The following is a 40,870-nucleotide window of genomic DNA, read 5'->3' as shown; positions in this document are numbered from 1 at the left end:
GCCACCGCTGCGGGCGGGTGCCGCCTTCGTCCCTCAGGCGACCCCCACCCTCCGCTACGGCTCAGCTCAGCCGCTCGATGACCATCGCCATGCCCTGGCCGCCGCCGACGCACATGGTCTCCAGGCCGAACTGCTTGTCGTGGAACTGGAGGCTGTTGATCAGGGTGCCGGTGATGCGGGCGCCCGTCATGCCGAAGGGGTGGCCGACGGCGATGGCGCCGCCGTTGACGTTCACCTTGTCCAGGTCCAGGCCGAGGTCCTGGTAGGAGGGGATGACCTGGGCGGCGAAGGCCTCGTTGATCTCGGCGAGGTCGATGTCGCCGACGGTGAGGCCGGCGCGCGCGATGGCCTGCTTCGACGCCTCGACCGGGCCGAGGCCCATGATCTCGGGGGAGAGGCCGGAGACGCCGGTGGAGACGATCCGGGCCAGCGGGGTCAGGCCGAGCTCGCGGGCCTTGGTGTCCGACATGATGACGAGCGCGGCGGCGCCGTCGTTCAGCGGGCAGCAGTTGCCGGCGGTGACCAGGCCGTCGGGGCGGAAGACCGGCTTGAGGCCCTGCACGCCCTCCAGGGTGACGCCGGCGCGCGGGCCGTCGTCCGTGGTGACGACCGTGCCGTCCGGGGTCGTCACCGGGGTGATCTCGCGCTCCCAGAAGCCGTTCTTGATGGCCTGCTCGGCGAGGTTCTGCGAGCGGACGCCGAACTCGTCCATCTCCTGGCGGCTGATGCCCTTCCAGCGGGCGAGGTTCTCCGCCGTCTGTCCCATGGCGATGTACGCGTCGGGGATCAGGCCGTCCTCGCGCGGGTCGTGCCAGGTGGAGCCCTCGGAGGCGGCGACGGCCGCGGTGCGGGCCTCGGCCTCGGCGAAGAGCGGGTTGTGGGTGTCGGGCCACGAGTCCGAGTTGCCGCGGACGAAGCTCGACACCATCTCGACGCCCGCCGAGATGAAGACGTCGCCCTCGCCCGCCTTGATCGCGTGCAGCGCCATGCGGGAGGTCTGCAGCGAGGAGGAGCAGTAGCGGGTGACCGTGCAGCCCGGCAGGTGGTCCATGCCCATCTGCACGGCGACGATCCGGCCCAGGTTGTTGCCCTGCTCGCCGCCCGGGAGGCCACAGCCCAGCATCAGGTCGTCGATGTCGCGCGGGTCCAGCTCGGGGACCTTGGCGAGCGCGGCCTGGATGATCGTGGCCGTGAGGTCGTCGGGGCGCAGGTCCTTGAGGGAGCCCTTGAAGGCCCGGCCGATGGGGGAACGGGCGGTCGAGACGATCACGGCTTCGGGCATCACGGCTCCAGGGGGCTGGTGGACGGACGGACTCAAGGGGAAGTTACCTGCACGTACCGCACGGGGTCACCGGGATCGACGTGTGACGAGGGCCTCTTTTCTAAGCGCTTGCTCAGGTGCGGGGGGAGTCCTGCGGCAGCGGTTCCTGACCGGGCTCCTCCACGCCCCCGGGGGCCGCGCCCTCCGCCTCCGCGGCCTCCGTCAGCCGCCGCCGGCGCCGGTGCTTCAGGAGCGCCCACGGGGCCCGGGCCCCGGTCACCTCCGTGCCCGCCTGCTTCGCCGCCTCGGCCGCCGCCTTCGCCACCGGCAGGATGTCCTCGCGGCGGCCCGGCTCCAGCCGGTCGGGCTCGGGCCACACGCCCAGCGCGGCGCACAGGGTCGGCAGCACGGCCATCGCCGCCGTCGCGTACCCCTCCGCCGACGGGTGGAAGAGGTCGACCCCGAACATCTCCCGCGGGTTGGCCGCGAACTCCGGGCCCAGCAGGTCGCCCAGCGACACCGTCCGCCCGCCCTGCTCCACCACCACGATCGTCTGCGCCGCCGCCAGCTGCCGCGAGGCCCGCCGGGCGAGCCAGCGCAGCGGCTGGTAGACCGGCTCGATGGTGCCCAGGTCCGGGCAGGTGCCGACGACCACCTCCGCGCCGGCCGTCCGCAGCCGCCGCACCGCCGCCGCCAGGAGCCGTACCGACTCCGTCGCCGGCATCCGGTGCGTCACGTCGTTCGCGCCGATCATGATCACGCAGACGTCCGGGGGGCCCAGGGGCTGCGCGAGCAGCAGCGACACCTGCCGCTCCAGGTCGTCCGAGCGGGCCCCCGACAGCGCCACGTTCTTCAGCACCACCGGGCGCTCCGCGACCGCGGCGAGCCCCGAGGCGAGCAGCGCGCCCGGCGTCTGACCCGCCCGGCGCACCCCCTGCCCGGCGGCGGTGGAATCACCCAGAAGGGCCAGCCGGAGCGGGTCCTCCGTGCCGAAGTTCCGGCCGTAGAGTCCGTCCACCGCCGGCGGCAGCGGAGCCGTCCCCGTGCCCACCGTCCGCTTCGCGAGCTGTGCCTCCGCCAGCAGGATCCCGACCGCGGCCACGCCGATCAGGCCGATGCTCCCGCCGCCGTACGCCGCTCCCGCCGCGATCCGGCGTGCCACCCTCGCCCTGGACATCGCGGGCGCCACCTCCTCCGAGCCGTGCCGGTCCCACCGGCCCTCCGGGGCCGTTCAGGGTCTACCTGCCCCGAAAGGCGTCCCGACTACGCATACGCTGGCCACACCATTACGGAGACCCCGGAGAACACGGTGCAATTCCACGACTCGATGATCAGCCTCGTCGGCAACACCCCGCTGGTGAAGCTCAACAACGTGACGGCAGGCATTCAGGCCACCGTCCTCGCCAAGGTCGAGTACTTCAACCCCGGCGGGTCGGTCAAGGACCGCATCGCGCTGCGGATGATCGAGGCGGCCGAGCAGAGCGGCGCGCTGAAGCCCGGCGGCACCATCGTCGAGCCCACGTCGGGCAACACCGGTGTCGGCCTGGCGATCGTGGCCCAGCAGAAGGGCTACAAGTGCATCTTCGTCTGCCCGGACAAGGTGTCGCTCGACAAGATCAACGTGCTGCGGGCCTACGGCGCCGAGGTCGTCGTCTGCCCCACGGCCGTGGACCCGGAGCACCCGGACTCGTACTACAACGTCTCCGACCGCCTGGTCCGCGAGACGCCCGGCGCCTGGAAGCCCGACCAGTACTCGAACCCGAACAACCCGCGTTCGCACTACGAGACCACCGGTCCCGAGCTGTGGGAGCAGACGGAGGGGAAGATCACCCACTTCGTCGCGGGCGTCGGCACCGGCGGCACCATCTCCGGCACCGGCAACTACCTGAAGGAGGTCAGCGGCGGCACGGTCAAGGTGATCGGCGCCGACCCCGAGGGCTCCGTCTACTCGGGCGGCTCCGGCCGGCCGTACCTGGTCGAGGGCGTCGGCGAGGACTTCTGGCCCACCGCCTACGACCGGAACGTCACGGACCGGATCGTCGCCGTGTCCGACAAGGACTCCTTCCAGATGACCCGCCGCCTCGCCAAGGAGGAGGGCCTCCTGGTCGGCGGCTCCTGCGGCATGGCCGTGGTCGCCGCGCTGGAGGTCGCCCGGGAGCTCGGCCCGGACGACGTCGTCGTCGTGCTGCTGCCGGACTCCGGCCGCGGCTACATGTCGAAGATCTTCAACGACGAGTGGATGGCCGACTACGGCTTCCTGGAGGACACCTCCACCGCCACCGTCGCCGACGTCCTGCGCCACAAGTCGGGCGGCCTGCCGTCCCTCGTCCACATGCACCCGGACGAGACCGTCGGCCAGGCCATCGAGGTGCTGCGCGAGTACGGCGTCTCCCAGATGCCGATCGTGAAGCCGGGCGCCGGCCACCCCGACGTCATGGCCGCCGAGGTGATCGGCTCGGTCGTGGAGCGCGAGCTCCTGGACCACCTCTTCACCCGGCAGGCGCAGCTGGAGGACCCGCTGGAGGGCCACATGTCCGCGCCGCTGCCGCAGGTCGGCTCCGGTGAGCCGGTCGCCGACCTGATGTCGGTCCTCGGTGACGCCGACGCCGCCATCGTGCTCGTCGAGGGCAAGCCGACCGGTGTCGTCAGCCGCCAGGACCTGCTGGCCTTCCTGGCCAACGGCGGCGGCAAGTAGCCGTCCGGAGGGGGCCGCGGGCGTTCGCGCGGGCGTTCGCGCAAACGGTACGCGTGCGACACGTCCACGCAGCACCCGCTTAACACGCCTCCGGCAGAGTGTTCTCCGTCGGCGTCACGGAAACCTCCGGAGCGGCTCCCGGACCTCTGACGACGCCGCGGACGCGGAGACCGGCCCTGACCCGGGCCCGTGTCCCCCGCGGGGACCGCCGTCGTCCCGCCCCCCAGTGATGGGGGTGCGGCGGTCCCCGCGTCAGACTTCCCGGCGCGCTCAGAGCCGGGTGATCGGGCGCATGGCCAGGCCCTCGGTGCCGGCCCAGCCGTTGACCCGGGCCGCGTCGTCGACGGAGACGGTGCCGAGGCCGTCGGGCAGGTCGAAGACGAGCGTGCCGCTCAGCTCGGTGCCCTCGCCGGCGACCAGGGTGGCGGTGAACCGGTCGGACCGGTCGTACTCCGCCTCGCCGCCCTCGTCGTCGCCGAAGACGTACAGGCCCGCGTAGGCCTTGCCGCCGCCCTCGACGACCACGGGCTCGTCGTCCGGCTCGCCGAGCGTCTCGACGATCGGGGCGGAGTTCCCGGCCCGGAGCCGGACGATCGGCGCCTCGTTGAGCACGCAGGGCGTCCTGCTCCGGTTGGTGACGGTCAGCAGGAAGTGCCGGGGGGTCTCCCCGGGCTCGTCCTGGAGCGCCACGTGCGTGCCGAGGCCCGCGGCCTCGCAGTCGGCGTACTCGGTGCCGTTCCCGCCGCCGGTCTCGCCGCTGTCGCCGGTCCCGGTCGCCGTGGCCGTGGACGTGGGCGCGGCCGAGGGGCCGCCGCCGGTCCCCGGGTCGGTGGTGGGTGCGGCGGGCGCCGTGGTCCCCGCCGCACCGGTCGGTGACGCGGTGGCCCCGGCGCCGTCGTCCCCGCCCTGGCAGGCGGCGGTCGTCAGCAGGGCCGCGACCACGGCCGCGCCGAGGACGGCGCCGCGCGGCCCCCGGCGCCCCGAACGGGCTCTGACCGTCGTGGAGTTCATGTCGTTCCCTCTTCCCCCGGTGGCCGGTCCGGGCCGGCCCGTCTGTGAGCGTCATCGGTAGTGTTGCCGCGCGGGGGCCGGGTTCCACGGGGAGCCGGCGTTTGTGACAACCCCCGGACGAAGCGGACGCCATGACGTGACCCTCTGCATATCCTTATGCAGGCAAGGCCAGAGATGAATGGATGGGATGAAGGGGGACGGCATGAGCGACAGCCCGGCCGGGCGGCTCCAGGCGCTCTTCGAGGGGCACCGGCTCACGCCCACGCAGCGGCGGATCGCCCACTGCATGGTGCGCCGGGCCGCCGACGCGCCCTTCCTCTCCAGCGTCGAGCTCGCCGAGCTCGCCGGCGTCAGCCAGCCCTCCGTCACCCGCTTCGCGGTCGCCCTCGGCTTCGACGGCTACCCGGCGCTCCGCCGCCACCTGCGGGAGGTCGCGCCGCCCGCCCCCGCCGAGGCCGGGGACGCGGAGGACGGCGGGCACAACGAGTACCAGCAGGCCGTCCTCGCCGAGATCGAGAACCTCCGGCACCTCGCCGGGCTGCTCGCCGACCCCGCGCCCGTGGAGCGCGCCGGCCGGCTCCTCGCCGGCTCCCGCCCGCTGCTCGTCCTGGGCCTGCGCGCCGCCTCCTCGCAGGCCCGCGGCTTCGCGTACTTCGCCGCCAAGGTGCACCCGGACGTCCGGCTGCTCGACGAGGGCGGCTCGATGCTCACCGACCGGATCGACGCGGCGGTCCGGGCCGGGGCCGACGCCCTGCTCTGCTTCGCGCTGCCCCGGCACCCCCGCGAGGTCGTCGAGGCGCTGGAGTACGCGCGGGCGGCCGGGCTCACGGTGGTGACCGTGGCCGAGTCCGCCTTCGCGCCCGTCGCCGCCCACTCCGACCTGCTCATCCCGGCCGCCGTCGGCACCGGGCTGGCCTTCGACACCGCCTGTGCGCCGATGCTCCTCGGCCGGGTCCTCCTGGAGGCCATGGCGGACGAGCTGCCGGACGCGCAGGCGCGCCTGGAGCAGTTCGACGCGAAGGCCGCGGAGCGGGGACTGTTCGTCGAGTAGCGGGAGCCCGGCGGCGGTCAGACCTCCAGGTCCGCTTCGAGCTTCTTCAGCTGGTGGCGGGCCATCGCCAGGTTGGCGCGGTCCTTCGACAGGGCCAGGTACAGGAAGAGGCCCTGGGAGGTGCGGCTCTTGAGGAGCCGGATGAGGTGGTACTGGGTGCCGAGGGTGATCAGGATGTCCTCGATCTCCTCGTCGAGGCCCAGCATCTCCATCGCCCGGACCTTGGCCCGGACCACGTCGGTGTTGCCGGCGGCGGCGACGGTGAGGTCGAGCTCCTTGCCGCCGCCGATGGTGCCGAGCGCCATGCCGCTGGTGTAGTCGACGAGGGCCGCGCCGATCGCGCCGTCGATCGCGACGGCTTCCTTGAGGGCGGTTTCGACGTTGGTCATGGTGCGACTTCCTTCTGTCTTCCGTACGGATCGGATTGCGTGCGGTGTGGGGTCAGTGGGCGGCCCCGCGGTCCAGCGCGCCGTCGACGAGTTCGCCGATGCGGACGCTGGAGCGGCGGGCCTCCAGGTGGAGCCGGCCCACGTTGATGCGGGGTTCGGCGAGCAGGGTGAGGACGGCGGAGCCGCCGGCCGCGTACGTGGCGACGTAACCGTCCTCGCCCCGTACGAGCAGTTCGCGGAAGCCGCCCTGTCCGGTGGACTCGGTGAGCCGCCGGCCGACGCCGAGCGCGGCGGCGGTCAGCGCGGCCACGCTCTCCGCCGCGCCGTCCACGGTGTCGTGGGCGAGCACGAGGCCGTCGGCGCTGGCGGCGAGCGCCCCGGTGAGCTGGGGCAGCCGGGCGCGCAGGCGTCTGAGCTCGCCGAGCACCTCGGCTTCGGCTGTCATCAACTGTCTCCTCTCGGCGCGCAGGCGCAGAGCACGCCTCATCACAGGTGTGCCTCCAGGGCGTCACGGAGCCGGCGCAGCAGGGCGATGTCGGGGTCGGACACCGGGGGGACCGGCGGGAAGGCCGGGGCGGGCGGTGCGGGAGCGGCGTCGGGGGCCGCGTCGAGCGGGGTCTCGACGAGTCCGGCGGCGGCGAGCCTGCGGACGTCGAGGAGGGTGTGGAAGGCGGGGCGGCCGAGGTGCCGGGCCAGCTCGGCGGGGGTGCGGACGCCGTCGGCGGCGGCGAGCAGGGCGCGCCGGCGGGCGCCGACGCCCTGGTGGGGGGCGGCCGGGCGGGGCACGACGGGGGCGGTGTCGACGGAGGCGTACGGCCAGACGGCGTCGAGGAGCTCGCGGCGGCGGAGGGTCTCGCGCTCGACGGCCTCGGCGGAGACCGGGCGGACCGTGCCGAACCAGTGGCCGACGCCGTACCGGAAGCGGGTGGGGCCGCTGGTGGGGGAGAGGGCGAAGAAGGCGGCGTCGAAGACGGCGCCGAGGTGGCAGATCTCCAGCTCGCCGTCGCCGAGCCGGCCGCTGTCGACGAGGAAGCGGCCGACCGCGCGGTGCGCGCCGGCCCGGTCGACGGCCTCGTCCCAGCCCTCCCGGGGCAGCCGCCCGGCGGTGGTGAGGAGGACGTCCATGCCGGGGGCGGCGGGGCTCTCCGCGTGCACGACGCGGCCGTCGACGAGGTAGAGGGTGCCGTGGTCGCGCAGCAGGGCGCCGGTGGCCCGCTCCGCCGCGAGCCGGACGAGCATGGGGGAGACGCTCATCCGAGGACCAGCCGCTCGGCGAGGTCGCCGAGACGGATGCGGGCGAGGGCGAGGTTGCCGGTGTCCCGGTCGAGCCAGAGGTGGAGGAAGACGCTGCTGTCGAAGGAGGTCCGGACGAAGCGGAGGACGTGGTAGCCGGCCCGGGTGGTGACGATGAGGTCCTCGACGGGCGGTTCGCCGGTGTCCCCCTCGGGGCCCTCGGCGCCTACGGTGAAGGAGTCGAACTCGGCCGCGGCGCGGGCGAGCTCCGCGGTCTCGGCGGCCGTCGTCTCGTGGTCGCCGACCGGCGACTCGCCCGCGGTGCCGAGTGCGAGGCCGCTGTTCCAGTCGACCAGCCAGGCGCCGCGCGCGCCCGGCAGGGTCATGGCCTCGGTCAGGCACTCGTCGATTCCGGGCACGCGGGTTCCCCTCCCGATACGGCGTGCGAGCAACGGCAGTGACGGTGACGTTACTGAACGGGGCGGTCCCGGGAGGGGGTTCTGGCATTTTCCATCGGAACATGCCCAGGGACGACCGGAATCGAACGCGGAAGGGGCCGGAAGCGGGGGTCAGTAGCGGGACTCGACCGCCCGCGCGATGTCGTCCAGGTCCTTCGCGAGCGCCTTCGAGACGGCCTTCGCGCCGAAGCGGGCGAGGAGGCGGGCGAGGAGGTTCTGCCGGCGGCCGTCCGCGGGGCGGGCGGAGAAGGCCATCCGCAGGACGCTGCCGCCCGGCCCCTCGGCGCGCAGCGACAGCTCGGAGACGTAGCGCATGCCGTGCGAGTCGGCCACCGTCACGTACCGGTCGGGCGGTTCGCACTCGGTCACGGTCATCTCCTCCGTGGCCTCCTTGCCGAGCATCTTCCGGGTCTCCCGCCAGCGGGTGCCCACGTCGAAGCCGCCCTCGGTGAGCACCTCGACCCGCTGGACGCCGGAGAGCACCCGGGGCAGGTCCGGCAGGTCGGTGATCGACTCCCAGACGCGGCCGGGCGAGGCGGCGACCCGGCGCTCCACGACGACGGTTGTGGTGGTCATGGCTCCCATCGAAGGGGGTTCCCGGGGGCTCCGCTACCGGACGAGCGCGTCCGCGTGCGCGCCCCCGGCCTCGGCGACGAGCTCCTGGGAGGTCTGCCCGGGCCGGACGAGGGCGAAGGAGACGGCGTCGTCGTCGGCGACGGTGAAGCCGTGGACGGCGGGGCGGGGGAGGCTGTTGTAGGCGTAGTGGTGGGCGAAGGCGTACGCGCCGGTGTCCGGGACGGCGACCACGTCGCCGGGGCGGAGCGGCGGCAGCGCGCGGCCGGCGGCGAGGAGGTCGCCGGCGAAGCAGGCGGGGCCCGCCACGTCCTGGACGGTGGCCGCGCCGGTGCGGGGGCGGCCCTCGGCGTCGTACGCGAGGATCCGCAGCGGCCAGGCCTCGGGGGCGTACACGGTGCGGGTGGCGAGCTGCACGCCGGCGTGGGTGACCGCGATCGGGCGGCCGCCGGAGGTCTTGGTGTACTCGACGCGGGTGAGGACCGTGCCGTGCTTGGCGAGCAGCGAGCGCCCGAACTCGGTGACGAGGCGGTAGCGGCCGTCGAGGAGGCCGGGGACGGTGGCGGCGAGCAGCCGGGCGTAGTCGGCGTGGGTGGGGGTCTCCTCGTCGGAGGCGAAGTTCACGGGCAGCCCGCCGCCGATGTCGAGGGTGTCGATCTGCGGGCGGCCCGCCTCGGCGTTGATCTCCTCGGCCAGCTCGTACGCGGCCCGGACGCCTTCGGCCATCAGGGTGAGCGGAATGCCCTGGGAGCCGGTGTGGGTGTGCAGCCGGGTGAGCCAGGGCCGGTCCAGGTACGCCCGGACGACGGCCTCGCGGGCGCCCTCGTCGCGCAGCGCGACGCCGAACTTGGAGGTGGCGGTGGCGGTGGACAGGGCGCCGATGGTCCCGGCGCCGATCTGCGGGTTGACCCGCAGCCCGAGCGGCGAGGCGGTGGGGGCGGTGGCGACCAGGGCGTCGATCCGGGCCAGCTCCTGGAGGTTGTCGGCGTTGACGGCGATCCCGAGGGCGAGCGCCTCGCGGAGTTCGGCGGGCGTCTTCGCGGGCGAGTCGAGGACGGTGCGGGACGGGGGCACGCCGGCGGCCCGCGCGAGCGCCAGCTCCCCCGGGCTCGCCACCTCCGCCCCGATCCCCGCGTCGGCGAGCAGCCGCAGCACGGGCACGAGCGGGGCGGCCTTCACGGCGAAGGCGTGCAGCACCTCGGCCCGGGTGACGGCGGCGAAGGCGCCGGTCAGGGCGGCGGCGGAGGCGCGGATGCCGGCGGTGTCGAGGAGGGCGACGACGGGGGCGGCGGGGGAGAGGAGTCCTTGGGCGACGGCGGCCCGGACGGCGAGGTCACGGCGGGAGGAGGCCATGGGGTCCATCCTGGCGGGCCGGGCGCGGGGCGTCACGGGTGCGTGCGCGGGGCGGGGCCCGGGCGCGCGCGGGGCAGGGTCCGAGCGCGCGCGGGCGGGGCGGGGCGCGGGGCGTCGCGGGGCGCGGGGGAGCGGGGCGTCGCGGGGCGCGGGGGTGCCGGCCGACGCGGGCCCGTCCGACGCGCCCTGTTGACTACATCTATTCAGCAGTCCAGGATGTGAATATCTGAACGACATTCGAGGAGGCTTCGCCATGTCAGGACCCCGCCCCGTTCGGGCCCCGCGCGGTACGGAACTGAGTGCCCTGGGATGGCAGCAGGAAGCCGCCCTGCGGATGCTGCAGAACAACCTGGACCCCGAGGTCGCCGAGCACCCCGACAAGCTCGTCGTCTACGGCGGCACCGGCAAGGCCGCCCGCGACTGGCGCTCCTTCGACGCCATGGTCCGCACGCTGAGGACGCTGAAGCAGGACGAGACCATGCTCGTCCAGTCCGGCCGTCCCGTCGGCGTCATGCAGACCCACGAGTGGGCGCCGCGCGTCCTCATCGCCAACTCCAACCTGGTCGGCGACTGGGCCAACTGGGAGGAGTTCCGGCGCCTGGAGGCCCTCGGCCTCACCATGTACGGCCAGATGACGGCCGGCTCCTGGATCTACATCGGCACCCAGGGCATCCTCCAGGGCACCTACGAGACCTTCGCCGCCGTCGCCGCGAAGAAGTTCGGCGGCACCCTCGCCGGCACGATCACCCTCACCGCCGGCCTCGGCGGCATGGGCGGCGCCCAGCCGCTCGCCGTGACGATGAACGACGGCGTCGCCATCTGCGTCGACGTCGACCCGCGCGCCATCGAGCGCCGCATCGAGCACCGCTACCTGGACGTGAGGGCCGACGACCTCGCCCACGCGCTCCGGCTCGCCGTCGAGGCCCGCGACGCCCGCCGCCCGCTCTCCATCGGCCTCCTCGGCAACGCCGCCGAGCTCGTCCCGCAGATGCTCGCCGAGGGCGCCCCGATCGACATCGTGACGGACCAGACCTCCGCCCACGACCCGCTGTCGTACCTCCCCGTCGGCATCGCCTTCGAGGACATGGCCGACGCCGCCGCCAAGGACCCGGCCGGCTTCACCACCCGCGCCCGCGAGTCCATGGCCCGGCACGTCGAGGCCATGGTCGGCTTCATGGACGCCGGCGCCGAGGTCTTCGACTACGGCAACTCGATCCGCGGCGAGGCCCAGCTGGCCGGCTACGACCGCGCGTTCGCGTTCCCCGGCTTCGTCCCGGCGTACATCCGCCCCCTCTTCTGCGAGGGCAAGGGCCCCTTCCGCTGGGCCGCCCTCTCCGGCGAGGCCTCCGACATCCACAAGACGGACAAGGCGATCCTCGACCTCTTCCCGGAGAACGAGTCGCTGCACCGCTGGATCAAGATGGCCGGTGAGCGCGTCCACTTCCAGGGCCTCCCGGCCCGCATCTGCTGGCTCGGCCAGGGCGAGCGCGACAAGGCCGGCGCCATGTTCAACGACATGGTCGCCGACGGCACCCTCGCCGCCCCCCTCGCCATCGGCCGCGACCACCTCGACTGCGGCTCGGTCGCCTCCCCGTACCGCGAGACCGAGGCCATGCTCGACGGCTCCGACGCCATCGCCGACTGGCCGCTGCTCAACGCCATGGTCAACGTCGCCTCCGGCGCCTCCTGGGTCTCCCTCCACCACGGCGGCGGCGTCGGCATGGGCCGCTCCATCCACGCCGGCCAGGTCTCGGTGGCCGACGGCACGAAGCTCGCCGGCGAGAAGATCCGCCGCGTGCTCACCAACGACCCCGGCATGGGCGTCATCCGCCACGTCGACGCCGGCTACGACATCGCCGAGCGCGTCGCCGACGAGAAGGGCGTCCGCGTCCCGATGCGCGAGGGCGCCGAGGACGAGGCCTCCGCGTGAGCGACAGCTTCCACGCCATGTGGCGGTCGCTGCGGCCCCTCGGCCGCAGCGCCGCCACCGGTGGCTACCGCCGCTACGCCTGGACCGGGGCGGACGCCGACTGCCGGCTCTGGTTCCGCATGCAGGCCGAGGCCCGCCGCCTCGACGTCGAGACCGACCGCAACGGCAACCAGTGGGCCTGGCTCGGCGACCCCACCGCCGGCGACGCCGTCGTCACCGGCTCCCACCTGGACTCCGTCCCCGACGGCGGCGCCTTCGACGGCCCCCTCGGCGTCGTCTCCGCCTTCGCGGCCCTCGACGAACTCCGCGCCCGCGGCGCCTCCTTCCGCCGGCCCCTCGCCATCGTCAACTTCGGCGACGAGGAGGGCGCCCGCTTCGGCCTCGCCTGCGTCGGCTCCCGCCTCACCTCCGGCCAGCTGACCAAGGAGAAGGCGTACGAGCTCCGCGACGCCGACGGCATCACCCTGCCGCAGGCCATGGAGGCCGCGGGCCACGACCCCGAGACGATCGGCGAGGACCGCGAACGCCTCGACCGCATCGGCGCGTTCGTCGAACTCCACGTCGAGCAGGGCCGCGCCCTCGACCTGTCCGGCGACGCCGTCGGCGTCGCCTCCACCATCTGGCCGCACGGCCGCTGGCGGTACGACTTCCACGGCGAGGCCAACCACGCCGGCACCACCCGGCTCGTGGACCGGCGCGACCCCATGCTCACCTACGCCGAGACCGTCCTCGCCGCCCGCCGCGAGGCCGAACTCGCGGGCGCCGTCGCCACCTTCGGCAAGATCTCCGTCGAACCCAACGGCGTCAACGCCATCCCGTCCCTCGTGCGCGGCTGGCTCGACGCCCGCGCCGCGGACCAGGACGCGCTCGACGCGGTGATCGCCGGGATCGAGACGGCGGCCCGCGACAAGGCGGCCGCGCACGGCATCGACCTCGCCGTCGTCCGCGAGTCCTTCACCCCCGTCGTCGAGTTCCGGCACGCCCTGCGCGACGAGCTGGTGCGCCTCCTCGGCGGGAAGACGCCCGTGCTCGGCACGGGCGCGGGACACGACGCCGGAATCCTCTCCGCGTCGGTCCCGACCGCCATGCTGTTCGTACGGAACCCCACGGGCGTCTCGCACTCCCCGGCCGAGTTCGCGGCCGAGGACGACTGCGTCGCGGGCGTCCGCGCACTCGCCGACGTACTGGAGGGCCTCGCGTGCCGCTGACCACGACGTACTGGCTGGAGCACGCCTGGCTCGGCACCCGCGCCGAGCCGGGCGTCGCCCTGGACGTGTCCACGACGGACGGCCGCATCACCGCCGTGCGCACCGGCGCGGACGCCCCGCCGCCCGGCGCGACCGTCCTGCGCGGCTTCACGATCCCGGGCCTCGCGAACGCCCACAGCCACGCCTTCCACCGGGCCCTCCGGGGCACGGTGCAGGTGGGGAGCGGCACCTTCTGGACCTGGCGCGAGGTCATGTACACCGTCGCCCAGCGCCTCACCCCGGAGACGTACTTCGCGCTCGCCCGGGCCGTGTACGCCGAGATGGCGCTGGCCGGCATCACGGCCGTGGGGGAGTTCCACTACCTCCACCACGCCCCCGGCGGCACCCCCTACGCCGACCCCAACGCCATGGGCGAGGCCCTGATCGCGGCCGCCGCGGAGGCCGGCGTCCGCATCACCCTCCTCGACACCGCCTACCTCTCCTCCGGCTTCGGCGCCGCCCCCGAGCGGCACCAGCTCCGCTTCAGCGACGGCACGGCCGAGCGGTGGGCCGAGCGGGCGAGCGCGCTGAAGGACCGGGAGGGCGTACGGATCGGGGCGGCGATCCACTCCGTCCGCGCCGTCCCCGCCGACCAGCTCTCCACCGTCGCCCGCTGGGCCGAGGAACGGCGGGCCCCGCTCCACGTCCACCTCTCCGAGCAGACCGCCGAGAACGAGGCCTGCCACGCCGCCCACGGCGTCACCCCGACCCGGCTCCTCGCCGACCACGGCGTCCTCGGCCCCCGCACGACCGGCGTCCACAACACCCACATGACGGACGCCGACATCGCCCTCGTCGGCTCCACCTCCACCGGCACCTGCATGTGCCCCACGACGGAACGCGACCTCGCCGACGGCATCGGCCCCGCCGTCGCCCTCCAGAAGGCCGGCTCCCCGCTCTCCCTCGGCAGCGACAGCCACGCCGTCGTCGACCTCCTCGAAGAGGCACGGGCCATGGAGCTGAACGAGCGCCTGCGCAGTCACGTCCGGGGCCACTGGACGGCCGCCGCCCTCCTCCGCGCCGCGACCGCCGACGGCCACGCGGCCCTCGGCTGGACCGACGCGGGCACCCTGGAAGCCGGGGCCCTCGCCGACTTCACGACGATCGCCCTGGACACCGTCCGCACCGCCGGCCCCGTCCCCCGCCTGGCCCCGGAGACGGCCGTCTTCGCGGCGACGGCGGCGGACGTCCGCCACGTCGTGGTCGGCGGCAGGAGGATCGTCCAGGACGGCGCGCACGTCTCCGTACCGGACGTGGCCCGGGCCCTGGCGGACTCGATCGCCGCGCTCAGGGACTGACCCCGCCCGCACCCACACGCCCGCCCCACCGGAGAGCACCTTGACCACCACCGTCATCACGAACATCGGCAGCCTGGTCACCAACGACCCCGCCCTCGGCGAAGGCCCCCTCGGCCTCGTCGGGAACGCCGCCCTCGTCCTCGACGGCGAGACGGTCGCCTGGGCGGGCCCGGCGGTGCGGGCCCCCGCCGCCGACCACCGCGTCGACGCCGCGGGCCGCGCCGTCCTCCCCGGCTTCGTCGACTCCCACTCCCACCTCGTCTTCGCGGGCGACCGCACCGCCGAGTTCAACGCCCGCATGTCCGGCCGGCCCTACGAGGCGGGCGGCATCCGCACCACCGTCGCCGCGACCCGCGCCGCCACCGACGCCGAACTGTCGGCGAACGTCGCCCGGTACACGCGCGAGGCCCTCCGGCAGGGCACCACCACCTTCGAGACCAAGTCCGGCTACGGCCTCACCGTCGAGGACGAGGCCCGGGCGCTGCGCATCGCCGCGGAGCACACCGACGAGGTCACCTACCTCGGCGCGCACATCGTGGCGCCGGACCACGCCGACGACCCGGCGGCCTACGTCGACCTCGTCACCGGCCCGATGCTGGACGCCTGCGCCCCGTACGCCCGCTGGATCGACGTCTTCTGCGAGAAGGGCGCCTTCGACGGCGACCAGGCCCGCGCGATCCTCACCGCCGGCAAGGCGAAGGGCCTCCTCCCGAGGATCCACGCCAACCAGCTCTCGTACGGCCCCGGCGTCCAGCTCGCGGTGGAGCTGGACGCGGCCAGCGCCGACCACTGCACCCACCTCACGGACGCCGACGTCGACGCGCTGGCCTCCGGCGACACGGTCGCCACGCTCCTGCCGGGCGCCGAGTTCTCGACGCGCGCCGCGTGGCCGGACGCCCGCCGCCTGCTCGACGCGGGCGTGACCGTGGCCCTCTCCACGGACTGCAACCCGGGCTCCTCCTTCACCTCCTCGATGCCGTTCTGCGTCGCGCTCGCGGTCCGGGACATGCGGATGACCCCCGACGAGGCGGTGTGGTCCGCCACGGCCGGCGGCGCGGCGGCCCTCCGCCGCACCGACGTGGGCCGGCTGACGCCCGGAGCCCGCGCCGACCTCACCGTCCTCGACGCCCCGTCCCACGTCCACCTCGCCTACCGTCCCGGCGTCCCGCTGGTCGCGGAGGTGTGGCGCAGGGGCGTGCGGGTCGCCTGACGTCCCGACAACCCAAGGGCGCGCGAAGCGCGTTGAGTAGCCGTACTCATGTGGGCGGCCCGGACCCGCCCGCATGATTCCGGCATGACCACGTCGCAGCGTCTCCTCCGCACCCTCGCCCTGACGGCCACCGCCCTCGGCACCCTGACCCTGACCGCCTGCGGCACGCAGGGCGCCGCGGGCAGGCCCGCCGCCACGGCGGCCCCCGCGGCCGTCACCGCGAGCCCGTCGCCCCGGATGCTCTCCGGGAAGGACCTGGAGAGACATTCCGACCCGACGGTCCGGGCCCAGGCGATCGCCCTCCGCATCGCGGACACCTGCTCCCCGGGCTCCGCGATCGAGCTGCCCCCGCTCCCGGACGTCAGCCTGGTCGCGGAGACGGTCGGCCCGCCGGTGCGGACCCCGTCCGAGGAACCCGTCCCGCTCCCCCCGGACCTGCCCGAACCGCCCGGCCCCGAGGCCACCGTCTCCTACGACGAGGTGCCCCTGGACGAGGTCGACCGGTGCGCCGCCGACGCGCACGCCGACCGCGTCCGCGCGGCCTTCGCCACCGGGGCCCCGGCCGACGAGGCCGCCCTGCGGAAGGCGCTGGCCGGTGCCGACTTCCTGCCGGAGAGCGTCCACCGGATGCCCGGCGACGGCGCCCTCCGGGCCCGGATCGACCTCCGTGACCTCTCCCCGAACGACAACCTGGCCCTGGAGGTCACCGCCACCGCCACCGGCGTCCGCGTCGACGCCTTCGGCGCCCCGATCGCGGGCGACCCGGACATCACCGGGATCCGCCGCGGGCGGACCTCCTGACCCTCACCCCGCCGCCGCCCGCCCCGCAAGCCTCTTGTGCACCGAAGCTCCCCTCCGTGATCGAAACGCCGAGTATGCCTGCCGGGGAGCGGTTCGGACCGGTACCGTCCTGTCCTGGCAGTGCTCAGGGGGATGACCGGGGGGTCGGCTAGGTGCGTGCTTGGCGTGTGGGGATCGTGCGGCCGGGGGAGCTGGGCGCACGGGAGATCGAGGCGTGGCGTGAGCTGAGGGCCAAGTCCGGCGCGCCCGCGAACCCCTTCATGGAACCGGAGTTCACCCTCGCCGTCGGGGCCGTACGGCCCCGGGCGCGGGTCGCCGTGTGGTGGGAGGACGGCGAGCCCGTCGGCTTCTTCCCGTACGAGAAGGGGCCGCTGGGGCGCGGGCGGGCCATCGGCTTCGGCGTCTCCGACAGCCAGGGCGGCGTCTTCCGGCCCGGACTGCGGCCCGGCACCGAGGCGCTGCTGCGGGCCTGCGGGCTCGTCTTCTGGGAGTACGACAACCTGGAGGCCGGGCAGCCCGTCTTCGAGGGCGCCGCCGACGAGTCCTTCGCCTCCCCCGTCATCGACGTCGGCGAGGGGTACGCGGCGTACGAGGCGCTGCTGCGCGTCCAGTCGCCGAAGTTCCTGAAGACCACCCTCGCCAAAGACCGCAGGCTCGCCCGGCAGGCCGGCGGCGAGCTCCGCTTCGTCTTCGACGAGCGCGACCCGGCCGCCCTGCGCACCCTCATGGAGTGGAAGTCCGCGCAGTACCGCCGCACCGGCCGCGGCGACCGCTTCGCCCAGGAGTGGATCAGCGCCCTGGTGCGCCGCCTCCACTCCCGGCGCGCGCCCGGCTGCTCCGGCGTCCTGTCCGTCCTGTACGTCGGCGACCGCCCGGTCGCCGCGCACTTCGGGCTCCGCTCGGCGACCGTCCTGTCGTGCTGGTTCCCCGCGTACGACCCCGAGTTCGCCAAGTACTCCCCGGGGCTCGTCCTCCACCTGAGGATGGCCGAGGGCGCGGCGGCGGCCGGGATCGGGATGCTCGACCTCGGGCGGGGCGCCGCCGAGTACAAGGACTCCCTGAAGACCGGCGAGCTCACCGTGTACGAGGGCGCCGTCACCCGGCCCGACCCGCGCGCCGTCCTCCACCGGCTCCGCCGCGAGCCGGTCCGCGCGGCGCACGCCTACGTCCGCGCCCGCCCCGAACTGGCCGCCCGCGCCCGCGAGGCCCTGAACACCCTCGCCCGCCTCAAGGGCGACCGCTAGCCGCGTGGCGGCACCGACGGGCCCGCGTCCGGCCCCGAACCTCCCGTCCGTCCCTGGGGGACCCCGTTGAACACGCACACCGCCATATCCGTCGCCGAGCTGGAGCTCGGCGCGGACGGACCGCGACTCCGCCCCGCCCCCGGCGCCGCGGAGCCCGCCCCCGGCGACGTCTACGCCCTCGTCCGCGTCGACGGCCGCCCCGCCGCCACGGTCCTCGGCCGCTACGAGGAGGGCGAGGACCCCGCCGAGGTCCTCGCCGCGCTCGCGGCCGGGCAACTGGCCGACGCCGCCGCCCCCCGCGCGGACGCGGAACGCCTCGCCGCGGCGGAGCCCCCCGCGACGGCCGCCGCCCCGCCCCGCGCCTCCGTCGTCGTCGCCACCCGCGAACGCCCCGACTCCCTCGCCCGCGCCCTCGACTCCCTCCTGGCGCAGGACCACCCCGACCACGAGCTGATCGTCGTCGACAACGCCCCCCGCACCTCCGCCACCCGCGACCTGGTCCGGGAGGGGTACGCCGACCGGGTCCGCTACGTGCGCGAGGACCGGCCCGGCCTGGCCGCCGCCCACAACGCCGGGGTCGCCGCGGCCGGCGGCGAGGTGCTCGCCTTCACCGACGACGACGTGATCGCCGACCCGCACTGGCTGACCGCGCTCGCCGCGCCCTTCGCCGCCGACCCCCGGCTCGGCTGCGTCACCGGCCTCATCCTGCCCGCCCGGCTCACCACCCCCGCGCAGATCCTCCTCGAATCGCACGGCGGCTTCGCCAAGGGCTTCGCGCCCCGCCTGTACGACCCGGCCCGCCCGCCCGCCGACGAACCGCTCTTCCCCTTCACCGCCGGCAGCTTCGGCTCCGGCGCCAACATGGCCTTCCGGGCCTCCGCGCTGCGCCGCGCGGGCGGCTTCGACCCGGCGACCGGCACCGGGACGGCCGCGCGGGGCGGCGACGACCTGTACGCCTTCGTCGCCGTCCTCGCCGCCGGCCACCGGCTCCGCTACGCGCCCGGCGCGCTCGTCTGGCACCACCACCGCGAGACCTGGCAGGATCTGGAGAACCAGGCGTACGGCTACGGCGCCGGCCTCACCGCGTACCTCACCGCCACGATGGTCCGCCGCCCCGCCCTGCTGCCCGCCCTCCTGGCCCGGCTCCCGCGCGGCCTCGCGCACGCCCGGACGATGACCGCCGAACGCGGCGGGGACCGGGGCGGCGTACCCGGCGAGCACGGCACCCGGCACCACCCGTGGCCCGCGTCCCTCTCCCGCCTGGAACGGCGCGGCATGCTCTACGGCCCGCTGGGCTACCTCAGGGCGCGCCTCCACCGGGGGGCCGGCCGATGACCCGCGTACCCGTCCTCCTCTACCACCCGGTGATGGACGACCCGCCCTCCTGGATCGCCGAATTCACCGTCACGCCCCGGCAGTTCGCCGCCCACCTCGACGCGATCGCCGACAGCGGCCGGACGCCGCTCACCGTCGGCGCGCTCGCCGGACACCTCGCCGCCGGCACCCCGCTGCCGCCCCGGCCCGTCGTCCTCACCTTCGACGACGGATTCGCCGACCTCGCCGGCCCCACCGCCGAGGCGCTCGCCGCCCGCGCGCTGCCCGCCACCGCCTACCTCACCACCGGCGCCCTCGCCCCCGGCCGGCCGTGCCTCCTGCCGCCCGCGCCGATGATGACCCTGGCGCAGGCGCCGCGCCTGGAGGAGTACGGGATGGAGGTCGGCGGCCACACCGTCAGCCACGCCCAGCTCGACACCCTCCGGCCGGCCGCGCTCCGCCGCGAACTGAGCGACTCCAAGGCCGAACTGGAGGACGTCCTCGGCCACGAGGTGCGCCACCTCGCCTACCCGCACGGCTACAACAGCCCCGCCGTCCGCCGCGCCGCCGAGGCCGCCGGCTACGCCTCCGCCGTCGCCGTCCGGCACGCCCTCAGCTCCGCGTCCGACGAACTCTTCCGGATCGCCCGGCTCATCGTCCGCCGCGACCACACCACCGCCGACGTGGAGGCCTGGATGGACGGCCGGGGCGCCCGGGTCGCCCCGTACCCCGACTCCCTCCCCACCCTCGGCTGGCGCCTCTACCGCAGGACCCGCGCCCTCCTGAAGGGCCCCGAGTTCGCGGGCTGATACCGCCCGACCAAGCCCGACAAGCCCGGCCAAGCCCGAACCGGATCGACAAAGCCCGTACACGAGACGGGAGTTGTGGAACCGGACAGAACCGAAGTACGTTCCCTTGCCTCGTCGAGGGGACAGTGGGGGAGAAGAGTTCGTGCAGAAGCAGGAGCGGGCACAGGCCCAGGAGCAGGGACCGGGGCCGGACCGGCCGGAGCGGGCGACCGGCGGCGCCGTGCCCGCGCAGCCGGACGGCCCGCACGGGGCGGAGCCGCCCACCGGACCGGCGGCAGAGCCCGCCGGGCGGTTCCGCTCGCCGCTCGTCCTCGCCCTCGGCCCGCTCCTCGTCGCCGCCGCGCTGTGGCTCTGGGCGCTGCCGCGCATCGACTTCCGGCACATCGACGAGTTCGGGCTGCTCGACCGTTTCCCGGTCACCTTCTACGCGGCCCTCGCCGTCCTCACCCTCGGTTTCGTCCTCAGCCTCCGCCGGGCCGGCACCGCCCCCGTCTGGCCCGCCGTCTACAGCGTCGCCATGCTCGTCGCCCTCAAGGCGCCGCCCGCGGTCCTCTACGAGACCGTCCGCTACGCCTGGGCGTCCAAGCACGACGCGATCATCACCCGGCTGCTCGCCGAGGGCACCGTCCACCCCGGCACCGAACTCTCCGGCGGCATGTCCGCCTACGACCAGTGGCCCGGCTTCTTCGCGCTCGACGCGGCGCTCGTCCGCGCCTTCGGCGTCGACGGGGCCGCCTCCTTCATCAACTGGGCGCCGGTCGCGCTCGGCCTGCTCACCCTGCCGGTCCTCGTCCTCGTCTACCGGACCTTCAGCGACGACTGGCGGCTGGTGTGGACGGCGGCGTGGATCTTCCAGCTGGCCAACTGGGTCGGCCAGGACTACCTGTCCCCGCAGGGCTTCTCGTACCTGCTCCACCTCACCGTCCTCGCCGTCGTCGTCCGCCGCTTCGTGCGGCCCGGGTCCGCCGGGCGGCTGCGGGACCGCGCCGTCCTCGACCCGGCGGCCGCCGCCGTCCCGCCGTCCGCGACCCTCCGGCAGCGGGCCGTCGCGGTCCTCCTCCTCGTCCCCGTGATCGCCGCCGTCAACGCCGCCCACCAGCTCACCCCGCTGATGCTGTGCGTGACCCTCGCGGCGCTCTGCCTCACCCGCCGCTACCGCAACCTCGGGCTGCTCGCCACGGCCGCCGTCCTCATGCTCGCCTGGTACCTCACCATGGGCCGGGAGCTGTTCCTCGACACCCTCTCCACCCTCGGCGAGAAGCTGGGCAACCTGCTCGCCAACTCCCGCCCCGGCTTCGCCGGCGAACCCACCGGGCCCGGGCCCGAGCTCGTCGGCAGCGCCAACGTCCTGATGGTCCTCGCCCTCGGCGGGCTCGCCGTCACCGCCGTCCTGCTCCGCCGCCGCCTCGCCCGCAGCGCCCTGCCCCTGATCCTCGCCGCCGCCGCGCCCGTCCCGCTGGTCCTGGTCAACGACTACGGCGGCGAGATGATCTTCCGGGTCTACCTCTTCGGCCTGCCCGGCTCGGCCTTCTTCGCCGCCGCCGCGCTGGTCCCCGCCGCCGGCGCGGCGAGCCGGGCCGCGACCGCCGCCCGCCGGACCGCGACCGTCGCGCTGCCGCTCGCCCTCCTGACCATGCTCGCCGGCTTCCTGCCCTCGTACTACGGCAAGGAGGGCATGCACTACGCCCAGCCCGGCGAGACCGCGCTGACCCGCCGGGCCCTCGACCGGGCCCCCGAGGGGGCCCTGATCCTCGCCGCCACGGGCGCCTTCTCCGACGCGTACTACCGCTACGACCGGTACGAGCGCTGGTTCTTCACCGAGCAGGAGGTCGACGAGAACCTCCGGATGCTCCAGGACCCGGCCGGCTACCTCGCCGGCGGCATCCCGGCCGGCCGGCCCGCCTACGTGATCCTCACCCCCACCCAGGCCGAGGCCGTCATCGGCGAGGGCTACCTCCCGCCCGGCGGCTTCGACTCCCTCGTCGCCGCCCTGAAGGCGTCCCCGCTCTTCGGGGTGGTGGAGGAGGGCCGGTACGGGATCGTGCTCCGCTACGAGCCCACCACCGGCTGACCCCCTTCCGCCACCTCCGCCGACCCGACCGAAGGAGCAGGGACGCCATGGCCCTCCCCCGCCTCACCCCCGTCCGGCGCAGAGCCGCCCTCGCCGTCTCCGGCTGGGTCGCGCTCGCCGCCACCGCGCTGCCCGACGGCTCTCCGCTGCGCTGGATCCCCGTCCTCGCGTTCGTCGGCTTCGCGCCCGGCTTCGTGCTGCTGACGCGGCAGCCGGCCGGGCCGCGCCCCGACGGCCGCCTGGAGGTCTACGCCCTCGCGGCCCCGGTCAGCCTCGCCCTGGCCACCCTCACCGCCACCGGCCTCTTCCTCGCGGACGCGTTCAGCGTCGCCGCCTTCCTGGGGATCCTGGCCGCCTTCGTCACCGTCGCCGCCCTGCTGCCGGGCTTCCGGTTCCGCAAACGAGGCGGCGGTGAGGACGGGTGAACGGGCGTCACGGCAGGGGAGGTTCCGGTGGCCGGCTCGCGGTGGCGCTCGCCGCCGTCGGCGCGCTGACCGCCGGTGTCGGGGTGTGGGCGGCCCTGACGGAGGAGAAGGACGGCGACCGCTGCCGGCCGGACGCCCGCCTGGTGGCGCCCTGCGGCGCCTGGTGGGGCGCGTACGTCCCGTACGACGAGGACGGGTCGCTGACCCGGCCGGTGTACGACCTGGAGAAGAAGATCGGCCGCCGGCTCGACCTCGTGTACAACTACCACGACATGTCGGGCAGCGAGGCCGACGGCCGGCTGCTCACGCCCGACGAGGTCGAACTCGGCCGCGACCGGCTGCTGATGCTCGCCTGGGAGTCCACCGTGTGGACCGAGAAGCACCACGCGAACTGGACCGAGAAGCAGCTCGGCTGGAAGAACATCGCCTCCGGCCGCTACGACGCGTCCGTCATCGACCCGCAGGCCCGCCGCATCAAGGAGTACGGCAAGACGGTCTTCTTCTCCTTCGACCAGGAGGCCGACTTCCGGATCCCGGAGGGCGCCGGCACCCCGGAGGAGTACGTCGCCGCCTACCGCCACCTCCACGACCGCTTCCGCGAGCTCGGCGTCACCAACGTGGTGTGGGTGTGGACGGTCTCCGGCTGGCTCGGGAACGCCGCCACGATGAAGGCCCTCTATCCGGGCGACGCGTACGTCGACTGGATCGGCATGGACCAGTACAACTACTACCTCTGCCACAAGTCGCCCCACTGGCTGGACTTCGAGAAGAGCCAGCGCCCCTCCTACGACTGGCTCCGCGCGAACGTCTCCGCCGACAAGCCGGTCATGCTCGCCGAGTTCGCCACCGCCCCCGACCCGGAGCGGCCCGAGCGGCAGCGGGACTGGTACGCGAAGATCCCCGAGGTCGCGCCGACGCTGCCGGAGGCGAAGGCGTACGTGCACTGGAACCGGGCCGTGCCCGGGCCCGGCTGCGACCTGACGGTGGACTCCGGGCCGGGGCTCGACGGGTACCGGGAGGCGGGGCTCGACCCGTACTTCCGGCAGCCGCTGCCGGAGGGCCGACTCAGGCGCGCAGGCCCCGGATCGCGTACGCCGCCATCGTGACGCCCGTCAGGCCGAGCAGGAGGGGGAGCGGGGCGGCGGCGAAGGACTGCTGCCCCGCCCAGCCGGCCCAGACCAGCACCCACACCGCGCCGGCCGTGAGCCGCCCGCCCGCACCGCAGACCCGCAGCAGCACCGCCACGAGCGCCAGGCACACCGCCTGCGCCGCGATCGGGGCGAGCCATGTCGCCGGGCCCGTGCCGAGGAGCCCGGCACCGGGGCCGACGGCGGGCGGCGGCAGCAGGCCCAGGAGCGGCGGGGCGGTGTGCAGGGCCAGGAAGGTGGCGAGGAGCACGGCCGCCGCGTAGCCGCCGCGGAAGGCGCGGGGGGCGACCGCCGCGCCCAGGAGGGCCACGAGGAGCAGCCCGGCGGTCAGGGTCGGCGCGGGCAGCGCGGTGAGCAGCTCCGTGCCGGCGAGCCGGGCCCCGTCGAGCGGCTCGGCACCGGCGAGCGGCAGCCAGAAGACCGCGGCGGCCGCGGCGAGCAGGGACCACAGGACCGCCGCCGTACGGTCGCGCACGGCCGGGGCCGGCGGGGGCGGGGGCGGCGGAGTGCGGCGTACGGGCGCGGGCTCGGGAGCGCGCGGCCGGGGGACGTACACCGGGATGCCGAAGGCCGGCGTCACCGAGTCCTGGGCGGCCGTGGCGCGCAGATAGGCGCTCTGCCGCGCCCACTGCGTGCCGTAGCCGTCGTCGTCCGCGAGAGCGGGGGAGGGGACGGCGGGCGCCGGGGGCTCGGCGGCGGGCGGTTCCGGCGCGCTGGTGGCCGCCGTGCCCTTCAGGACCGCCCGCAGGCCAGGGACGCACACCAGGGCCATCACCGTCATCCCGCCGAGCACCGCCGCCCCCGCCCCGGCGATGCCGAGCGGGCCGAGGAGGACGGCGGCGGAGCCGAGGACCAGGACGCACATGGCGCCCTGGACGGCGGCGAGCATCCCGGTGCGGCCCTGGACGCGGAGCACCCCGATGTACAGCTCCACCGCGACCCGGGGGAGCGCCCCGGCGGCGAGCAGTCGCAGCACCAGGGAGCCGTTGTCGGTGTAGCCCTGGCCGAAGGGGGCGAGGATCAGCGGCGCGAAGAGCACGAGGACGAGGACGACGGGGACGAGCAGCAGCACCATCCGGCGCAGTGCGCCCCGGACGCCCTCGGCGAGCGACTCGGGGCTGTGGGAGGCGTGCGCGGTGAGCGAGGAGGCCATGTTGATGGCCATGAACTCCATGGTGCCGCCGACGGTGTACGCCGTGTAGAAGAAGGCGTTGTGCGCGGCGTCGAAGCGGACGGCGACCATGACCGGCAGCAGGCTGATCATGAGGAGGCTGAAGACGGCCCCGAAGGCGTCGCCGGCGACGAAGCGGCCGATCTCGCGGTACGTGGGCGGCTCGCGGTCCCGGTCGGCGCGGGCCTGTGCCGGGATGAGCCGGCGGAAGACCAGCCAGGCCAGCGGGACCGTGGAGAGCGCGATCGCCGCCGCCCAGGAGACGAAGACGCCGAGGACGGGCAGGGCGGCGGCGAGGACGACGAGCAGGACGAGCTTGCCGACCGAGAAGACGGCGTTGCCGACCGGCACCCAGAAGGCCTTCCGCAGGCCGGTGAGGACGCCGTCCTGGAGGGTGAGCAGCGCCCAGCCGACGGAGGACAGGGTGAAGAAGATCCCGGCGGAGAGCGTGCCGAGGGGGGCGTACGAGGGCCCCCACAGGTCGAGGGTGAGCAGGAAGATCCCGGAGGCGGCGGCCACCACCACCGTGCTGAGCAGGTAGAGGCGGGCGACGAGGGGTCCGGTGGCGCGGCCGGCCCGGGGGACGTAGCGGACGACGGCGCCGGAGAGGGTGGTCGCGGTGATGGAGGCGAGCATCCGCTGGGCGGCGATGGCGGCCGAGCCCTGGCCGACGGCCTCCTCCGTGTAGTAGCGGGCGGCCACCAGCCAGAAGCCGAGGCCGAGGGCGGCGGAGACGCCGGTGGAGAGCATGAGGGCGTAGGCGTTGCGGAAGAGCGAGTCCCCGCCGTCGGCCGCCGGCGCCTCCGTGCCCTTCGCCTCCCGGGCGCCGGGGGCGTCCGGGTCGGCGCCCCGGGCCCGTACGGTCCCGGTCACCGGGCGCCGCCGGGGGCGGGCACGGGCGCGGCCGGCCGGGCGCCGGAGGCGCGCAGGACGGTGAGGACCTCGTCGGCGCGGCGCGGGTCCACGGGCAGGGCGTGCCGGGCGAACCAGGCGGCGCCCGCGGGCGCGGGGGAGGGGTCGGTGAACCGCTCCCCGGCGTAGGCGTCGAGCGGCGGGTCGTAGAGGTAGCCGACGGGGATGCGGCGGCGGGCGAGCGCGGCGACGGCGGCGTCCCGGTCGTCGACGAGGAGCGGCACCCGGAAGAGCGGCGGCACCTCGCCGTCCGCCGGGAGGTCCTGCCCGGAGTACTCGCTGGTGAGGAGGCGGGCGGTGCCGTCGCGGTGGGCGGCTAGGACGGTGTCGAGGGCGGCGAGCCGGCGGCGGGTGCGGGCGAGGCGGGCGGCGCCGGGGCGGAGCCGGTAGTCGTGCATGTCGACCCGCACCCAGGAGTGGAAGGGGTCGAGCGCGGGGGCCGCGCCGAGCGCGTGGGCGAGCTCCTCGGGGCGCAGCGGCATCCGGATGCCGGGCCGCTCGTGGACGCCAAGGGCGCGCAGGGCGGCGTGCGCGGGCCGGGCGAGGCGCAGGCCGCGGGCGGTGGCCTCGGCGTAGGGGCGGGCCAGGTAGGCGGCTTCCTTGGCGAGCCGGGCCGGGTGGAGCAGCGCGTCCCGCTCGGCGGCGAGCCCGGCCCGCAGGGCGGGGTCGGCGACGGCGAGGAAGCCGCCGGTCTTGGCGCCGGTGTGCTTGGAGAGGCTGAAGACGGCGGCGTCGCCCCAGGCGCCGACGGGCCGGCCGCCGACGGTGGAGCCGATGGCGTGGGCGGCGTCCTCCAGGAGCGGGATGCCGAGCCGGTCGCAGCGGGCGCGCAGGGCGGGGGCCGGGTCGGGGTTGCCGTACAGGTTGGTGGTGAGGACGGCGGAGAGCCCGGACCAGAGGGCGTCGGGCACGGCCGCCGGGTCGAGGGAGCCGTCGCGCGGGTCGAGCGGCGCCTGGACGGGCCGGAGGCCGGCGGCGAGCACCACGAAGAAGATGACGTCGTCGTTGACCGGCGACATGAGCACCCGGCCGCCGGGCGGGCACCAGTGGCGGAGTGCGAGATAGAGCCCGAGCCGGCACGACGGCACGTAGAGGCACTCCCGCCCGCCGAGCCGCGCGCGCATGACGTCTTCCAGGTCCGCGTACGCAGAAACCATGACAGATTCCCCCCAGATCCCCGGGCTCAATGTCGCCCATTCCGGACGGCCCCGTCAACAACGGCCCGCCCAACGGCCGCCCAGGCCGCCCCCGTTGAACGCGCGGAAGGGCCCGTCCGGGTCGAAGACCGTGAACGGGCCCTTTCCGTCGCCATTTTGGCGGTTCGCGGGAGCCGGTGGGGGTGATTCCTCCGGAGCGGCGGTCATTCCTCCAGGGTGAGTCCGCGGCGCAGCCGGGCCAGGGTGCGGGAGAGCAGCCGGGAGACGTGCATCTGGGAGATGCCGAGTTCGGTGCCGATCTCCGACTGGGTGAGGCCGGTGACGAAGCGGAGGGAGAGGATGAGCCGTTCGCGTTCGGGGAGGGAGGCGATCATCGGCTTGAGGGAGGCGATGTACTCGATGCCGGTGAGGCCGTGGTCCTCGTAGCCGAGCCGGTCGGCGAGGGTGGACTCGTTCTGCCCGTGGTCGTCGTCCTCGGTCTGGGCGTCGAGGGAGGCGGCCGTGTAGGCGTTGCTGGCGGCCATGCCCTCGACGACCTCGTCCTCCGGGATCCGGAGTTCGGCGGCGAGTTCGGCCACCGTGGGCGCCCGGTCGAGGCGCTGGGAGAGGGCGTCGCCGGCCCGCGCCAGGTCGAGGCGGAGTTCCTGGAGCCGCCGGGGGACGTGCACGGACCAGGAGGTGTCGCGGAAGAACCGCTTGATCTCGCCGACGATGGTCGGCATCGCGAAGGTGGGGAACTCGACGCCGCGGGCGAGTTCGAAGCGGTCGATGGCCTTGATGAGGCCGATCGTGCCGACCTGGACGATGTCCTCCATGGGTTCGCTGCGGGTCCCGAAGCGGGCGGCGGCGAAGCGGACGAGGGCCAGGTTGAGCTCGACGAGGGTGTTGCGGACGTACGCGTACTCGTGGGTGCCCTCCTCCAGCTCGGCGAGCCGGGCGAAGAGGTCCTTCGAGAGCGCGCGGGCGTCGGCGGGCGCGACCCGGTCGAGGGGTCCGTCGAGTTCCGGGGGCAGCGCGGGTGTGGGGCGGGCGGTACGGGGAAGGGCTGGTGTCGATGGCGCGGTGGGGGTGCGCGGGGCGTCGAGCCGGGGTGACATGGGTCTCCTCCAGGGGTGGGGGGCGGGGTGCGGTGTGCGGCGCCTCCAATGCCGGCCGGATCGGGTGTTCCGTACTAGCCCTACCTGCTCGGCGGCGATCGTTGCAAGTGGCAATAATCCGTTTTGGGTGGTTTCATGGGGGGCTCGTGTGCACGGGAAGGCGCCCCGCTAGTAGGGTTCGGCGGAGTCGATCGAGGAGGGCGTCACACCATGGACCGCCAGCACATCGGCAGCGTGCGGCCCGAGCGGCTGCGGGTCGAGGCCAGGACCGTGGGCGACGATGCGGAACTCGTCGTCCCGGTGGGTGAGCTCGATCACCACACCGCCGAACTGCTGCGTGCGCCGCTCGACGCGGCCCTGGACGCCGGCCGCGTCCGGCTCGTCGTCGACTGCGCCGGGCTCGGCTTCTGCGACTCCACCGGCCTCAACGTGCTCCTCGGGGCCCGGCTGCGCGCCGAGGCCGCCGGTGGCGCGGTCCATCTGGTGGCCATGCGGCCCGCCGTGGCCCGGGTCTTCCGGATCACCGGCGCCGAGGCCGTCTTCACCCTGCACGAGACCCTCGCCACCGCCCTGCCCGACTCCGGCTGACACCCCGCCGCGCCTTCGGGCCCCCTTCTCGCCCCTGCCCCTGCTCTCTCGTCGACCGGTGAGGTGAAGTGCTGATGGACCAGGCTTCCGACGTCCTTGAGGTCCGTACGCTCGCGCTCGGCGGGACCAGCGGCACCGTCCCGCTCGCCCGCGACTTCACCCGGACGGCGCTGACCGAGTGGGGCTGGCTGCCGGCCGTCGGCGCCGACCGCCGGGCCGCCGCCGAGGACGTCCTGCTCGTCGTCTCCGAGCTCGTCACCAACGCCTGCCTGCACGCGGAGGGCCCCGAACGGCTCCAGGTCGTCCGCCTCGCCTCGACCGTCCGCCTGGAGGTCACCGACCGGGGCGCCGGCCAGCCCACGCCCCGCACCCCGCACCGGGCCGGACGCCCCGGCGGACACGGCATGTTCATCGTGCAGCGGCTCTGCCTCGACTGGGGAATCCAGCGGGTGCCGGGCTCCCCCGGCAAGACGGTCTGGGCCGAACTGGCCGCTCCCGCCTGACGGTTGCCCGTCCCCGCCTGGCGGCTGCCCGCCCCCCGGCGCCGACCGCCGCGGGACTTTCACCGTCGCCCTTCTTCCCTCCGCGGGGCCCCGGGCGTACCTTGACGGCCGACCTGATGGTGCGTCAGGACGTGCGGCGAGGGGGCACGGGTGTCCGAGGAACCGAACCGGAGGAGAACGGCCGCCGCGCTCACGGCCGCCGTCGCGGTCTGGGCCCCGGCCGCCCTGGCCGCCGCGCCCGCCGCCCACGCCGCGGCCGTCGACGTGAAGTACGCCTGCGAGACCGAGATCGGCGACCGCTACCGTCGCGGGCCACCCCACCCCACCCCACCGCCCCGCTCCCCGACGCCACCGGCGACGGACGGCTCGCCACCCTCACCGCCGCTCGCCTGGAGGCTCGTACGACCTCACGGTCAAGACGGCCAAGGGCATCATGAACAGCCCCGCGCCCCTGCCCTCCCACGCCCTCACGCCCAGCATGGACATCAAGCTCGGCGGGGACGACGGCGGCACCGTCAAGGTCACCGGCGCGCCCCACCCCGCCGCGCTCAAGATGAACGACCCGGTGAGCCTCGCCGACATGAAGGGCACCTACCGCCCCGGCGTCACCGGCAAGGCGACCCTCTCCCCGGGCGCGCTCACCATCAGCGTCGTTCTCGCCTTCGGCGCCGCCCCCATCAAGATCCCCTGCACGGTGAAGGGCACGGCCGCGGCCTCCCTCACCCTGGACACCGCCAAGCAGTCCGGAGGCGCCTCCGGCACCGGCGGCGACGGCGGCTCCGGCTCCGGCGACGGTCTCGCCCGGACCGGCGCCGAGTCCGACGGCGCCCTGCGCGCCCTCGGCCTGGTCGCCGGCACGGCGATCCTCCTCGGCGGCGCGGTCTTCACCTTCACCCCGTGGCTGCGCCTGGCCCGCCGTACCCGCTGACGCCCCCGTAGCTCAGACGCCCCTCAGGACACGCGGTCACGCCTTGTGTCGCCCTCGGTGCACGTGGTTGTGTGTTGATCGTTCGCGTAGGCGAATGATCAACATGTACTGCCTGTCTGACCCACAGGTGAGCGATGTGTCGGTCTCCGTCATGAGTGTCGGCACATGGAAAGGAACGCGTATGAGCTGGGGGAAGAGGCTCGCCTCGGGAGCACTCGCCGTGACGCTGGGCGTGGCGGGGACGGGGCTGCTGGCCGCGACGCCGGCCCAGGCGGCGGGGAAGTACACCTGCAAGGCGTACGCGAGCATGGACAAGCTGGGCCGGCCCACGGCGTACTCGACCTGTAAGGCGGGCAGCGGCAAGGCGGTCAAGCAGCACCGGGCCGTCATCAAGTGCGACCAGGTGCAGGGAGCCCGTGAGCACGTGATGACGTGGACGCTCTACGGCCCCTGGGTCGGACCGGGCCAGAAGTCCCATGTCCGGTGCGGCACGAAGAACTTCCTCCGCGGCTTCAGCGCGCAGACGAAGTAGCGGAGCGGTACCGCGCCGACGTGACGCGTGGACGACGGAAGGGGGCTGCCCCGGCACACGGACCGTGTGCCGGGGCAGCCCCCTTCGTGCGAGGGGAGGGGTGTCAGCGCACGTCGCCCATGAGCGCGCGGATCTTCTTGCCCGCCGTCATGAAGACGAGGCCCGCCGCGACCGCGATGATCGCCCACATCGTGTAGTAGGCGGCGTCACCCATCGGGGCGTTGAGCTTGACCGTCCATCCGTTCAGAGCGTTGCCCGTCGCGGTGGCGAGGAACCACAGACCCATGATCTGGCCGACGAACAGCTTCGGAGCCAGCTTGGTCGACAGCGACAGACCCACCGGCGACAGGCACATCTCGCCCAGGGTCTGGACCAGATAGACGCTCAGCAGCCAGAAGACGGTGACCTTGCCGGTCTCGCTGTTCGCGGCGGCGGCGCCCGCCAGGCCCATGATGGCGAAGGAGCCACCGATGAGCAGCATCGCCAGGGCGAACTTCATCGGGGTGCCGGGCTCGCGGTTGCGCTGGGCGAGCTTGACCCAGAGGGCGGCGAAGACCGGAGCCAGGACGATGACCATCATCGGGTTGACCGACTGGTACCAGGAGGCCGGGAACTCCCAGCCGCCGATCACACGGTCCGTCTTGTTGTCGGCGAAGATCGTCAGCAGCGAACCCGACTGGTCGTAGATCATCCAGAAGAGCACCGCGGTGGCGAAGAACCAGATGAACGCCTTGATCTTCGGGCGGTCCTCGCTCTTGAGCGCCGGGTTCCGGAAGATCGCGAGGAAGTACACGATCGGAACGACGATGCCGAGGATGGCCAGCACGTTGACGATGTGTTCCATGTCGAACGTGCCGAGCGCGACGTCCGCGAGGAGCGCGGCGACGGCGATGCCGGCCCACAGCCCGGCCTTGCGGAGCACCGCGCGCTTCTCCTCGGGCGTGGCCGGGGTGCTGGGCTCCTTGCCGACCTCACCGAGGTAGCGGCCACCGAGGACGTACTGGATGACGGCGAGGGACATGCCGACACCGGCGACACCGAAACCGAGGTGCCAGTTGACGTTCTCGCCGAGGTAGCCGACGACGAGCGGGGCGATCATGGCACCCACGTTGATCGCCATGTAGAAGAGCGTGAAGCCGGCGTCACGGCGGGCGCCGGACTTCCCCTCGTACAGACCACCGACCATCGCGGAGATGTTGGGCTTCAGCAGGCCGGTGCCGACCGCGATCAGGCCGAGGCCGCAGAAGAAGGCGATGTCGCTCGGGACCGCCAGCGTGAAGTGGCCCAGGGCGATGATGATGCCGCCGACGAGGACAGCCTTGCGCGCACCCCAGAGGCGGTCGGCGACCCAGCCGCCGGGCATGGCGGCCATGTAGACGACCGCGTTGTAGACGCCGTAGATCGAGGCGGCGAGGGCCTCACGGTCCTCCAGCGGGCCGTCGAGCACGGCGGCCACCAGGTAGAGCACGAGAATGCCGCGCATTCCGTACCACGAGAAGCGCTCCCACAGCTCCGTCATGAAAAGCGTGGCCATACCGCGGGGGTGGCCGAAGAAGGTCTTCTCGGCATCAGGGGTGCTGGCCGAATCCTTCGTCAGGCTGGACGCCATGTCGATCCTTGCTCTTTCGGGACGCGACGCCTCGTGAGCGTGATGCGCCCGGTGGGGGGTGGCCGGCACCGGCCGGGACGTCCGAGCCCCGTCCGGGATCCACGCCCCGCCGCGCGTCGTCGCGCCGCGGGACCCGGCCCACAGGTCGTTCACCGTCTACAGGCTGGCAGGGCCAACCCTGCGCAGAAAAGAGGACCTTGGCTGACGAAGCAGGCCAAAGGTCCCCGATTACCGCTACAGACGTCTCGCCACCATACGACACGACAGTGCCGGATATGGAAGGACTTGAGAGATGAATCACAGGTGACCATGGAACCAATGAACGCCATTCCAAGGTGATGTACAGGTTACGCACCCTGCTTCGGAGGCGGTGACCGCCGCTCCGCGATCCCGCCCCGGCCCGCCACCCGTGCGGACTACCATCACCCCATGACCCGTGTACTGCTCGCCGAGGACGACGCATCCATCTCGGAACCGCTGGCCCGCGCCCTGCGGAGAGAGGGGTACGAGGTCGAGGTCCGCGAGGACGGGCCGTCCGCGCTCGACACCGGCCTCCAGGGCGGCGTCGACCTGGTCGTGCTCGACCTGGGCCTGCCCGGCATGGACGGCCTGGAGGTCGCCCGCCGCCTGCGCGCCGACGGACACACGGTCCCGATCCTGGTCCTCACCGCCCGCGCGGACGAGGTCGACACCGTCGTCGGGCTCGACGCGGGCGCCGACGACTACGTCACCAAGCCCTTCCGCCTCGCCGAGCTCCTCGCCCGCGTCCGTGCCCTCCTCCGGCGCGGCGCCACCGAGCCGGCCCCCGCGCCCGCCACCCACGGCGTCCGCATCGACGTCGAGTCGCACCGGGCGTGGATGGGCGACGAGGAGCTCCAGCTCACGGCGAAGGAGTTCGACCTCCTCCGCGTCCTGGTCCGCGACGCGGGCCGGGTCGTCACCCGCGACCAGCTGATGCGCGAGGTCTGGGACACCACCTGGTGGTCCTCCACCAAGACCCTCGACATGCACATCTCCTGGCTCCGCAAGAAGCTCGGCGACGACGCGGCGAACCCCCGCTACATCGCCACGGTGCGAGGGGTCGGCTTCCGCTTCGAGAAGAGCTGACCCCGCCCCGTCGGGGACATGCGTTCCTCCCCCGGAGGGGGCGCCCCGGGCGGAACGGGCGGAGCGGGCGGTCGTGGGGTCCACGGCGCCCCTGCCGGGCCCGGGCCCGCCGTGCCCGAACCCGCACCCGAGGGCACCGCACCGACAAGGCCCCGCCCCCGACGGCCCGCCGCAGACCCCGCAACCGCCCGGGAGGGCACGTGCGCCGCCGCCTCATCACCAGCACCCTCGCCGTCGTCCTCGTCGTGATCGCCGTCTTCGGCGTCTCCCTCGTCCTCATCGAGACGAGGACGATCACCAGCAGCGCCCAGGAGAGCGTCGACGCCGAAGCCCTCCGCATCGTCTCGATCGTCGACAGCCGGCTCATCGGCGGCGAGCCGGTGAGCCCCGCGATCCTCGCGGAGCAGGGCGGCGCGAAGCGGTACGCCCTGGTCACCATCCCGGGCCGCCCGCCCATCGAGATCGGCACCCGCCCCACCGGCAGCGTCATCCGGGGCTACGCGGAGGGCGAGCGCGGCGAGACCGTGATCGTCGAGGAGTCCCGCTCGGCCGTCACCTCCGAGGTGGGCAGCACCGCCCTGATCATCGTGGCGGTCGCCGGGCTCGCCGTCATCGCCGCCGTCCTCCTCGCCGTGCGCCAGGCGAACCGGCTCGCCTCCCCGCTCACCGACCTCGCCGAGACCGCCGAGCGGCTCGGCTCGGGCGACCCGAGGCCCCGGCACAAGCGGTACGGGGTCCCCGAGCTGGACCGGGTCGCGGACGTCCTGGACGCCTCCGCCGAGCGGATCGCCCGGATGCTGACCGCCGAGCGCCGGCTCGCCGCCGACGCCTCCCACCAGCTCCGCACCCCCCTCACCGCGCTGTCCATGCGCCTGGAGGAGGTCGCCCTCGCCGACGACCTGGACACCGTCAAGGAGGAGGCGACGATCGCGCTGACGCAGGTCGAGCGGCTCACCGACGTCGTCGAGCGGCTGCTGACGAACTCCCGGGACCCCCGCTCCGGCTCCGCCGTCGCCTTCGACCTCGACGAGGTCGTCAAGCAGCAGATCGAGGAGTGGCGCCCCGCCTACCGCAGCGCGGGCCGTGCCATCGTCCGCTCCGGCAAGCAGGGCATGCGCGCGATCGGCACCCCGGGCGCGGTCGCCCAGGTCCTCGCCGCGCTCATCGAGAACTCGCTCATGCACGGCGGCGGCACCGTCGCCCTGCGCACCCGCGTCACCGGCAACCAGTCGGTGATCGAGGTCACCGACGAGGGCCCCGGCGTCCCCGCCGACCTCGGCGCGCGGATCTTCGAGCGGGCCGTCAGCGGCCGCAGCTCCACCGGCATCGGCCTGGCGGTCGCCCGGGACCTCGCGGAGGCCGACGGCGGGCGTCTGGAGCTGCTCCAGCAGCAGCCGCCGGTGTTCGCGCTCTTCCTGAGCAAGGAGGCCCGCAGCGGCACCGACGCGCCGCGCGAGCGCCCCGTACGGTGAGCTTCCGCCCCGTACGGCGAGCTCCGCTACACGCGGTCGGGCTGCCGCCGCCGCGCCTGCCGCGGCGAGGGGACCGGCTCCTGCTGCTCCAGGAACGACTCGGCCGTCTGCACGGCCTCCTTCGCCGGCAGCGCCCGGAAGACCCAGGTGCGGTAGGACCAGAAGCGGAACAGGGTCCCGAGGCCGATCCCGAAGAACTTGAAGAAGTTGCTCGCCAGCGAGCCGTTCCAGCCGAGGCCGTACGTCGCCGCGTACAGCACGCCGTTCTCGATCACGAGGCCGACGAGGCTGAACAGCAGGAAGAGGGTCATCTCCTTGGTGCGGCCCGACTTGTCGCGGTCGCGGTACGTGAAGTAGCGGAACCCCACGTAGTTGAAGGCGATCGCCACGATCGTGGCGATCAGGCTGGCCCGCACCACCGGAAGCTCCGTGGTGTGCCGGACCAGGTTGAAGACGGCCAGGTTGACCAGGACGCCGAGGCCGCCGACCACGCCGAACTTGGCGACCTCTCGGCCGAGCAGGGCGAGTCGCATGCGCAGCGCGCCGGGTTCGCTCATGGGGGTCGGTCCGTCCGTCGGGTGACGTCCCGATGACGTCAACCCACTCATGCTAACCAGCCTCCCCTGTCACCCGCCCGGGTAGCCGCGAAAGCTGTGGAAAACCCGGGCGTACCCGGTCACGCCTTGTGTCAATCCACAGCCGGAAGAGTGTTCACGGATGGTGCGGATACCCTAAGAGGGTGACGTTCCCGGTAGTAGGCATGGTCGGCGGCGGGCAGCTCGCCCGCATGACGCACGAGGCGGGCATCCCCCTCGGCATCAAGTTCAAGCTCCTCAGTGACACCCCCCAGGACTCGGCGGCCCAGGTGGCCGGCGAGGTCGTCATCGGCGACTACCGGGACCTGGAGACGCTCCGCGCCTTCGCGCGCGGCTGCGACGTGATCACCTTCGATCACGAGCACGTCCCCACGGAGCACCTGCGCGCCCTGGAGGCCGACGGCATCCCCGTCCGTCCCGGGCCCGACGCGCTGGTGCACGCCCAGGACAAGGGGGTGATGCGGGCGAAGCTCGACGAGATCGGCGCGCCCAGCCCCCGCCACCGCATCGTGGCCGACCCGGCCGACGCGGTCGCCTTCGCCGACGAGGTCGGCGGCTTCCCGATCATCCTCAAGACCGTGCGCGGCGGGTACGACGGCAAGGGCGTCTGGTTCGCCCGCACCGCCGAGGACGCCCGCGACCCCTTCCTCGCCGGCGTGCCCGTGCTCGCCGAGGAGAAGGTCGACTTCGCCCGCGAGCTCGCGGCGAACATCGTCCGCTCCCCCCACGGCCAGGCCGTCGCCTACCCGGTCGTCGAGTCCCGCCAGGTCGACGGCGTCTGCGACACCGTGATCGCCCCCGCCCCCGACCTCGACCCCGAGCTCGCGGGACAGGCCCAGGAACTGGCGCTGCGGATCGCCAAGGAGCTCGGCGTCGTCGGCCACCTCGCCGTGGAGCTCTTCCAGACCACCGACGGCCGCATCCTGGTCAACGAGCTGGCGATGCGCCCGCACAACTCCGGCCACTGGACCCAGGACGGGGCGATCACCAGCCAGTTCGCCAACCACGTCCGCGCCGTCCTCGACCTGCCGCTCGGCGACCCCCGCCCGCGCGCCCCGTGGACCGTGATGTGCAACGTCCTCGGCGGCGACTACCCGGACATGTACCAGGGCTACCTGCACTGCATGGCCCGGGACCCGCAGCTCAAGATCCACATGTACGGCAAGGACGTGAAGCCCGGGCGTAAGGTCGGTCACGTCAACACCTACGGCGACGACCTGGACGAGGTGCTGGAGCGCGCCCGCCACGCCGCCGACTACCTGCGAGGGACGATCGTTGAGTAACCAGGCGAGCAACGCGACGAGCGACCGGGGGAGCGGACCGCTCGTCGGCATCGTGATGGGCTCCGACTCCGACTGGCCCGTGATGGAGGCCGCCGCCCAGGCGCTCGACGAGTTCGGCATCCCCTACGAGGTCGACGTCGTCTCCGCCCACCGCATGCCGCGCGAGATGATCGCGTACGGCGAGGAGGCCGCCGGCCGCGGCCTCAAGGCGATCATCGCGGGCGCCGGCGGCGCCGCCCACCTGCCGGGCATGCTCGCCTCCGTCACCCCGCTCCCGGTCATCGGCGTCCCCGTGCCGCTGAAGTACCTCGACGGCATGGACTCGCTGATGTCGATCGTCCAGATGCCCGCCGGCATCCCGGTCGCCACCGTCTCCATCGCCGGCGCGCGCAACGCGGGCCTGCTCGCCGTCCGCGTGCTCGCCGCCGCCGACCCCGAGCTCCAGGCGCGGATGAGCACCTTCCTCCAGGACCTCAACGGCCAGGCCACCGAGAAGGGCAAGCGCCTGCGCGCCAAGGTCGCCGGCGCCGACTCCTTCGGGTTCGGCAAGTGAGCGCGGCCGAGCGGCTCGCCGAGGCCCGGGCCCTCCTGGCGGAGGCCCCCGTCGTCGACGGGCACAACGACCTCCCCTGGGCGCTGCGCGAGCAGTGCGGCTACGACCTCGACAAGCTCGACATCGCGGGCGACCGCTCGGCCTCCCTCCACACCGACCTCGCCCGGCTCCGCGCCGGCGGGGTCGGTGCCCAGTTCTGGTCCGTCTACGTGCCGGGCCGGCTCGCCGGCGACCACGCGGTGAGCGCCACCCTGGAGCAGATCGACGCCGTCGACCGGCTCGTCGAGCGGTACGCGGCCGACCTCGCGCCCGCCCGCACCGCCGACGACGTCGCCAAGGCCCGCGCCGAGGGCCGGATCGCCTCCCTCAAGGGCGCCGAGGGCGGCCACTCGATCGACAACTCCCTCGCCACCCTGCGCGCCCTGCACACCCTCGGCGTGCGGTACATGACCCTCACGCACAACGAGAACAACGACTGGGCCGACTCCGCCACCGACGAGCCCCGGCACGGCGGCCTCACCGCCTTCGGCCGCGCCGTCGTCCGCGAGATGAACCGCTGCGGCATGCTCGTCGACCTCTCGCACGTCGCCGACACCACCATGCGCGACGCCCTGGACGAGTCGGCAGCGCCGGTGATCTTCTCCCACTCCTCGTCCCGCGCGGTCTGCGACCACCCGAGGAACGTCCCCGACGACGTCCTGGAGCGGCTGCCCGCCAACGGCGGCGTGGCGATGGCGACCTTCGTCCCCAAGTTCATCCTCCCGGCGGCCGTCGAGTGGACCCTGCGCGCCGACGAGAACCTCCGCGCCCACGGCCTCCACCACCTCGACACCACGCCGAGGGCGAAGGAGATCCACGCCGCCTTCGAGGCCGGGCACCCCCGCCCGGTCGCCACCGCCGCCACCGTCGCCGACCACCTCGACCACATGCGCGAGGCCGCCGGCATCGACCACATCGGCATCGGCGGCGACTACGACGGCACCGCCTTCACCCCGGCCGGCCTCGACGACGTCGCCGGCTACCCCCACCTGATCGCCGAACTCCTCGACCGCGGCTGGTCCCACGCCGACCTCACCAAGCTGACCTGGTCGAACGCGCTCCGCGTGCTCGGCGACGCGGAGGCCGTCTCCCGGGACCTCACCGCCCGCACGGCCGCCTCGCACGCCACGCTCGCCCAGCTCGACGGCGCCTGACGGAGCACCGGGGCCTCACCCGTACGGCGCAGTCCGACGGGCCCGGGACGGGCCCCGGTGGCACGGTGGAACGTGCTGCCCCGCCTCCTTCGGCGGGGTGGTGCTGCGTCACCGAGTTCGGAAGTGTGAGTAGTGCCATGGCAGACCTAGACGATCATCCCCCCTTCTCTGCCGCCTCCGGCGCCGTCGGCGCGCTGGAACCCCCGGCGCCACCGCCCCCGCCGCTCGACGAGACCGCCCGCGCCCGGGCGATCCTCGCCGCGCAGCCCGTCATCGAGGGACACGCCGAACTCCCCCCGCTCCTCGACCCCGAGGACCTGCCGCCCGCCCGGGCGCAGGAGGCCGGTGCCCAGTTCTGGTCGCTGCGCGTGGACGCCGACGACGTCCTCGACACCCTGCGCCGCCTCGACACCGTCCGCGCGCTCGTCGCCGCCTGCCCCGAGGACCTGCGCCTGGCGCACACCACCTCCGAGATGGCCCACGCCCGCAACTGCGGCCGGGTCGCCGCGCTCCTCGGGCCGGTGAGCTGGACCGCCCTCGGCGGCTCCGCCGCCACCCTGCGGGCGTACCACGCCCTCGGCGTCCGGGCCGTGAACCTCACCCGCTTCGACCGCTTCGCCCGCGAGGCGGTCCGCGAGATGAACCGCATCGGCCTCGCCGTGGACCTCTCAGGCGCCGACCAGGACACCGTCCGCAAGGTCCTCGCCGTCACCCGGGCCCCCGCGCTGCTCACCCGGGCCGAGCCGGACGCCCTCCCGGACGACGTGCTGCGGCTCCTCGGCGAGAACGGCGCGGTCGTCATGGTCGCCGTCGACGAGGACCCGTCCGTCGCGGCCGACCTCCTCGACCGGGTCCGCGACCTGGCCGGGCCCGCCTCCACGGGCCTCTCCCACCTCGCGGCCCGGACCGCCGGCTACGTCCCGCTCTTCGCGGAGCTGCTGCGGCGCGACTGGCAGGCCCGCGACCTGGTCGGCCTGGCCCACGGCAACGCGACCCGCGCCCTGCGCGAGACCGAGTTCCTGTCCCGCACGAACCGGATCAGGCCCGTCGCCGCCTGACCCGCGCCCGTACACCCATGGGGGAGGGGCGCACCGGATCCGTCCGGTGCGCCCCTCCCCGTCCGCCGTCAGGCGCGCGGGCGGCCCATCGCGCGGTACGTCCATCCGGCCGCCCGCCACCGCTCGGCGTCCAGGGCGTTGCGCCCGTCGAGGACGACCGGGGAGGCGGCGGCGGCGGCCAGCTCCGCCGGGTCGAGCTCGCGGAACTCGCGCCACTCGGTCAGGTGCAGCACCACGTCCGCGTCCCGGACGGCCTCCAGGGCCGAGTCCGCGTAGCCGAGGGTGGGGAAGACCTTGCGGGCGTTCTCCATGCCCTTGGGGTCGTAGACGGTGACCTGGCCGCCCTGGAGGTGGATCTGGCCGGCCACGTTGAGCGCGGGGGAGTCGCGGACGTCGTCCGAGTCCGGCTTGAAGGTGGCGCCGAGGACGGCGACCCGGCGGCCCAGGAAGGAGTCCCCGCCGAGCGCCTCGCGGGCCATCTCGACCATCTGGCCGCGCCGCCGCATGTTGATGGAGTCGATCTCGCGGAGGAAGGTCAGCGCCTGGTCGACGCCGAGCTCGCCCGCCCGCGCCATGAAGGCGCGGATGTCCTTGGGCAGGCAGCCGCCGCCGAAGCCGACGCCGGCCCGCAGGAACTTGTTGCCGATGCGCTCGTCGTGGCCGATCGCCTCGGCCAGCTTGGCGACGTCGCCGCCGGCCGCCTCGCAGATCTCGGCCATCGCGTTGATGAAGGAGATCTTGGTGGCGAGGAAGGAGTTCGCGGCGGTCTTGACCAGCTCGGCGGTCGGGAAGTCGGTGACGACGAAGGGCGAGCCCTCGGCGACGGGGACCGCGTACACCTCGCGGAGCACCTTCTCGGCCCGCCCGCCGTCCTCGCCCTGGACACCGACGACGATCCGGTCGGGGCGCAGGGTGTCCTGGACGGCGAAGCCCTCGCGCAGGAACTCCGGGTTCCAGGCCAGCCCGACGCCCTCCGGCAGCACGCCGGCGAGGCGCTCGGCCGAGCCGACGGGGACGGTCGACTTGCCGACGGCCAGCGAGCCGGCACGGGCGACGGCGGCGAGGGAGGCGAAGGCGGCGTCGACGTAGCTCATGTCGCAGCCGTACTCGCCGTGCTTCTGCGGGGTGTTCACGCAGACGAAGTGGACGTCGCCGAAGGCGCCGACCTCCTCCCAGGAGGTGGTGAAGCGCAGCCGGCCGGTGGAGCCCTCGATCCCGGCGACGTGCTTGCGGAGCAGCTCCTCCAGGCCGGGCTCGAACATCGGGACGCGTCCGGAGGCCAGCAGCTCGACCTTCTCGGGCACGACGTCGAGCCCGAGGACCTCGAAGCCCATCTCGGCCATGGCCGCTGCGTGGGTGGCGCCGAGGTATCCGGTGCCGATCACGGTGATCTTCAGGGCCATGCGGGACTCCAGGGACGTCGGGCGAAAGTGCCTGCCCGAGCATAGTCGGGCCCTGGCAGAGCGCCCCGATCACGGCCTACCCTTTGGGTTACTTAACAGTAGTTAGCAAGCCAGGGAGCTCAAGAGCATGGGCAAGGACTTCGACCTGTACCGGACGTCGGAGGAGCACGAGATGCTCCGGGAGTCG

General features: G+C 74.2%; 38 protein-coding genes. 23 read left to right on the top strand and 15 right to left on the bottom strand.

Translation table 11 applies throughout. The features are described from left to right. Positions 1-61: 61 nt before the first annotated feature. Positions 62-1,282 (bottom strand): acetyl-CoA C-acetyltransferase, encoded by a 1,221-nt coding sequence (locus IE245_RS34985; RefSeq protein WP_189955197.1) that lies wholly within the window; start codon positions 1,280-1,282, stop codon positions 62-64. A gap of 112 nt (positions 1,283-1,394) precedes the next feature. Beyond that, positions 1,395-2,438, bottom strand: a complete 1,044-nt coding sequence (locus IE245_RS34980; RefSeq protein ID WP_229852008.1) for an SGNH/GDSL hydrolase family protein — start codon at positions 2,436-2,438, stop codon at positions 1,395-1,397. 132 nt (positions 2,439-2,570) lie between these two features. On the opposite strand from IE245_RS34980, the gene IE245_RS34975 reads away from it, so the two are divergent. Next, positions 2,571-3,956, top strand: a complete 1,386-nt coding sequence (locus IE245_RS34975; protein ID WP_189955194.1) for a cystathionine beta-synthase — start codon at positions 2,571-2,573, stop codon at positions 3,954-3,956. Positions 3,957-4,226: 270 nt separating this feature from the next. Here the strand turns inward: IE245_RS34975 and IE245_RS34970 are convergent, their stop codons facing one another. Beyond that, complete coding sequence (locus IE245_RS34970; protein WP_189955192.1) at positions 4,227-4,967, bottom strand: DUF4232 domain-containing protein; 741 nt, start codon at positions 4,965-4,967, stop codon at positions 4,227-4,229. Positions 4,968-5,169: 202 nt separating this feature from the next. On the opposite strand from IE245_RS34970, the gene IE245_RS34965 reads away from it, so the two are divergent. Then, entirely contained in the window at positions 5,170-6,018 is an 849-nt protein-coding gene (locus IE245_RS34965; protein WP_189955191.1) for a MurR/RpiR family transcriptional regulator, read from the top strand. Between the two features lie 17 nt (positions 6,019-6,035). Here the strand turns inward: IE245_RS34965 and IE245_RS34960 are convergent, their stop codons facing one another. From IE245_RS34960 to IE245_RS34935, 6 genes are all read right to left on the bottom strand, one after another. Further along, positions 6,036-6,407 carry a hypothetical protein gene (locus IE245_RS34960; protein WP_189955189.1) on the bottom strand — a complete coding sequence of 124 codons (372 nt, stop codon included), beginning with the start codon at positions 6,405-6,407 and terminating at the stop codon, positions 6,036-6,038. 52 nt (positions 6,408-6,459) lie between these two features. Next, positions 6,460-6,894, bottom strand: a complete 435-nt coding sequence (locus IE245_RS34955; RefSeq protein ID WP_189955187.1) for a roadblock/LC7 domain-containing protein — start codon at positions 6,892-6,894, stop codon at positions 6,460-6,462. Beyond that, entirely contained in the window at positions 6,894-7,661 is a 768-nt protein-coding gene (locus IE245_RS34950; RefSeq protein ID WP_189955185.1) for a transcriptional regulator, read from the bottom strand. The genes IE245_RS34955 and IE245_RS34950 overlap by 1 nt, the downstream gene beginning before the upstream one ends. Continuing rightward, the gene (locus IE245_RS34945; protein ID WP_189955183.1) at positions 7,658-8,059 is read right to left on the bottom strand and encodes a hypothetical protein; all 402 of its coding nucleotides are present in this window, start codon (positions 8,057-8,059) and stop codon (positions 7,658-7,660) included. The genes IE245_RS34950 and IE245_RS34945 overlap by 4 nt, the downstream gene beginning before the upstream one ends. A gap of 150 nt (positions 8,060-8,209) precedes the next feature. Then, complete coding sequence (locus IE245_RS34940; protein ID WP_189955181.1) at positions 8,210-8,674, bottom strand: SRPBCC family protein; 465 nt, start codon at positions 8,672-8,674, stop codon at positions 8,210-8,212. A gap of 33 nt (positions 8,675-8,707) precedes the next feature. Further along, positions 8,708-10,033, bottom strand: coding sequence for a type III PLP-dependent enzyme domain-containing protein (locus IE245_RS34935; protein ID WP_189955209.1), 1,326 nt, complete (start codon positions 10,031-10,033; stop codon positions 8,708-8,710). Between the two features lie 244 nt (positions 10,034-10,277). Here IE245_RS34935 and hutU point away from each other — a divergent pair, with 244 nt between their 5' ends. From hutU to IE245_RS34880, 11 genes are all read left to right on the top strand, one after another. Next, the gene (gene hutU, locus IE245_RS34930; protein ID WP_189955179.1) at positions 10,278-11,954 is read left to right on the top strand and encodes a urocanate hydratase; all 1,677 of its coding nucleotides are present in this window, start codon (positions 10,278-10,280) and stop codon (positions 11,952-11,954) included. A 17-nt stretch (positions 11,955-11,971) separates the two neighbouring features. After that, on the top strand, positions 11,972-13,162 hold the full coding sequence (locus IE245_RS34925; protein WP_189955207.1) for an allantoate amidohydrolase: 1,191 nt from the start codon (positions 11,972-11,974) through the stop codon (positions 13,160-13,162). Further along, a complete protein-coding gene (locus IE245_RS34920) occupies positions 13,153-14,499 on the top strand; it encodes a formimidoylglutamate deiminase (protein ID WP_189955176.1) in 1,347 nt (448 codons plus the stop codon). Before IE245_RS34925 ends, IE245_RS34920 begins: the two co-directional genes overlap by 10 nt. A gap of 40 nt (positions 14,500-14,539) precedes the next feature. Next, on the top strand, positions 14,540-15,709 hold the full coding sequence (gene hutI, locus IE245_RS34915) for an imidazolonepropionase (RefSeq protein ID WP_189955174.1): 1,170 nt from the start codon (positions 14,540-14,542) through the stop codon (positions 15,707-15,709). An 84-nt stretch (positions 15,710-15,793) separates the two neighbouring features. Continuing rightward, positions 15,794-16,510 (top strand): hypothetical protein, encoded by a 717-nt coding sequence (locus tag IE245_RS34910; protein ID WP_189955171.1) that lies wholly within the window; start codon positions 15,794-15,796, stop codon positions 16,508-16,510. A 167-nt stretch (positions 16,511-16,677) separates the two neighbouring features. Next, positions 16,678-17,754, top strand: coding sequence for a GNAT family N-acetyltransferase (locus tag IE245_RS34905; RefSeq protein ID WP_189955169.1), 1,077 nt, complete (start codon positions 16,678-16,680; stop codon positions 17,752-17,754). Positions 17,755-17,820: 66 nt separating this feature from the next. Next, positions 17,821-19,089, top strand: coding sequence for a glycosyltransferase family 2 protein (locus IE245_RS34900; RefSeq protein ID WP_229852006.1), 1,269 nt, complete (start codon positions 17,821-17,823; stop codon positions 19,087-19,089). Then, positions 19,086-19,877 (top strand): polysaccharide deacetylase family protein, encoded by a 792-nt coding sequence (locus IE245_RS34895; protein WP_229852005.1) that lies wholly within the window; start codon positions 19,086-19,088, stop codon positions 19,875-19,877. The genes IE245_RS34900 and IE245_RS34895 overlap by 4 nt, the downstream gene beginning before the upstream one ends. Positions 19,878-20,019: 142 nt before the next feature. Further along, a complete protein-coding gene (locus IE245_RS34890; protein WP_229852004.1) occupies positions 20,020-21,948 on the top strand; it encodes a hypothetical protein in 1,929 nt (642 codons plus the stop codon). Between the two features lie 47 nt (positions 21,949-21,995). Continuing rightward, positions 21,996-22,373 (top strand): hypothetical protein, encoded by a 378-nt coding sequence (locus tag IE245_RS34885; protein ID WP_189955165.1) that lies wholly within the window; start codon positions 21,996-21,998, stop codon positions 22,371-22,373. Next, complete coding sequence (locus IE245_RS34880) at positions 22,370-23,479, top strand: glycosyl hydrolase (protein ID WP_229852003.1); 1,110 nt, start codon at positions 22,370-22,372, stop codon at positions 23,477-23,479. The genes IE245_RS34885 and IE245_RS34880 overlap by 4 nt, the downstream gene beginning before the upstream one ends. On the opposite strand, the gene IE245_RS34875 is transcribed toward IE245_RS34880, so the two are convergent. The 3 genes from IE245_RS34875 to IE245_RS34865 form a co-directional block, all read right to left on the bottom strand. Next, positions 23,439-25,565 (bottom strand): lipopolysaccharide biosynthesis protein, encoded by a 2,127-nt coding sequence (locus IE245_RS34875; protein ID WP_189955163.1) that lies wholly within the window; start codon positions 25,563-25,565, stop codon positions 23,439-23,441. The genes IE245_RS34880 and IE245_RS34875 overlap by 41 nt on opposite strands. After that, on the bottom strand, positions 25,562-26,761 hold the full coding sequence (locus tag IE245_RS34870; protein WP_189955161.1) for a DegT/DnrJ/EryC1/StrS family aminotransferase: 1,200 nt from the start codon (positions 26,759-26,761) through the stop codon (positions 25,562-25,564). Before IE245_RS34870 ends, IE245_RS34875 begins: the two co-directional genes overlap by 4 nt. 203 nt (positions 26,762-26,964) lie before the next feature. Next, on the bottom strand, positions 26,965-27,858 hold the full coding sequence (locus IE245_RS34865) for an RNA polymerase sigma factor SigF (protein ID WP_189955159.1): 894 nt from the start codon (positions 27,856-27,858) through the stop codon (positions 26,965-26,967). A gap of 210 nt (positions 27,859-28,068) precedes the next feature. Here IE245_RS34865 and IE245_RS34860 point away from each other — a divergent pair, with 210 nt between their 5' ends. The 4 genes from IE245_RS34860 to IE245_RS34845 all read left to right on the top strand — a co-directional run bounded on the left by IE245_RS34860 (position 28,069) and on the right by IE245_RS34845 (position 30,409). Next, on the top strand, positions 28,069-28,446 hold the full coding sequence (locus IE245_RS34860; protein ID WP_189955157.1) for an STAS domain-containing protein: 378 nt from the start codon (positions 28,069-28,071) through the stop codon (positions 28,444-28,446). Positions 28,447-28,520: 74 nt separating this feature from the next. Further along, positions 28,521-28,949 (top strand): ATP-binding protein, encoded by a 429-nt coding sequence (locus IE245_RS34855; protein WP_189955155.1) that lies wholly within the window; start codon positions 28,521-28,523, stop codon positions 28,947-28,949. 433 nt (positions 28,950-29,382) lie between these two features. After that, positions 29,383-29,877 carry a hypothetical protein gene (locus tag IE245_RS34850; protein WP_229852000.1) on the top strand — a complete coding sequence of 165 codons (495 nt, stop codon included), beginning with the start codon at positions 29,383-29,385 and terminating at the stop codon, positions 29,875-29,877. Positions 29,878-30,058: 181 nt separating this feature from the next. Further along, complete coding sequence (locus tag IE245_RS34845; RefSeq protein ID WP_189955153.1) at positions 30,059-30,409, top strand: hypothetical protein; 351 nt, start codon at positions 30,059-30,061, stop codon at positions 30,407-30,409. Positions 30,410-30,512: 103 nt separating this feature from the next. Here IE245_RS34845 and IE245_RS34840 read toward each other — a convergent pair whose 3' ends face one another. Then, positions 30,513-32,018, bottom strand: coding sequence for a peptide MFS transporter (locus IE245_RS34840; RefSeq protein WP_189955151.1), 1,506 nt, complete (start codon positions 32,016-32,018; stop codon positions 30,513-30,515). A 429-nt stretch (positions 32,019-32,447) separates the two neighbouring features. Here IE245_RS34840 and IE245_RS34835 point away from each other — a divergent pair, with 429 nt between their 5' ends. Both IE245_RS34835 and IE245_RS34830 read left to right on the top strand, forming a co-directional pair. Next, positions 32,448-33,125, top strand: a complete 678-nt coding sequence (locus IE245_RS34835) for a response regulator transcription factor (protein ID WP_051788141.1) — start codon at positions 32,448-32,450, stop codon at positions 33,123-33,125. Positions 33,126-33,325: 200 nt separating this feature from the next. Next, positions 33,326-34,597 (top strand): sensor histidine kinase, encoded by a 1,272-nt coding sequence (locus tag IE245_RS34830; RefSeq protein WP_189955149.1) that lies wholly within the window; start codon positions 33,326-33,328, stop codon positions 34,595-34,597. Between the two features lie 26 nt (positions 34,598-34,623). Here the strand turns inward: IE245_RS34830 and IE245_RS34825 are convergent, their stop codons facing one another. After that, entirely contained in the window at positions 34,624-35,154 is a 531-nt protein-coding gene (locus tag IE245_RS34825; protein WP_189955147.1) for a GtrA family protein, read from the bottom strand. A 182-nt stretch (positions 35,155-35,336) separates the two neighbouring features. Here IE245_RS34825 and IE245_RS34820 point away from each other — a divergent pair, with 182 nt between their 5' ends. The 4 genes from IE245_RS34820 to IE245_RS34805 all read left to right on the top strand — a co-directional run bounded on the left by IE245_RS34820 (position 35,337) and on the right by IE245_RS34805 (position 39,280). Beyond that, positions 35,337-36,476, top strand: coding sequence for a 5-(carboxyamino)imidazole ribonucleotide synthase (locus IE245_RS34820; protein ID WP_189955145.1), 1,140 nt, complete (start codon positions 35,337-35,339; stop codon positions 36,474-36,476). 55 nt (positions 36,477-36,531) lie between these two features. Then, a complete protein-coding gene (gene purE / locus IE245_RS34815) occupies positions 36,532-37,029 on the top strand; it encodes a 5-(carboxyamino)imidazole ribonucleotide mutase (RefSeq protein ID WP_189955199.1) in 498 nt (165 codons plus the stop codon). Next, the gene (locus IE245_RS34810; RefSeq protein WP_189955143.1) at positions 37,026-38,222 is read left to right on the top strand and encodes a dipeptidase; all 1,197 of its coding nucleotides are present in this window, start codon (positions 37,026-37,028) and stop codon (positions 38,220-38,222) included. The genes purE and IE245_RS34810 overlap by 4 nt, the downstream gene beginning before the upstream one ends. Before the next feature lie 137 nt (positions 38,223-38,359). Beyond that, a complete protein-coding gene (locus IE245_RS34805; RefSeq protein WP_189955141.1) occupies positions 38,360-39,280 on the top strand; it encodes a membrane dipeptidase in 921 nt (306 codons plus the stop codon). 68 nt (positions 39,281-39,348) lie between these two features. Here the strand turns inward: IE245_RS34805 and IE245_RS34800 are convergent, their stop codons facing one another. Next, positions 39,349-40,683 (bottom strand): UDP-glucose dehydrogenase family protein, encoded by a 1,335-nt coding sequence (locus IE245_RS34800; protein WP_189955139.1) that lies wholly within the window; start codon positions 40,681-40,683, stop codon positions 39,349-39,351. Between the last annotated feature and the right edge of the window lie 187 nt (positions 40,684-40,870).

The organism is Streptomyces roseolus (assembly GCF_014649855.1).
GTDB classification, from domain to species: domain Bacteria; phylum Actinomycetota; class Actinomycetes; order Streptomycetales; family Streptomycetaceae; genus Streptomyces; species Streptomyces roseolus.
The sequence above is the reverse complement of the archived record's forward strand: the minus strand, read 5'-3'. Positions and strand labels throughout refer to the sequence as shown.

Excerpts from the sequence above, each read along its gene's own strand:
- IE245_RS34960 (WP_189955189.1), bottom strand. The coding sequence starts at position 6,407 with ATGACCAACGTCGAAACCGCCCTCAAGGAAGCCGTCGCGATCGACGGC.
- IE245_RS34940 (WP_189955181.1), bottom strand. The coding sequence starts at position 8,674 with ATGACCACCACAACCGTCGTCGTGGAGCGCCGGGTCGCCGCCTCGCCC.
- IE245_RS34885 (WP_189955165.1), top strand. The coding sequence starts at position 21,996 with ATGGCCCTCCCCCGCCTCACCCCCGTCCGGCGCAGAGCCGCCCTCGCC.
- IE245_RS34805 (WP_189955141.1), top strand. The coding sequence starts at position 38,360 with ATGGCAGACCTAGACGATCATCCCCCCTTCTCTGCCGCCTCCGGCGCC.
- IE245_RS34800 (WP_189955139.1), bottom strand. The coding sequence starts at position 40,683 with ATGGCCCTGAAGATCACCGTGATCGGCACCGGATACCTCGGCGCCACC.
- IE245_RS34840 (WP_189955151.1), bottom strand. The coding sequence starts at position 32,018 with ATGGCGTCCAGCCTGACGAAGGATTCGGCCAGCACCCCTGATGCCGAG.
- IE245_RS34980 (WP_229852008.1), bottom strand. The coding sequence starts at position 2,438 with ATGTCCAGGGCGAGGGTGGCACGCCGGATCGCGGCGGGAGCGGCGTAC.
- IE245_RS34895 (WP_229852005.1), top strand. The coding sequence starts at position 19,086 with ATGACCCGCGTACCCGTCCTCCTCTACCACCCGGTGATGGACGACCCG.
- IE245_RS34950 (WP_189955185.1), bottom strand. The coding sequence starts at position 7,661 with ATGAGCGTCTCCCCCATGCTCGTCCGGCTCGCGGCGGAGCGGGCCACC.
- IE245_RS34845 (WP_189955153.1), top strand. The coding sequence starts at position 30,059 with ATGAGCTGGGGGAAGAGGCTCGCCTCGGGAGCACTCGCCGTGACGCTG.
- IE245_RS34965 (WP_189955191.1), top strand. The coding sequence starts at position 5,170 with ATGAGCGACAGCCCGGCCGGGCGGCTCCAGGCGCTCTTCGAGGGGCAC.
- IE245_RS34860 (WP_189955157.1), top strand. The coding sequence starts at position 28,069 with ATGGACCGCCAGCACATCGGCAGCGTGCGGCCCGAGCGGCTGCGGGTC.
- hutU (WP_189955179.1), top strand. The coding sequence starts at position 10,278 with ATGTCAGGACCCCGCCCCGTTCGGGCCCCGCGCGGTACGGAACTGAGT.
- IE245_RS34910 (WP_189955171.1), top strand. The coding sequence starts at position 15,794 with ATGACCACGTCGCAGCGTCTCCTCCGCACCCTCGCCCTGACGGCCACC.
- IE245_RS34985 (WP_189955197.1), bottom strand. The coding sequence starts at position 1,282 with ATGCCCGAAGCCGTGATCGTCTCGACCGCCCGTTCCCCCATCGGCCGG.
- IE245_RS34870 (WP_189955161.1), bottom strand. The coding sequence starts at position 26,761 with ATGGTTTCTGCGTACGCGGACCTGGAAGACGTCATGCGCGCGCGGCTC.
- IE245_RS34955 (WP_189955187.1), bottom strand. The coding sequence starts at position 6,894 with ATGAGGCGTGCTCTGCGCCTGCGCGCCGAGAGGAGACAGTTGATGACA.
- IE245_RS34835 (WP_051788141.1), top strand. The coding sequence starts at position 32,448 with ATGACCCGTGTACTGCTCGCCGAGGACGACGCATCCATCTCGGAACCG.
- IE245_RS34925 (WP_189955207.1), top strand. The coding sequence starts at position 11,972 with ATGTGGCGGTCGCTGCGGCCCCTCGGCCGCAGCGCCGCCACCGGTGGC.
- IE245_RS34825 (WP_189955147.1), bottom strand. The coding sequence starts at position 35,154 with ATGAGCGAACCCGGCGCGCTGCGCATGCGACTCGCCCTGCTCGGCCGA.
- IE245_RS34865 (WP_189955159.1), bottom strand. The coding sequence starts at position 27,858 with ATGTCACCCCGGCTCGACGCCCCGCGCACCCCCACCGCGCCATCGACA.
- IE245_RS34970 (WP_189955192.1), bottom strand. The coding sequence starts at position 4,967 with ATGAACTCCACGACGGTCAGAGCCCGTTCGGGGCGCCGGGGGCCGCGC.
- purE (WP_189955199.1), top strand. The coding sequence starts at position 36,532 with ATGGGCTCCGACTCCGACTGGCCCGTGATGGAGGCCGCCGCCCAGGCG.
- IE245_RS34935 (WP_189955209.1), bottom strand. The coding sequence starts at position 10,033 with ATGGACCCCATGGCCTCCTCCCGCCGTGACCTCGCCGTCCGGGCCGCC.
- IE245_RS34855 (WP_189955155.1), top strand. The coding sequence starts at position 28,521 with ATGGACCAGGCTTCCGACGTCCTTGAGGTCCGTACGCTCGCGCTCGGC.
- IE245_RS34850 (WP_229852000.1), top strand. The coding sequence starts at position 29,383 with ATGAACAGCCCCGCGCCCCTGCCCTCCCACGCCCTCACGCCCAGCATG.